This is a genomic window from Cyclobacterium roseum (assembly GCF_010119225.1).
Taxonomy (GTDB): Bacteria; Bacteroidota; Bacteroidia; order Cytophagales; family Cyclobacteriaceae; genus Cyclobacterium; species Cyclobacterium roseum.
In genome coordinates this window covers 1-53,293 of record NZ_WNKF01000026.1, presented here as the reverse complement: position 1 = coordinate 53,293, position 53,293 = coordinate 1, and the positions used below count along the sequence as shown (strand labels likewise).

The 53,293-nt window shown below is 45.4% G+C and carries 53 protein-coding genes and 1 pseudogene; 28 read left to right on the top strand and 26 right to left on the bottom strand.

Annotation, left to right across the window (positions count from 1 at the left end; all coding sequences use genetic code 11):
* Positions 1–134: 134 nt before the first annotated feature.
* Complete coding sequence (locus tag GJQ68_RS22350) at positions 135–1,286, top strand: NHL repeat-containing protein (protein WP_162419485.1); 1,152 nt, start codon at positions 135–137, stop codon at positions 1,284–1,286.
* A gap of 77 nt (positions 1,287–1,363) precedes the next feature.
* Here GJQ68_RS22350 and GJQ68_RS23455 read toward each other — a convergent pair.
* Positions 1,364–1,552: pseudogene (locus GJQ68_RS23455) on the bottom strand (IS1595 family transposase); the annotation flags it as partial.
* A 434-nt stretch (positions 1,553–1,986) separates the two neighbouring features.
* On the opposite strand from GJQ68_RS23455, the gene GJQ68_RS22345 reads away from it, so the two are divergent.
* The 3 genes from GJQ68_RS22345 to GJQ68_RS22335 are packed head-to-tail and all read left to right on the top strand — an operon-like array spanning position 1,987 to position 4,678.
* On the top strand, positions 1,987–2,724 hold the full coding sequence (locus tag GJQ68_RS22345; protein WP_162419484.1) for a (Fe-S)-binding protein: 738 nt from the start codon (positions 1,987–1,989) through the stop codon (positions 2,722–2,724).
* A 3-nt stretch (positions 2,725–2,727) separates the two neighbouring features.
* Positions 2,728–4,110: a lactate utilization protein B gene (locus GJQ68_RS22340; protein WP_162419483.1), complete on the top strand. Its 1,383-nt coding sequence runs from the start codon at positions 2,728–2,730 to the stop codon at positions 4,108–4,110.
* Positions 4,100–4,678: a LutC/YkgG family protein gene (locus GJQ68_RS22335; protein ID WP_162419482.1), complete on the top strand. Its 579-nt coding sequence runs from the start codon at positions 4,100–4,102 to the stop codon at positions 4,676–4,678. Before GJQ68_RS22340 ends, GJQ68_RS22335 begins: the two co-directional genes overlap by 11 nt.
* Here the strand turns inward: GJQ68_RS22335 and GJQ68_RS22330 are convergent.
* From GJQ68_RS22330 to GJQ68_RS22305, 6 genes are all read right to left on the bottom strand, one after another.
* Positions 4,675–5,628 carry a sugar phosphate isomerase/epimerase family protein gene (locus GJQ68_RS22330; RefSeq protein WP_162419481.1) on the bottom strand — a complete coding sequence of 318 codons (954 nt, stop codon included), beginning with the start codon at positions 5,626–5,628 and terminating at the stop codon, positions 4,675–4,677. The genes GJQ68_RS22335 and GJQ68_RS22330 overlap by 4 nt on opposite strands.
* Before the next feature lie 98 nt (positions 5,629–5,726).
* Entirely contained in the window at positions 5,727–6,299 is a 573-nt protein-coding gene (locus tag GJQ68_RS22325) for a pyridoxamine 5'-phosphate oxidase family protein (protein ID WP_162419480.1), read from the bottom strand.
* A gap of 12 nt (positions 6,300–6,311) precedes the next feature.
* Entirely contained in the window at positions 6,312–8,249 is a 1,938-nt protein-coding gene (locus GJQ68_RS22320) for a heavy metal translocating P-type ATPase (RefSeq protein ID WP_162419479.1), read from the bottom strand.
* A 75-nt stretch (positions 8,250–8,324) separates the two neighbouring features.
* Positions 8,325–9,020 (bottom strand): glycosyltransferase family 2 protein, encoded by a 696-nt coding sequence (locus GJQ68_RS22315; protein ID WP_235941850.1) that lies wholly within the window; start codon positions 9,018–9,020, stop codon positions 8,325–8,327.
* Between the two features lie 97 nt (positions 9,021–9,117).
* Entirely contained in the window at positions 9,118–9,747 is a 630-nt protein-coding gene (locus GJQ68_RS22310; RefSeq protein ID WP_162419478.1) for a peroxiredoxin, read from the bottom strand.
* Between the two features lie 50 nt (positions 9,748–9,797).
* Positions 9,798–10,211 (bottom strand): Fur family transcriptional regulator, encoded by a 414-nt coding sequence (locus tag GJQ68_RS22305; protein ID WP_162419477.1) that lies wholly within the window; start codon positions 10,209–10,211, stop codon positions 9,798–9,800.
* 94 nt (positions 10,212–10,305) lie between these two features.
* Between GJQ68_RS22305 and GJQ68_RS22300 the strand changes: the two genes are divergently transcribed.
* Positions 10,306–10,872 carry a low molecular weight protein-tyrosine-phosphatase gene (locus tag GJQ68_RS22300; protein ID WP_317174469.1) on the top strand — a complete coding sequence of 189 codons (567 nt, stop codon included), beginning with the start codon at positions 10,306–10,308 and terminating at the stop codon, positions 10,870–10,872.
* Entirely contained in the window at positions 10,859–11,737 is an 879-nt protein-coding gene (locus GJQ68_RS22295) for a fructosamine kinase family protein (RefSeq protein ID WP_162419476.1), read from the top strand. Before GJQ68_RS22300 ends, GJQ68_RS22295 begins: the two co-directional genes overlap by 14 nt.
* Positions 11,738–11,753: 16 nt before the next feature.
* Here the strand turns inward: GJQ68_RS22295 and GJQ68_RS22290 are convergent, their stop codons facing one another.
* Positions 11,754–13,031 carry an aspartate kinase gene (locus tag GJQ68_RS22290; RefSeq protein WP_162419475.1) on the bottom strand — a complete coding sequence of 426 codons (1,278 nt, stop codon included), beginning with the start codon at positions 13,029–13,031 and terminating at the stop codon, positions 11,754–11,756.
* A 55-nt stretch (positions 13,032–13,086) separates the two neighbouring features.
* On the opposite strand from GJQ68_RS22290, the gene fbp reads away from it, so the two are divergent.
* The gene (gene fbp / locus GJQ68_RS22285; RefSeq protein WP_162419474.1) at positions 13,087–14,103 is read left to right on the top strand and encodes a class 1 fructose-bisphosphatase; all 1,017 of its coding nucleotides are present in this window, start codon (positions 13,087–13,089) and stop codon (positions 14,101–14,103) included.
* Here fbp and GJQ68_RS22280 read toward each other — a convergent pair.
* The 3 genes from GJQ68_RS22280 to yihA are packed head-to-tail and all read right to left on the bottom strand — an operon-like array spanning position 14,100 to position 15,540.
* On the bottom strand, positions 14,100–14,417 hold the full coding sequence (locus tag GJQ68_RS22280) for a hypothetical protein (RefSeq protein WP_162419473.1): 318 nt from the start codon (positions 14,415–14,417) through the stop codon (positions 14,100–14,102). The two genes, fbp and GJQ68_RS22280, sit on opposite strands and share 4 nt — an antisense overlap.
* The gene (locus GJQ68_RS22275) at positions 14,414–14,875 is read right to left on the bottom strand and encodes a DUF5606 family protein (RefSeq protein ID WP_162419489.1); all 462 of its coding nucleotides are present in this window, start codon (positions 14,873–14,875) and stop codon (positions 14,414–14,416) included. The genes GJQ68_RS22280 and GJQ68_RS22275 overlap by 4 nt, the downstream gene beginning before the upstream one ends.
* Before the next feature lie 59 nt (positions 14,876–14,934).
* The gene (gene yihA / locus GJQ68_RS22270; RefSeq protein ID WP_162419472.1) at positions 14,935–15,540 is read right to left on the bottom strand and encodes a ribosome biogenesis GTP-binding protein YihA/YsxC; all 606 of its coding nucleotides are present in this window, start codon (positions 15,538–15,540) and stop codon (positions 14,935–14,937) included.
* A 115-nt stretch (positions 15,541–15,655) separates the two neighbouring features.
* Here yihA and ubiE point away from each other — a divergent pair, with 115 nt between their 5' ends.
* The 5 genes from ubiE to GJQ68_RS22245 all read left to right on the top strand — a co-directional run bounded on the left by ubiE (position 15,656) and on the right by GJQ68_RS22245 (position 19,512).
* Positions 15,656–16,378: a bifunctional demethylmenaquinone methyltransferase/2-methoxy-6-polyprenyl-1,4-benzoquinol methylase UbiE gene (ubiE, locus tag GJQ68_RS22265; RefSeq protein WP_162419471.1), complete on the top strand. Its 723-nt coding sequence runs from the start codon at positions 15,656–15,658 to the stop codon at positions 16,376–16,378.
* Complete coding sequence (gene porT, locus GJQ68_RS22260; protein ID WP_162419470.1) at positions 16,327–17,103, top strand: type IX secretion/gliding motility protein PorT/SprT; 777 nt, start codon at positions 16,327–16,329, stop codon at positions 17,101–17,103. The genes ubiE and porT overlap by 52 nt, the downstream gene beginning before the upstream one ends.
* 61 nt (positions 17,104–17,164) lie before the next feature.
* Complete coding sequence (locus tag GJQ68_RS22255) at positions 17,165–17,926, top strand: SDR family NAD(P)-dependent oxidoreductase (protein WP_162419469.1); 762 nt, start codon at positions 17,165–17,167, stop codon at positions 17,924–17,926.
* The gene (locus tag GJQ68_RS22250) at positions 17,923–18,702 is read left to right on the top strand and encodes a M15 family metallopeptidase (RefSeq protein WP_394351339.1); all 780 of its coding nucleotides are present in this window, start codon (positions 17,923–17,925) and stop codon (positions 18,700–18,702) included. The genes GJQ68_RS22255 and GJQ68_RS22250 overlap by 4 nt, the downstream gene beginning before the upstream one ends.
* Before the next feature lie 39 nt (positions 18,703–18,741).
* Complete coding sequence (locus tag GJQ68_RS22245) at positions 18,742–19,512, top strand: ThuA domain-containing protein (protein ID WP_162419468.1); 771 nt, start codon at positions 18,742–18,744, stop codon at positions 19,510–19,512.
* Positions 19,513–19,603: 91 nt separating this feature from the next.
* Here the strand turns inward: GJQ68_RS22245 and GJQ68_RS22240 are convergent, their stop codons facing one another.
* The 3 genes from GJQ68_RS22240 to GJQ68_RS22230 form a co-directional block, all read right to left on the bottom strand.
* Entirely contained in the window at positions 19,604–20,242 is a 639-nt protein-coding gene (locus tag GJQ68_RS22240) for a TIGR04282 family arsenosugar biosynthesis glycosyltransferase (RefSeq protein WP_162419467.1), read from the bottom strand.
* 73 nt (positions 20,243–20,315) lie between these two features.
* Positions 20,316–20,726, bottom strand: a complete 411-nt coding sequence (locus tag GJQ68_RS22235) for a DUF4890 domain-containing protein (RefSeq protein WP_162419466.1) — start codon at positions 20,724–20,726, stop codon at positions 20,316–20,318.
* Between the two features lie 98 nt (positions 20,727–20,824).
* Positions 20,825–22,150, bottom strand: a complete 1,326-nt coding sequence (locus GJQ68_RS22230; protein WP_162419465.1) for an NAD(P)/FAD-dependent oxidoreductase — start codon at positions 22,148–22,150, stop codon at positions 20,825–20,827.
* Positions 22,151–22,317: 167 nt separating this feature from the next.
* Here GJQ68_RS22230 and GJQ68_RS22225 point away from each other — a divergent pair, with 167 nt between their 5' ends.
* The 4 genes from GJQ68_RS22225 (at position 22,318) to GJQ68_RS22210 (ending at position 24,270) form a co-directional block, all read left to right on the top strand.
* Positions 22,318–23,025, top strand: coding sequence for a YebC/PmpR family DNA-binding transcriptional regulator (locus GJQ68_RS22225; protein WP_162419464.1), 708 nt, complete (start codon positions 22,318–22,320; stop codon positions 23,023–23,025).
* A 30-nt stretch (positions 23,026–23,055) separates the two neighbouring features.
* Complete coding sequence (yjjX, locus tag GJQ68_RS22220; RefSeq protein WP_162419463.1) at positions 23,056–23,625, top strand: inosine/xanthosine triphosphatase; 570 nt, start codon at positions 23,056–23,058, stop codon at positions 23,623–23,625.
* A gap of 92 nt (positions 23,626–23,717) precedes the next feature.
* Entirely contained in the window at positions 23,718–24,032 is a 315-nt protein-coding gene (locus GJQ68_RS22215; RefSeq protein ID WP_162419462.1) for a thioredoxin family protein, read from the top strand.
* Complete coding sequence (locus tag GJQ68_RS22210; protein WP_162342630.1) at positions 24,013–24,270, top strand: DUF6952 family protein; 258 nt, start codon at positions 24,013–24,015, stop codon at positions 24,268–24,270. Before GJQ68_RS22215 ends, GJQ68_RS22210 begins: the two co-directional genes overlap by 20 nt.
* 123 nt (positions 24,271–24,393) lie before the next feature.
* Here the strand turns inward: GJQ68_RS22210 and GJQ68_RS22205 are convergent, their stop codons facing one another.
* From GJQ68_RS22205 to GJQ68_RS22195, 3 genes are all read right to left on the bottom strand, one after another.
* The gene (locus tag GJQ68_RS22205) at positions 24,394–26,361 is read right to left on the bottom strand and encodes a DUF3857 domain-containing protein (RefSeq protein ID WP_162419461.1); all 1,968 of its coding nucleotides are present in this window, start codon (positions 26,359–26,361) and stop codon (positions 24,394–24,396) included.
* Between the two features lie 4 nt (positions 26,362–26,365).
* Positions 26,366–28,195: a DUF3857 domain-containing protein gene (locus GJQ68_RS22200; protein ID WP_162419460.1), complete on the bottom strand. Its 1,830-nt coding sequence runs from the start codon at positions 28,193–28,195 to the stop codon at positions 26,366–26,368.
* A 210-nt stretch (positions 28,196–28,405) separates the two neighbouring features.
* Positions 28,406–29,398 (bottom strand): NTPase, encoded by a 993-nt coding sequence (locus GJQ68_RS22195; RefSeq protein WP_235941849.1) that lies wholly within the window; start codon positions 29,396–29,398, stop codon positions 28,406–28,408.
* A gap of 71 nt (positions 29,399–29,469) precedes the next feature.
* On the opposite strand from GJQ68_RS22195, the gene GJQ68_RS22190 reads away from it, so the two are divergent.
* Positions 29,470–30,369 carry a M28 family peptidase gene (locus GJQ68_RS22190; RefSeq protein ID WP_162419459.1) on the top strand — a complete coding sequence of 300 codons (900 nt, stop codon included), beginning with the start codon at positions 29,470–29,472 and terminating at the stop codon, positions 30,367–30,369.
* On the opposite strand, the gene GJQ68_RS22185 is transcribed toward GJQ68_RS22190, so the two are convergent.
* From GJQ68_RS22185 to GJQ68_RS22175, 3 genes are all read right to left on the bottom strand, one after another.
* On the bottom strand, positions 30,359–32,071 hold the full coding sequence (locus GJQ68_RS22185; RefSeq protein ID WP_162419458.1) for a capsule assembly Wzi family protein: 1,713 nt from the start codon (positions 32,069–32,071) through the stop codon (positions 30,359–30,361). The two genes, GJQ68_RS22190 and GJQ68_RS22185, sit on opposite strands and share 11 nt — an antisense overlap.
* A 7-nt stretch (positions 32,072–32,078) precedes the next feature.
* Complete coding sequence (locus tag GJQ68_RS22180; protein WP_162419457.1) at positions 32,079–32,741, bottom strand: hypothetical protein; 663 nt, start codon at positions 32,739–32,741, stop codon at positions 32,079–32,081.
* A gap of 161 nt (positions 32,742–32,902) precedes the next feature.
* Positions 32,903–35,371 carry a bifunctional UDP-N-acetylmuramoyl-tripeptide:D-alanyl-D-alanine ligase/alanine racemase gene (locus GJQ68_RS22175; protein ID WP_162419456.1) on the bottom strand — a complete coding sequence of 823 codons (2,469 nt, stop codon included), beginning with the start codon at positions 35,369–35,371 and terminating at the stop codon, positions 32,903–32,905.
* 216 nt (positions 35,372–35,587) lie between these two features.
* On the opposite strand from GJQ68_RS22175, the gene GJQ68_RS22170 reads away from it, so the two are divergent.
* Complete coding sequence (locus tag GJQ68_RS22170; protein ID WP_162419455.1) at positions 35,588–35,953, top strand: hypothetical protein; 366 nt, start codon at positions 35,588–35,590, stop codon at positions 35,951–35,953.
* Between the two features lie 96 nt (positions 35,954–36,049).
* The gene (locus tag GJQ68_RS22165) at positions 36,050–36,892 is read left to right on the top strand and encodes a sugar phosphate isomerase/epimerase family protein (protein WP_235941848.1); all 843 of its coding nucleotides are present in this window, start codon (positions 36,050–36,052) and stop codon (positions 36,890–36,892) included.
* A gap of 89 nt (positions 36,893–36,981) precedes the next feature.
* Here the strand turns inward: GJQ68_RS22165 and GJQ68_RS22160 are convergent, their stop codons facing one another.
* The 4 genes from GJQ68_RS22160 to GJQ68_RS22145 form a co-directional block, all read right to left on the bottom strand.
* On the bottom strand, positions 36,982–37,548 hold the full coding sequence (locus tag GJQ68_RS22160) for a flagellar hook assembly protein FlgD (protein WP_162419454.1): 567 nt from the start codon (positions 37,546–37,548) through the stop codon (positions 36,982–36,984).
* Between the two features lie 407 nt (positions 37,549–37,955).
* The gene (locus tag GJQ68_RS22155) at positions 37,956–38,327 is read right to left on the bottom strand and encodes a hypothetical protein (RefSeq protein WP_162342637.1); all 372 of its coding nucleotides are present in this window, start codon (positions 38,325–38,327) and stop codon (positions 37,956–37,958) included.
* Between the two features lie 78 nt (positions 38,328–38,405).
* Positions 38,406–40,589 carry a S9 family peptidase gene (locus tag GJQ68_RS22150; RefSeq protein ID WP_162419453.1) on the bottom strand — a complete coding sequence of 728 codons (2,184 nt, stop codon included), beginning with the start codon at positions 40,587–40,589 and terminating at the stop codon, positions 38,406–38,408.
* 136 nt (positions 40,590–40,725) lie between these two features.
* Positions 40,726–41,964 carry a CehA/McbA family metallohydrolase domain-containing protein gene (locus GJQ68_RS22145; RefSeq protein WP_162419452.1) on the bottom strand — a complete coding sequence of 413 codons (1,239 nt, stop codon included), beginning with the start codon at positions 41,962–41,964 and terminating at the stop codon, positions 40,726–40,728.
* 156 nt (positions 41,965–42,120) lie between these two features.
* Here GJQ68_RS22145 and GJQ68_RS22140 point away from each other — a divergent pair, with 156 nt between their 5' ends.
* The 4 genes from GJQ68_RS22140 to GJQ68_RS22125 all read left to right on the top strand — a co-directional run bounded on the left by GJQ68_RS22140 (position 42,121) and on the right by GJQ68_RS22125 (position 46,838).
* Positions 42,121–42,567, top strand: a complete 447-nt coding sequence (locus tag GJQ68_RS22140) for a DUF2383 domain-containing protein (RefSeq protein WP_162342639.1) — start codon at positions 42,121–42,123, stop codon at positions 42,565–42,567.
* 123 nt (positions 42,568–42,690) lie between these two features.
* Positions 42,691–44,028, top strand: coding sequence for a M16 family metallopeptidase (locus tag GJQ68_RS22135; protein WP_162419451.1), 1,338 nt, complete (start codon positions 42,691–42,693; stop codon positions 44,026–44,028).
* A 19-nt stretch (positions 44,029–44,047) separates the two neighbouring features.
* On the top strand, positions 44,048–46,096 hold the full coding sequence (locus tag GJQ68_RS22130; RefSeq protein WP_162419450.1) for an insulinase family protein: 2,049 nt from the start codon (positions 44,048–44,050) through the stop codon (positions 46,094–46,096).
* A 25-nt stretch (positions 46,097–46,121) separates the two neighbouring features.
* A complete protein-coding gene (locus GJQ68_RS22125; protein WP_162419449.1) occupies positions 46,122–46,838 on the top strand; it encodes a LolA-like protein in 717 nt (238 codons plus the stop codon).
* A 31-nt stretch (positions 46,839–46,869) separates the two neighbouring features.
* On the opposite strand, the gene GJQ68_RS22120 is transcribed toward GJQ68_RS22125, so the two are convergent.
* Positions 46,870–47,313 carry a DoxX family protein gene (locus GJQ68_RS22120; protein ID WP_162419448.1) on the bottom strand — a complete coding sequence of 148 codons (444 nt, stop codon included), beginning with the start codon at positions 47,311–47,313 and terminating at the stop codon, positions 46,870–46,872.
* Between the two features lie 76 nt (positions 47,314–47,389).
* A complete protein-coding gene (locus GJQ68_RS22115) occupies positions 47,390–49,033 on the bottom strand; it encodes a M61 family metallopeptidase (RefSeq protein ID WP_162419447.1) in 1,644 nt (547 codons plus the stop codon).
* A 116-nt stretch (positions 49,034–49,149) separates the two neighbouring features.
* Between GJQ68_RS22115 and rpmH the strand changes: the two genes are divergently transcribed.
* The 5 genes from rpmH to GJQ68_RS22090 all read left to right on the top strand — a co-directional run bounded on the left by rpmH (position 49,150) and on the right by GJQ68_RS22090 (position 52,825).
* On the top strand, positions 49,150–49,308 hold the full coding sequence (gene rpmH / locus GJQ68_RS22110; protein ID WP_162342645.1) for a 50S ribosomal protein L34: 159 nt from the start codon (positions 49,150–49,152) through the stop codon (positions 49,306–49,308).
* Between the two features lie 43 nt (positions 49,309–49,351).
* A complete protein-coding gene (rnpA, locus tag GJQ68_RS22105; protein ID WP_162419446.1) occupies positions 49,352–49,732 on the top strand; it encodes a ribonuclease P protein component in 381 nt (126 codons plus the stop codon).
* The gene (locus tag GJQ68_RS22100) at positions 49,725–51,383 is read left to right on the top strand and encodes a S41 family peptidase (RefSeq protein ID WP_162419445.1); all 1,659 of its coding nucleotides are present in this window, start codon (positions 49,725–49,727) and stop codon (positions 51,381–51,383) included. Before rnpA ends, GJQ68_RS22100 begins: the two co-directional genes overlap by 8 nt.
* Before the next feature lie 237 nt (positions 51,384–51,620).
* Complete coding sequence (gene tsaB, locus GJQ68_RS22095; protein WP_162419444.1) at positions 51,621–52,310, top strand: tRNA (adenosine(37)-N6)-threonylcarbamoyltransferase complex dimerization subunit type 1 TsaB; 690 nt, start codon at positions 51,621–51,623, stop codon at positions 52,308–52,310.
* Complete coding sequence (locus GJQ68_RS22090) at positions 52,307–52,825, top strand: DUF2480 family protein (RefSeq protein ID WP_162419443.1); 519 nt, start codon at positions 52,307–52,309, stop codon at positions 52,823–52,825. Before tsaB ends, GJQ68_RS22090 begins: the two co-directional genes overlap by 4 nt.
* Positions 52,826–53,293 lie beyond the last annotated feature (468 nt).

Sequence of the window (53,293 nt, the reverse complement as noted above, 5' to 3'; positions counted from 1 at the left end):
AAACATTACCTGCTATAATTCCTACCTAATTCTAATGGGTTCCTCGGATGGATACGTATAAAATTAATTGCTGGTTTTAGCCAGTTTACGAAAATGTTTAACTTTCCTAAAATTATAAAATAAACTCACTACCAATGTTAAAAAACAAGATACTTGCTGTACTATCATTAATAACCTATTTCGGATTTACAATCACCTCTACAGCGCAAAGTACCCAACATAACCATACCCATAGCCACGATCACACACACCATGCTCATGAAAATGTTGCTATCGCGCATCATCACGTTGAGTCATCAGTATCCGACAACATTCCCGAGCAGGCAAAACTGGTAACTGGCCAGGGTGAATTTATATTTTCCTGGGATAAAGAATTAACGGCTGCTTTTCCAGAAGGTGCCCGGGAATTTGAAGCGGGAATGCACGGCGGTTTTAATGAAGATCCCGAAACGGGAATTGTATATACTGGAATCCCCGGATACGGCCTGTGCAGTATAAGTCCCGACCTTACCAAATGGTCAACGATAGGAACTGATTCGCGTTTAAAAGATAATATTCACGGTATCGTTTTCTTTGTACATAAGGGTGAAAAATACCTCGCCCTGGCACAAGAGGGCAAAAGAGTACTGGTTTTAACCCTGGATGGAAAAATTGTTAGTGAAATGGTGAAGCCTACAGGTACCGAATTCAAATTTGAACCCGCCAATGAGTTCTTCGCATCAAAAGACAGCAATTTTGGGGTAACAGACGTAACCTACTTGAATGGCACCTTATACGTAGCCCACGGGTATTCCAAAGGAGATTTTGTCATGACAATTAAGGAAAATGGAGGCAAATGGAGCTGGGGAAAACTCGCATGGGGTGGAAAGGGAAACAACCCCGGACAGTTTCAAACCGCACATGGTATATACGCCCATGAAAAACATATTTTTGTCGCCAACAGAGCCGCAGGGCAGGTTGTGAAATTCACTAAAAAAGGAAAGTTTGTAGAGACTTTCAATGATATACCGGAAGGGAGTCTCGTTTGTAACCTCTCTTATAAAGCTGAACACTATTTCCTAAATGCGCTAAGTGCTATTGGCGAACAAAAATCCGCGCCCGTATATGTACATACAGGTGATAATTTGGTATCGACTATAGTCCCCGGAGATCTGGATATCCCTGTCCTGACAAATATTCATCAAGTTTGGCCACACCTTGTAAATGAAAACGGGTCCAAACAATTATACATACTCGTCCATGGTTGGAACAAAGGCAAATTCGCAGTTCTGAAAATGGAAAAATAGATCCCAGGCAAGAGGAAAAACCGGGTTTTCAGCGGCCATATTCGGCGTAATGCGGCTATAGACGGCTCCCATCTGATGTGAATCCAACTCTTTGCCATAGCTGATTCCGTCTTTCTACAAATATTACAGGTACGTGAATAATCTTTACGTTCCTGAAACTTGGTGTGACCACAATTTTTGCATGCATACCCTGGTTCCCATTTGATTTAGGAGAGATATTGCTTACAATCTTCGTTGGTTTTGAACCGATCAGAAAATTCCAGCAGGTTCTACCCTTTGAATATATCCATTTAAGCTATTTATCCGGCTATCTACCTTAATGAGAATAAGAGAAGGACTAGATGGGCATTTGACACTGAATCTTGAGGAATAAGCACGAAAGCTGGACGTTAATACTCCCAAAACGCCATACAACAACGAAAGATTACATTCATTCCGGAAAGGCAGAATCCGGATTCAAAAAGATTCCCGCTACCGCCCCTACCATCAGCACAGTGCAGGATGGTTCCCGTTTGCTGCTATCGTACTTTTAACACGGATTTAATTGTAAACGGCTTACCTACCTGGTAATCCGTCAGGCATCGGAAGGGAAAAGTTATGTAGTTAATACTGGCGAATTACCTTCTGATGCTTATCTTTATTGCATGAGGCCAACAATGGTCCCTCTATTTTGTTACATATCCAATAACACCTCCTCTGAATGAAAGTCGGATTGTTTATACCCTGTTACGTCGAGCAATTTTACCCAAAAGCAGCCATCGCAACCTTGGAACTGCTGGAAAAAGCGGGCGTGGAGGTAGCCTACCCCTTGAAACAAACCTGTTGCGGACAGCCCATGGCCAACTCAGGATACGAAGAATTCGGTCAAGGCGCTTCCGACCTGTTTCGGGAGAATTTTGCTGAATTTGACTACGTGGTTTGTCCCTCCGGAAGCTGTACCCTGCATGCCAAGGAGCACATTCTTTCTAACAAGGAAGGCGAACCCAAACTATACGAATTGTGTGAATTTCTGACCGATGTGGTCCAAATCAAGGAATTGAAGTCCCGGTTTCCTTATAAAGTGGGCCTGCACGCCAGTTGTCACGGGCTGAGAGGCCTTGGACTAGCGAGGCCATCGGAACTGATGGTGCCGGATTTTAACAAACCCCTGCACCTGCTGGAGATGGTCGAAGACATTGACCTGGTCCATTTGGCCAGGAAGGACGAGTGTTGCGGGTTTGGCGGTACCTTTGCGGTTTTTGAAGAAGCGATTTCCGTACAGATGGGAAAAGACCGCATTCAGGACCATCAGGAACAGGGAGTAGCGGTGATTACCGGTGCGGACATGTCCTGCCTTATGCACCTGGAAGGCCTGCTACGAAGGGACAAAAGCCCCATAAAAGTGATGCATATCGCAGAAATTTTGAACGGGCAGGAGCCCGAGCTAAAAAATCAATAAACCATGAAACCAGCCCCAACGCACGCAGCGGCAGCTGAAGAATTCCTGAAAGATTCCGAGCGAAGCCATTGGCACGACGAAACCCTGTGGCATGTCCGGAGTAAACGGGATGTTTCAGCGCAGAGAATACCGGAGTGGGAACAGCTCCGTACCCTTGCCTCCCAGATAAAAGACCACGTGCTCTCCAATCTGGATAACCTGCTGCTTCAATTTGAAAAAAATGCCCAGGCCAACGGCATCGAGGTGCTATGGGCCAAAGATGCCCAGGAACACAACGATCACGTACTCCGTATTCTGGAGGAAAACCAGGTGCGGCAACTGGTAAAAAGCAAATCCATCCTGACAGAGGAGTGCGGCTTGAATCATTTCCTTGAAGATAAGGGGTATGATGTCGTCGACACCGATTTGGGAGAGCGCATCATTCAGTTCAATAAGCAAGTGCCCAGCCACATCGTGATGCCGGCCATTCACCTGAAGAAAAAAGAGATCGGCGATATTTTTCACAAGCACCTGGGTACGGAAGCGGGAGCCGATGACCCCAAGTACCTAACGGAAGCGGCCCGCCAACACCTGAGGCAGAAATTCATACAGGCGCATGCGGCCATCACCGGGGTGAATTTTGGAATCGCCGAGACGGGTGGCTTTGTGGTCTGCACCAACGAAGGAAATGCGGACATGGGCACTCACCTGGCGGATATACACATTGCCTGTATGGGCATAGAGAAATTGATTCCCAGGGCAGCGGACCTTGGAGTGTACCTAAGGCTTTTGGCACGAAGTGCTACCGGACAAAGTATCACCAATTATACCTCGCATTTTCATCGTCCCCGAAAGGGTAAAAAAATGTACCTGATCCTGGTGGATAACGGGCGAACCAAGCAGTTGGGCAGGGAGGATTTTCGGAATTCGCTCAAGTGTATCCGATGCGGGGCCTGCATGAATACCTGTCCCATTTACCGCAGAAGCAGTGGCTTTAGTTATAATTCAACCGTCCCGGGACCCATTGGCTCGATACTTTCTCCCGGAATGGATCTCAATAAACACAGTACCCTGCCTTTTGCCTCCACCCTTTGTGGATCCTGTTCGGATGTGTGTCCGGTAAAAATCAATATCCACGAACAACTTTACAAATGGCGGCAGGTAATCACCAAGGAAGGACCTCCTCAAACGTCCAAAAGATGGGCCATGCGCTTTGGCGGGCAGGTCATGTCCAAACCCAGGTTGTTTGACCTGATGGGAAAAATGGCCCGAAAGTCACTTTCCATTAGTCCCCGGGGATTTGTGTACAACAGCTTCAATGCCTGGGGCAAGCACCGCGAATTACCGGAAGTTCCCAAAGAAACATTCAAAGACTGGTACCGAACAAACCGTAACGATGACAAGTAAAGAAAGCATCCTGGCTGCCATACAAGCCAATAAGCCAGCTCTGCTGCCCTTGCCGGAACAGCCTGAATTCCCTTACGATAGTAATTTGACCGAACAATACCGGCAAAGCCTTTCTCTGAATGGAGGAGAGGCCCGGGAAGCGAAAAGTTTGAAGGAGGTGACCAATCACCTGCAGGAGCATTTTCGAAACAGTCAAATGATCGTTTCGCTTAGCGAAAAGGTTGCCGGAAATTTCGATGTGAACATGGCAGATGATCCCCACGAACTGGAGCACGCAGAAGTGGCCATTCTGGAAGGGGAATGGGGAGTGGCCGAAAATGCAGCCATCTGGCTGCCGGAAGAAAAATTACATCACAGAGCCCTGCCTTTTATCGCTCAGCACCTGATTGTTTTGTTGAAAAAGGATCGCTTACTCGGTAACATGCACGAGGTGTATGCCCGCATCAACGTGGAAGGTTCCGGCTATGGCGTTTTCATTGCCGGGCCTTCCAAAACCGCTGATATCGAGCAGTCCCTGGTTATTGGGGCACATGGGCCCCGTAGCATGACCGTATTTTTGTTGGATTAAGCGGAAAAAGAACCCTGAAGTGCTGCCTCCGTAGCCTCTAATTGCTCCCTGACTTCCACGATGCTTTCCCATTCCCTGCCGGCTTCTCCGTATTCGATGCCACACCAGGAGCGGTAGCCTGCTTTCAGCACAATCCGCATCATCTTTTCATAGTCCAGCGGGGACTGATTGCCTTTGTTATCCCAGACGGTGGTTTTCACACTGACACCCTGAGCATAAGGCATCAATTCCTTTACCCCTTTGTACGAATCGTAGGATATGGGATTGCCGTCGTTGGGGCTGATCTGGAAATTGCCAAAATCCGGCAAGGTACCCGCCCTGGGATGATCGGCCGCTTTCATTACCCCGGATAGCCATTTGCCGTTACTGGAAAAGCCACCGTGATTCTCTATGGTGACGCCAATATCCATGGTGTCGGCAAATTCACATAGCTGGTGCAGCCCATCTGCCACCAGGTTCATGGATTCCTTAAAAGCGCTTCGGTCAGAACTGTATTCTACGGAGGAATAACCGTTTACCCGTATCGCGTGACAGCCCAGAAATTTGGCTGCTTCCACCCATTTTTTGTGATTTTCCACGGTGGTTGCCCGCTCGGAGGCATCTGCGGCACCTAACTGGCCTTCCCGGTCGCACATGATCAATACCGAGGTTACGCCCTCTCCCTCTGCTCGGGTTTTCATTTCGCGTAGGTAGGCCTGGTCCTGGGCTTTGTCCATAAAAAATTGGTTGACGTATTCCACCGCATGAATCCCGTGTTTTTTTGCCAACACCGGAAAATCCAGGTGATCCATTTTATCGGAGAATAACAATTTGTTGACCGACCACTCGGCCAGGGATATTTTATACAAGTCGGCCTTTGGTGTGATGGAAAAAGCGTGATTTCCCAGGCCCAGGCCGAAAAGAGCGGATGCGATACCGGTCTTTTTGATAAAGTCTCTTCTGTTATGCATGTGTTTGGAGTAAAGGTTACTGCTTGTTAAATATAGAACCTCAAGATAGAACTTTTATTTTTTAACAACAATTACGCTATACAGGAATGGTAGGTACGTTATGGTGCCAGCCAATTGCTTTTCCACTCATCTCCCTCTTTGTAGAAACGATTTCTTAGGTGACGCAGGCCGTCTAATTGCAGGCATTCGATGGTGGATGCTTCAATTACTACGACCGTAAAATGAGCATCTCCTTTTTCCTCCATCCAAACATGAGCAGCTCCTGGATTAGCGACCTCCTTTCCGGGAGGGATCAGTCCCTGATAGGCTTTTTGGGCGTCGCCTTGCACGGTTTCCCAATGCGTTTTACTTAGGGAATCCTGTTGATGGATCCGGGCCGTTCCCTGCACTTTTACCTGGCAGCGCTTCCGGGGATGGTAAAAAAGTAAGGTAACCGCTGGATTGTGAATCAGTTGGTTAACTTTATGGCTACGGCTGTCAGTAAAGATGTGAAAGCAAAGGTTTTCGTCCAATTGGCGCAAGACGACATAGCGGCTGTCTGGCTGTTCAGCCGAAAGGGTGGCCATGGTCACAAAGCGAAAGGGGTGTTTGCTATCCCGGGCCCCCCGATGCAACTCATGCCTGACGGTGTCCCAAATAGTTGCTAATGAATCGGTTTCTCTAAAAAGCATGCGTCGAAGGATTTACTTATAAATTTTGGTGATTCGGATGGCGTTAAGGATGGCCAGTAGTGCCACGCCGACATCGGAAAAAACGGCTTCCCACATGCCCGCTAAACCTAAGGCTCCCAAGGTTAAAACCAGTAATTTAACCCCAAAGGCCAGGCCAATGTTTTGCCAAACAATGCGTCGGGTGGTCTTCCCGATGCGCAGCGCCAGGGCTACCCGGGAGGGGTGGTCGGTTTGTATCACCACATCCGCCGTTTCTATGGCCAGGTCACTGCCCAGGCCCCCCATGGCAATACCCAGGTCCGCTACAGCAAGGGCCGGGGCATCATTGATCCCATCCCCCACAAAAGCGATCTGGCTACCGGTTTTGCGTTTCAGTTCTTCCAGGCGGCTGCTTTTTTCATCCGGCAGTAGGCCTCCATAGGCATAGTTGGCTCCCAGCTCCTTTCCCAGTGCCGCTACAATCTCCTGCCTGTCACCCGACAAGATGCCCGTTTCGGAAATGCCAAGTTTCCGTAATTCGGTAAAGGCTTCCAGAGCATCGGCTTTGATTTCATCTGCGAGTGCGAAATACCCACAATATTCCCCCTCCACGGCGGCATATACGAGCGTTTTGCCAGGAAGGGACAGTTTTGGCAGCTCAGGGATGGCTTTGGCCTCCATTAGGGATCGGTTACCTACCAGCACCTGCTTGCCGCGAACTTGTCCCGATAGCCCCTGTCCGGCATGTTCTTCCAGTTCCAATACGGAATCAGTGGGTTTTCCCAGGTGCTTCACCAGTGCCAGGGCAATGGGGTGGTTGGACTTGGCCTCCAGGCTGATGGCGAGCAATCTCCAATCGGGATCAGCAGTAGCTACCGCTTCTTCCTGCTGCACCGAAAACACGCCTTTTGTCAGCGTACCGGTCTTATCGAAAATTACGGTGTTGACTTGCGTAATCAGGTCCAGGTAGTTGGATCCCTTGAAGAGGATGCCTTTTCTGGAAGCCGCTCCAATGCCTCCAAAATAGCCCAGGGGAATGGAAATCACCAGGGCACAGGGACAAGAGATAACCAGAAATACCAGGGCCCGGTACAGCCAGTCGCTGAATTGGTAATTGGTGACAAAAAAGTAGGGAAGCACCACTAAGGCTAAGGCCAGGTAGCTAACAATGGGCGTGTACACCTTGGCAAATTTGCGGATAAACTCCTCGGTTTTGGCTTTTTTAGCCGTGGCCTGTTGGACGGTACGGATGATTTTTGAAAGGGAACTTTCCTGAAAGGAGCGGGATACCCGAAGGGTAATCAGGTTTTGGAGGGTTACCATTCCTGCCAGCACTTCCTGGCCCTCGGAAATCCGGGTCGGCATGCTTTCACCGGTAATGGCCGCAGTATTAAAATTTCCATACCTTTCTTGTAGCACCCCATCCAGCGGCACCCTTTCTCCCGGCCGGATTTCTAGGGTTTCACCTACATGTACTTTTTCCGGCTGTACCCATTGCCGCTTACCGTCACGGATAACCCGGGCCCGGTTAGGGCGCAAATCCAGTAAGGCTTGTACGTTTCCCTTGGCCTTGCTTACCGCCTGGTGCTGCAATACTTCTCCGATGGTATAGAACAACATGACGGCTACCGCTTCCGGATATTCCCCGATGGCAAAGGCTCCTATGGTGGCTATTCCCATCAAAAAAAACTCCGTAAACACTTCTCCCTGAAGGATCAGCTGGCCCCCCTTTTTCAATACAGGCCATCCCACCAAGGCATAGGCCAGCAGGTACAGGGGCAGCCAGGTACTTACCGTGAAAATTTGATGGGGGAATAGGTATTCGCCACCTACTGCCAAAAGTAAGGTTAGCAAACTTAAGATACTGCTTCTCCACAGTTTCCACCTTTGGGACCATTTGGAAGAAATGGTTACCGGAGAACCGGACGGCTGATCACAGCAGGAAGCCTGGGAGGAAGTAGGAGAACCCATGGTCTTTGTTTCGTTTTGGCCAAAGGTACAATTTAAACTCGTGCACGGGAATTGCAATTGACACGAACAGGAAATTTAATTTTGCCTGAAAGAGGCGTTTTCTTTTTTCCCTGAAAATTTGATTTTCATGCGCTCACAGGTACTGTCGGGGTGATTGCGGTAATAGACATAGGTTCGTAAGTCGACTTTCCCGACGCGGTATCTTTTTTTAGCCCATTCGAAAAAATCCGCATCGGCCGCGTAGCCATCAACGAATGCCTTACTTTTAAAAACCTCTCTTTTACCAAATAAAGTGGCAAACAGAATGCAATCGTCTACGTGGATCAGCCGCTCTGGATGGTGTCGGTCCGTGACAAAATAATCTTCTTTTTTGGCAACTACGGTACGAGTGGTAGACGCAATCAGGTCATAACTGTCCATTTGATCTAGGCAGGCTTGCAGGTGCTCGGGTAGGTATTCGTCGTCTGCATCCAGTATGGAAAGGTACCGGCCACTGCTAAGCGAGACGGCGCGGTTGATGGCACGGGATTGCCCCTGGTTTTTCTGCCTGAGGAAGAGTAAACGGTCTTCATGACGTTTACATAAGTTAAAGAGTAAATTCTGAGGGTCCTGGCTGCTTCCGTCATCGACAAGAATAACCTCAAAATCCTGATAGGTTTGGTTCCATAGCGAGTCAAGTGCTCTTTTTACCAGCGGAAAAGGAGTATTGTAGGTAGCGATCAATATGGAAATTGCCGGGGGTTGGGCCATACCGCTAAAATAAACTATCAAAGGCTAAAAAGGTTAGCGGCAGGAGAAAAAACTAACAAAAATCATAAAAAAAGCCCTGCTGTTTTGGCAGGGCTTCGTAACTATCCGATTACCGGAATTAATTTTTAGCGAGGTAAGAGGCAACTCCCTCACGGGTAGCACTCATGGCTTCTTTGCCTTCTTCCCAGTTTGCAGGGCATACTTCCCCGTATTTTTCCACATGCCTTAGGGCATCAATCAATCGAAGCATTTCATCGATATTTCTTCCCAAAGGCAGGTCGTTTACGGTTTCGTGACGGATGGTTCCCTCTTTGTCAATAAGGAAAGTGGCACGGTACGCTACCGGAAGTCCCTCGTAGGTAAGCTCTCCTTCTTCGTTGTAGTTCCAATCACCGGCAAGTACGCCAAAATTATGGGCGATTGTTTTTACCGGATCGGCAACGATCGGATAAGTTACGCCTTGAATTCCTCCTTCTTCTTTTGGGGTATTTAACCAGGCCAGGTGAGACTCTTCCGTATCGCAGGAAGCGCCAACTACCGCCACGCCTCTTTTTTCGAATTCTTCCAGTTTTTCCTGGAATGCCAAAATTTCAGTAGGGCATACGAAGGTAAAATCCTTGGGGTAAAAAAAGAAAATCACATCTTTATTACCGAGGTACTGATCAAGAGAGAAGTTTTCTACGATTTCTTCTCCATCTATTACAGCAGGTGCGTTAATTAAAGGTGCTTTTTTTCCAACTAGTGACATAAAATAAATTTTAATTGTTTGTAGATAAATTAACGATGGTATTTAGAAAATTATTTCGTTTTTCCTTTGATTACCAATGATACTTCTTCAACTTCAAAGCCGTCAATTTGGTTCTCCTCAAAGTACTTTTTTAACATTTTTTCCAGACCGGCGTTTTTGTAGTCTCTTATTTTCTTGCTTTTGCTACAGTACAGGTGACTATGGGACTCCAATACAGGATCAAATCGCATCAGCCCCAGGTCATCGGTAAATTTCTGAACCATGTTGGCATGAACAAAGCTATCCAAGGTCTTATAAACCGTTCCCTTGGAAAGGCCAGGATTGGCCTCTTTTACCCGGGAAAAAACCATTTCCGCCGTAGGATGGTCCTCCGAAATGCATAGGGCTTCGTAAATCACCATCCGCTGATGGGTAAATTTCAAGCCGCCGGAGTTGATCTTATTTTTTAGCTTTTGGAAATCCATTTTTTGTTAATATTCATTCCTATCTGGGAATGAGTATGCAAAAGTAGGCATTATTTCATAAAAATCATATGGATAGTTCGTTCATTTTTTTAAATTGAAAGTTAATTCATTCAACCTGTCGGTCCGAATCGCTGGGGTAGGCAGGGAAATCCCGGAAAACGATGATTTTATGATTAAAGTCTTGTTTGTTTGCTTAGGCAACATTTGCCGCTCTCCTTTGGCTGAAGCATTATTCTCCCATAAAATTTCTCATAAAGGTTATGGGGAACAGGTAATTGCCGATAGCTGCGGTACGTCGGATTACCATATCGGAGAACTCCCCGATGAGCGGGCCATGAACTGCGCTGTAAGAAATGGGATCAAAATGGACCATCGGGGCCGGCAATTGCATCGAACGGATTTCAGGGATTTTGATTACCTGATCGCCATGGACCGGTCCAATCTGGAAAACATCACGCTGCTGTCCCAAAAGGTGGGCATACCAGCTAAGAAACTCCACCTGATGCGTGAATTCCAACTTTCTCCCGAATTTTTGGAAGTTCCTGACCCCTACTATGGAGGAGAAGATGGCTTTCAAAAGGTCTTTGAAATCCTGGACGAGGCCCTCGATGGATTCATTGTCGAATTGGAAAAAAATCACCGCTTGAATGGAATCGCTTGAGGGACTATTTGCACATGCTACCTTGCAAGCATTTGGGCAGTCACTAAGGGTGCAGCAATACCAACTAGTGGCGGCTGGCACCCGAAACCAGGCCATTTTTTTGGAAACGGAGCAGGGGGCTTACTTTCTCAAAACCAACCACGAATCCGCTACAGAAATTTTCAAACGCGAAAGCGAGGGACTGAACTGGGTACGAACAAATTGCAGCCTGTACGTTCCCCAAACACTGGCGCAGGGAAGCTACGAGGACCGGCATTTTTTATTGATAGATTGGATTCCCAGTGCTCCGAAGCAGTCTGACTATTCAGAAAGGTTGGGAGAAGGGCTGGCAGAGCTCCATATGTGTACCGCAAAGGCCTTTGGTCTGGATCGCAATAATTACATAGCTATTTTGCCGCAAACGAATGATTGGAAAGACCGTTGGTTTGATTTTTTTGTGGAAAAAAGACTGGAACCCCAATTGCAACTGGCCTATTACAATCAACTGGTTGGCGAGAAATTTTTGGATCGTTTTCGAAGCCTTTATCCTTTTTTGGAGGATTTTTTTCCCTTGGAAAAACCGGCATTGTTGCACGGAGACCTTTGGTCAGGAAACGTTCTTCCGGATGCGGCCGGATTACCGGCATTGATTGATCCGGCCGTTTACTTTGGCCACCGGGAAGTGGACCTGGCCTTTTCACGCTTATTTGGAGGCTTTGATTCCCGTTTTTACGAGGCCTATCAAGATGTTTTTCCGCTGGAACCGGGTTTTGAAGATCGGGTAGCGGTTTATAACCTATATCCGCTATTGGTACATCTCAATTTGTTTGGAAAAGCATACTTATCCGGGATCCAGCAGACACTGAAGCGATTTTTGGACAATTAGAGGGCCTAAGAGGGGATCAATCATCTTCTGCCTCATAAACCCACTGAATCAGTTCGGGGCTTTTTTGTTCCAGTTGGCAAGTTTCGGCTACCTGCCGGTAATGCTTGATTTCGGCATCGGTGGGATTTTTCACCGTAATCATTTTGAGATGGGTTTTGATTTTGACATGAAATACGTCCCGAAAGGGTCGGGCGAGTTGCTCCGCTGTGGAGGGCATGTCTTGAATCACCAGGCGCAGGTGAGCAGCAGTGGCCTGTATTAGCTGAATGCGCCAGTTGGCTTTTTTGGCCACCTCGTAAATAAATTCGAAATGGAACCCGCCCACCATCGACAGGTCCCGGATGCGCAGATCGATGAGTGTCAGGTGATCTTTGAAGATGGTGATCGGGATTCGGGGTGCCTGACCAAAGGAGCCGATAATCGTCCCTGCCGCATCCGGATTGACAAAGGACTTGACATAGAGGGGAATATTGTGTTTTGCCAGGGGTTTGATGGTTTTGGGATGAATCACCTTTGCCCCGTAGTAGGTCATTTCAGCGGCTTCTTCAAAATCGAGGTATTCAAATTTAACGGCATCCGGAAAGAGGTCCGGGTCGCCATTAAGTATACCGGCCACATCTTTCCAGATGGTAACGGATGCAGCACCCAGGCTGACCCCAAGGATGGCAGCGGTAAAGTCCGAACCTTCCCTTCCAAGCGTGGTGGTATTGCCGAGTAAATCCGTACCAATAAAGCCCTGGGTGACCACGGGGAATTTTTCCAGTTTGGGAATGAGTGCTCTCCGGCAATGCTGCATCGTCAGTGCCCAGTCTACCCGGGCCATTTTGGTGGTGGAGTCTGTCCGCACCAATTCCCGGGCATCTTGCCAAAGACAATGAGAACCGGTTTCACAGAGGTATTCCTGAAGGATGCGGGTGGAGATAAGCTCCCCGTAGCCGATTATCTGATCATAGAAGAAGGCTTCCTCCTCTTTCAATATATCGCTTTCCAAAAGTCGCCGCAACTGCGCAAAATGATTATCCACCCGGGAAAAGATGGCATGATCAGTAGGAAAAAGGCCCCGGCAGAGGTCTTCATGGTAATCCAATAACTCGATTAACTCGGTATCGAAGCGCTTTCCCTGAAAGGAAAGTTCGATTAGCTGTTCCAGCCGGTCGGTGGTTTTGCCAGCGGCGGAGACGACCAGAACCATGCCACTGGACCATCGTTTTTTTACCAGTTGGGCGATGTTTTTGATGGCGGCGGCATCTTTTATGGAGGCACCACCAAACTTGTAGACCAGGGGTTGTATCATGAAAAATCGAAAAGAAAGGCCAATGAATTGAAGATAATGAATTATATTCAAAGGTATGAAGACACAGCCTTACAAACAAGATACCGGTAACCTGGCCTATAAAGTCGGGGTAACCCTGGACCGGTTTATAAAAAGCAAACAGGCGGATTTTCCATTTGCCACCGGTGAGCTGTCCCAGATATTAAGGGATATCGCCCTGGCTTCCAAGATTGTATCCAGAGAGATCAGCCGTGCAGGGCTATCAGATGTAACCGGTGCCTTCGGGCAAACCAATGTACAGGGAGAGGAACAGCAGAAGTTGGATGTGGTCGCTAATGTACGTTTTACCCGTGCATTGACGAAAGGTGGGGAGGTCTGTGCCGTGGTATCGGAAGAAGAAGACCTGGTCATCGACCTTCAAAATAGCAAGGGTAAGTACGTAGTGGCCATCGACCCCCTGGATGGATCCTCCAATATAGATGTGAATGTCTCCATTGGCACCATCTTTTCGATTTACCGTAGAAAGACAGCGACCGGGTCGCCCATTAAGGAGGAGGATGTCTTGCAAAAAGGCTCCGAGCAGGTAGCAGCCGGATACGTGCTGTACGGATCTTCGACCATGTTGGTCTATTCCACCGGTAACGGGGCCAATGGTTTCACCTATGAAAGGTCTCTGGGGGAATTTTTCCTTTCTCATCCTGAAATGAGTATGCCCGAAGATGGCGCTATTTATACCATCAATGAGGGCTTGGCTCCTCACATTAACCCAAATATCTTATCGTACCTGGAGGCCTGTAAAAGAGCAGGGGCTTCCGCCAGGTACATAGGCAGTTTGGTGGCGGACTTTCATAGAAATCTGCTCAAAGGAGGAATCTACCTTTACCCGGCCACTTCCCAGGCACCGAATGGAAAAATCAGGTTGATGTACGAGGCCAATGCCCTGGCCTTTATCGCCGAGCAGGTGGGAGGGGCCGCCTCTGACGGTCAGCAACGTATTCTGGACATTGTCCCGGGCAGTTTACATCAGCGTACGCCCGTTTACATCGGATCGAAAAATATGGTAAAGGGGCTGGAGAAAAGCCTGAACGGTTAGCGGTACTTGTTTCGGAAGTGGACCTTTATTAGTTGCCGGTCTACAATGGCCAGGGAAAGGTGTTGGGTCATTTTTTCGGGAGGACTTTCGGAGAGAATGCTTCGTAGTTTTTGCTCATCCAGGTCCAGCCGGTAGCATAGCTGTAGTAACTTTTCCAAATGGCCGTTTAGCAAACGGCCGATGGCCGGTGCAATGGCAGCAGCCAGACTTTCCCTGTCCCGGACCTCGGGAATAGCCGGAAGCTGCAGTAATTTTTGCAAATCGGCAGCTCCCGATTGGATGCTTTCAGGCCCGGATTTTTCGGGATCAATCATTCTTCCCCTTTATCGGTGTCTTTATCCTTCTGTTCTTCGGAATTTTCGGGAGCTGCTTCTGGCTTTTCTTCCAGCACTTCCGGACATTCTTTACGGATGATATGGTACCAGCTAATGAGTTTTTTGACATCAGAAGCATAGACCCGGTCCTCGTCAAATTCCGGTAAAATATGTTTCATGAAGGCCTGGTACTCTTCTTTGTCGGCACCTTCCAGACCGGTATCGCCCTGGAATTCCTTTTCGATTTTTATCATCACCTCTTTCAAGAGGGAGGCTCCCTCTTCTGTTAGCGTGTAAATGGAAATTTCACTCAGGAGGGAAACGCGCTGAGCAGCCCCTACTACTAGTTTCCCTTTCTTGTCGTCCAGGGACTCCAGGATAACGCCGCTGCGGCTGGGCTTGAGTATTTTATAAAGGCCGGGTTTTCCGGAAACGGTGGCAATGTCTTTAAATTCCATGATAGCTAGTTTGTTTTCAGGCTGCAAATATACGGTTTCGTCAGGATTGGCCAAGGAACTCAGTTGGCACCGTACCATTCGGTAACGTTTTCTTCGATAAATTGGATCAGTTCATCCCTTCCTTGCTGATTAATGGCAGAAGTCACGAAAAACTCGGGAGCTTCTACAAATAACTTTTCCATCTCATCCAGAAAACGGTGTACGTTTTCAGCGGTTTTGGAATGGGACTGTTTGTCGGCTTTGGTAAACAGGAGGGCCACTGGCATTTCCAGCTGCCCGCACCATTGGATAAATTCCAGGTCGATTTTTTGCGGAGGAAGCCGGCTGTCGATAAGGACAAACACCGCCGTCAGGTTTTCCCGTCCCGTGAGGTAATTGCGAATCATTTTGTCCCAGTCTGCCTTCAGTTTTTTGTTTACTTTGGCAAAACCGTAGCCGGGAAGGTCTACCATGTACCAGCGGTCATTGATCACAAAATGATTGATTAGCTGCGTCTTTCCCGGTCGACCGGAAATTTTCGCCAGGTGCTTGTGATTGGTGAGCATGTTGATCAGGGAGCTTTTTCCCACATTAGAGCGGCCAATAAAGGCAAACTCCGGTTTGGTGGGAGGCGGACATTTTTTATGATCCGTATTACTGATTAAAAAGCGTGCATTTTTCAACATGGCCCATTTTTTCACAAAGGTAACCAATTTCCATCATGGCCTCCAAACCATTATTTCATTAACAATTTTCCAATGCTCGGGTTTACTTAGTAATATTGTATCGAAATTAGAAGCCATGTCCGTAGTTCCCTATAAAGATAAAAAAGAAGGCAAAAAGCAGCAGGTTGCCAGCATGTTTGATAATATCAGCAAGAAATACGACCTGCTGAACCACCTTTTGAGTTTAGGTATTGACATTATCTGGCGCAAAAAAGCCATTAAAATGCTTCAAAAGGACCAGCCAAAACTTATTTTGGATATTGCCACCGGGACTGGAGATTTTGCCATTGAAGCCCTGGCGCTAAAACCGAAAAAGGTGATTGGCGTAGATATTTCAGAGGGTATGCTTCAGGAAGGCCGCAAGAAGATGAAGCAGAAAAAGCTGGAGCATTTGATTGAACTCCAGCTGGGCGATTCGGAAAAGTTGCTCTTCGAGGAAAATAAGTTTGATGCCGTCATCGTTTCTTTTGGTGTTAGGAATTTTGAAAATTTGGAAAAAGGACTGGCAGACATGTACCGGGTGTTGAAACCCGGAGGTAAAACGGTCATCCTGGAATTTTCTAAACCGAAAAAATTTCCGATGAAACAGGGTTATTCCTTTTATTTTAAATATATTTTGCCTCAGATTGGCAGAATGATATCAAAAGACCATTCGGCTTACACCTATTTACCAGAATCGGTAAAGGCATTTCCGGATGGAAGGGATTTTCTTGGCATCCTTGAAAAAGTAGGCTTCAAACAAACGCAATGCAAAACCCTCACCTTCGGCATCAGCTCGATTTACACCGGTATAAAATAGCCCTGATTGTTATTTTATCACTTGGACTGGCCTTCACCACACAGGCTCAGGAAAGAAATTTGATATTTAATAATTCGGGTAGCGACGATCAGTTGCTTTCCTATGGTTTTTTTCTAGCGGGACATAACAGCAGCCTGAGAATTAAGTATTCTGATAACTTTGTGGACCCCGATTACACGAGCTTGCACAATGTGCGGGCGATTATGCCGGTATTTTCCCCGGGATTTGCCTTGGGCTTTTTGGTGACAGGCCGCCTACACGATCAGGTAAATTTACTTTTTACCCCCAAGGTTGGCTTTTATGAATACGGCACGGAGGTGCAGCTATTTACCGATGATGCCGATAGTCCCAATGGCACCGGCATCAGCACGGTCCCCTTACTCACCGAAGAAACACTGGTAGAATTCCCCCTTTTGGTGAAGTACAAATCAGAGCGGTTTAATAATACCCGGATGTATTTTATCGGAGGCGTAAATGGGCAGATCCGTACCAAAAATCAGGAAGAAGCCAATGAGGATCCCGTAGTGCTTAAAGGAAAAGACCTGGCGGTAGAACTGGGCCTGGGCTTTGATCTGTATTTCCAATACTTTAAATTTTCTCCTGAAATCCGTTTTTCCCATGGCCTGATGAACCTATACCAGCCCGGCCATTCGGATGAGCGAATAGCGGGTGCGATCCAGGACATTCGCCGAAAATCCATTACACTTTACCTGAATTTCCAGTAACAAGCGGAGCATTCGTAGGGGTCTGGTTTTTGATCCAGCCGGAAAAATTTTATATTTCCTTATGGAAAAGAAAATCGCATTTATCACTGGAGCTACCTCCGGGATAGGAAAAGCCTGTGCCCGTTACCTGGCGGAAGAAGGTTTTGCTATCATCGGTTGTGGCCGGAGAAAAGAAAGGCTGGAAGCGCTCCAAAAGGAATTGCCCAAGGGAACTCCCTATCATTTTCTCGTATTTGATGTCAGGGAGAAAGATGCTGTATACGAGGCGATAGATTCCCTGCCCGCCGAATGGCAATCCATCACCGTACTCATCAATAATGCCGGTAACGCTCATGGACTGGATCCCATCCACGAAGGAAGCGTGGAAGATTGGGATGCCATGATGGATATCAATGTTAAGGGACTGCTCTATGTTTCCAAAAAAATCACCCCGGGTATGGTGGAGCGAAAGGCGGGTCAGATTATTAATATAGGCTCAACAGCAGGGAAGGAGGTCTATCCCAAAGGAAATGTATACTGCGGCTCCAAGCATGCCGTGGATGCCATTACCAAGGGGATGCGTTTGGACCTGAATCCTTATGGCATCAAGGTCATGGCCATCAATCCCGGCTTGGTAGACACGGAATTCTCCCTGGTTCGCTTCAAAGGCGACGATGAAAAGGCGGCTGGCGTTTACAAAGGATTTGAGCCCCTGAAGGCGGAGGACGTAGCCGACCTGGTTCGGTACGCGGTCACACGCCCGCCTCATGTAGTGCTGGCAGACGTGATCATTTTACCAACTGCCCAGGCGAGTACCACGATGCTTCATAAAAAAGAATCATGAGAAGTGGTGTAGGGGTACTACTGTTCCTGGCATTGGCCTGTGATCCTGGGTCTGGCAAAAAAAACCAGGACCTACCTGGCAGTGAATCTGTGGAAATGGCTGCCACCGGGGACTCCCTTCCAGCAGAAGCAAATGGGGAGGACCCTCAGCGGCAAGAAGAAATGGGGGAGCTGGAGCGGCGATTGATTGCTGCGGGTCTGGTGGATATACAAGAAGTTATCCCTGAAGTGCGGGTGGACCTGAAGTACGCGTCTACAGATAACTTTTTTGGGAAAAATGTATATGGAACCCTTTCGCGATGCTACATGCAGCCGGAAGTGGCTGTTAGGTTGAAAGTAGCCTACCAGGAACTTTCAGTCAGCCATCCCGAATTGACCTTTTTGGTATATGATGCCGTGCGACCCCAGTCCGTGCAACAGATTCTCTGGGATGAATTGGACAAACCGGACAGTCTCAAACCCCTCTACGTGGCCGATCCGCAAAGAGGAAGCCTCCACAATTTCGGTGTGGCTGTGGACCTGACCCTGATGTCAAAAGAAACCGGGGCTCCGTTGGACATGGGTACTGGCTACGATTACTTTGGTTACCCTGCTTATCCCGACCGGGAAGAGCAAATGTTGGAGGAAGGAAAAATTACGGAGGCACAGGTAGCCAATCGGAAAATACTGAGAACGGTCATGAAAAACGCAGGGTTTACGGGCATTGGTTCTGAATGGTGGCATTTTAATGCCTATAGCCGAAAAGTTGCCGGGGAGAAATTCGACATTGTGAAATAATAATTGTATAATCGTCCTTTATTTTAACTTAACAAATATATGCTCTTCATAAACAATAAACGCAACCTCCTGGGCCTGTTGGCCGTGGGGTTGGCCCTTTTCCTACTACCTGTATTGAGTCAGGCTCAGCAATTCCGTGCGCTGGTCATCAGTAAGACTTCCGGTTTCCGTCATCAGTCCATACCTGAAGGGGTCGCAGCCCTAAAAAAGCTAGGGGAAAAGCACCGTTTTCAGGTATATGCGAGTGAAGATGCCGGTCTTATCAACGATGAGAACCTGGAACGATACGATGTCATCATCCTCATGAGTACCACCGGGACGATTTTTAATGCAGAACAAAAAGAAGCGTTTGAGCGATTTGTTCAAAGCGGAAAGGGAGTGGTTGGCATTCATAGTGCGACCGATACCGAATACGATTGGCCCTGGTACACCAAGCTTATCGGAGGACAATTTAACCACCATCCCCAGCAGCAAACGGCCAGAATGCAGGTAGTGGATCGAAATCATCCAGCTACTTATCACCTGAATGACAAATGGCTTCGGACCGATGAATGGTACGAATTTAAAAATTTCAATGAAGAGGTAAACATCCTGGTGCAACTGGACGAAACCTCCTATGAGGTTGGCGAACGCGGTGGACAACAAATGGGTATGGGTGCGGTGCATCCCATTTCCTGGTACCACGAATACGATGGGGGCCGGGTATTTTATACCGGGTTGGGTCACGTGGAAGAGGCCTTTCAGGATGCAGACTTCCTGGATCACCTGTACGGAGGGATTTGGTATGCTGCGCTGGGAAAACCGTTTTAATAAATAAAAAATTAATCTTACAAAAACTCCTGACTAAACCTGAATCCAGGTAGGGCTCAGGAGTTTTTTTATTTGAAGCGAGTTCGTTTTGCTATAGCTCAGGAAGCAGCTGTTCCAGTTCTCCCAAATCCTCGTATCGGTCCACATCCCGAAGCTTTTCCAATAGGCCATATTCCAGGTTTCCTTGGTTTGCCCTGTTCAGGGTTTGCTGCAAAACGGTATCCGTGCTCCAGGAGATTCCCTGAAACAAAGATGCAGCGGGTCTTTTCAATCCAAGCAAGTAATACCCTCCGTCTACCGCCGGTCCCAGGACGAGATTCTTCGTCTTTAGCGCTTCAAAAGCCTGCTTCAGGTGATTCCTTTCGAGTTCGTAACAATCCGTCCCGATGATCAGCACCTGGTCAAAGCCCAGATCGAAAACCCGCTGAAAGGCTTTCTGCATTTTCTCCCCGAGGTCACCAGGTTCCTGAGCATGGAAGTGATATCCTTTTTTAGGGTATTCTTCGATAGCAACGGGGCCCAGGTGAAAAACAAAAATTGTGGCTTCCAATCCAGAAAGCTGCTGATGCGTGTGGCGGATAAGGAATGCATACAAATTGGCGGCCTTTTCTGCGCCGATGGTTTCGGCCAGTCGGGTTTTGACGAATCCCGCTTCAGGATATTTCTGAAATACGATGATGGCTTTTTTCATAGCTACCGGCCAAAGTAAGGCAAAAAATCCAAAGGACATAAAAAAAACCGAAGGTCAATGACCCCGGCTTTCATCCATTAATTAAACCCAAATAAATTTCAAAATGTCTTAATTATAACCTGCCCGATCCTGGCGCATTGCGTCCCCTCATTCGTTCTCCTGATCCTCTCCGCCTTTCTCTCATTTTCGGCCGGTTTTCTTCCTTCATTTCTTCCCAGGTCGCTTTTTGTTCTGGCGTGAGCAGGGCAGTTATTTTTTCCTGCCGGGCCTCACGTTCCGCTTTCAAGACTTCTCTTTCTTCTTTTCTGGCTTCCCACTGTACTTTTCTTTTCTGTGCCTCTTCCAGGTGCAGGGCATACACCGCTTTCTTTTGTTCTTCGCTGAGGTCCAGCTTTTCAGCCATTCGTTCGCTCATTCGTTCCGCCAGCTGTTCCGGATTGATTTCCTGGTTTCCTCTTCGTTGCGCTTGCGCCTGTACAAAAGTAGCTCCTACCAGCACGGCGATGATCATTAGTTTTCTCATGGTCTATTTCAATAATTGGTTTATATCTCTTAGACTGGATGAGTTCCGGAAAGTTTAATAGGAACTTGTTAAGAAATGTTAAACTCCAGGAGAATCAACTACTTAATTTTTTTAGTAACCAACTTTTCCCTGTCCTGCGGCCTGGAGATGGTGGGTTTGATCAGTAATCGCAGGGACGGGTCGAAGGAAAGGTAGTTCCAGGCCCAGTCCAAAAAGATAAAAATACGGTTTTTTACTCCCAGGATGGCCATGAGGTGGACAAAAAGCCAGGTAAGCCAGGCCAGTAATCCCTGAAACTTGACGAAGGGCAATTCCACCACGGCGAGTTTTCTTCCTATGGTGGCCATGCTTCCCAGGTCCTTGTAGCGAAAGGGTTTCTCTGGCTTGGCGTTTAGTTTCGCAAGGAAGTTATTTCCCAGGTTTTTAGCCTGCTGTATGGCTACCTGTGCCACCTGTGGGTGACCTTTGGGGTAATCCTCCATCACCTGCAGGCAGCCATCACCCAGCACGTAGATATTTTCACCACTGTGAAGCCGGTTAAATTCATCGACCAGTAGGCGTCCCCCTTTTGCTTTTTGATCAGCCGCAATTCCTTCTATGAAGTTGGGGGCGATTCCCGCAGCCCAGAGCAAGGTATGGGTCTGAAAACGGGTTTCTCCTTTGATGATGACATGCAGGCCGTCATAGTCTTCAACGGCGGTATTCAACAGTACTTCCACCTGAAGTTTTTCCAGATAGATTTTAGCCTTGTCGCCCGAGGTTGCACTCATGCCGGCCAAAAGCGATGGACCCATTTCTACCAGTACCACCTTCATATTGTCGAAATTGAGCTGTGGGTAATCCTTTGGGAATACCTTATTACGCAATTCTGCTAACGCTCCCGCCAGCTCTACCCCGGTAGGACCTCCGCCCACGATCACCACGTTCATCAGGGCCTTTCTTTTGGATTCGTCCGCTATGGTGATGGCCCTTTCGTAATTGGAAATGATTTTATTCCGGATAAACAGCGCTTCGGAGACGGATTTCATAGGAATACTGTTTTTCATGATGTTTTCCATTCCGAAATAATTGGTGTCGGCACCCATGGCCAGGACCAGGTAATCATAGTCAATAAATCCGATGTCGGTGTACAGCCTGTTTTGTTGCTGGTCTATGCGTTTGGCTCCTCCCATTCTAAAGGTTACATTCGGGGTGTCGTGAAAGGCCTTCCGCAAGGGGAAGGAAATGGCACTGGGCTCCAGTCCAGCTGTAGCTACCTGATAGAAAAGGGGTTGGAACTGATGGTAATTGTTTTTGTCCAGCAGTATAACCTGATAAGGTTTATTTCGCAAGGTCCTGGCAAGTTTCAGCCCGGCAAAACCGGCTCCTACAATGACCACTATGGGGTAAGGAGATTGGGGAAGGTTTGGCAGTGCTTGCTCCATCGTTGCGGGGTTTGTGGTGGTTAGGATATGCTGTTGATACGAATTTCCAGGGGAATAGGTTAAGGAATGGAGCCCTGACGGGAAGATATGTTTGGCTTTGTTTGAATCGGATAATAGTCCAAATGAAAAATTTATTTATTTTTACAAACCTGAAAAACTAAAATGGTATGGGAAGAGCATTTGAATTTAGAAAAGAAAGAAAATTCAAACGATGGAGTAAGATGTCCAAGGTGTTTACACGCCTGGGCAAAGAAATCGTAATGGCGGTAAAGGCAGGAGGGCCCGACCCGGCCAACAATGCTAAACTTCGGACCGTCATACAGAATGCCAAAGGTGCTTCCATGCCCAAGGACCGAATTGAAGCGGCCATCACCAGGGCGAGCAATAAGGACGAAAAGGACTACGAAGAAATTGTTTACGAAGGCTATGGTCCCCATGGGATTGCAGTCATTGTCGAAACTTCCACCGACAACCTCAACCGTACGGTGGCCAATATCCGGCATTACTTTACAAAGGCGGGCGGTTCATTGGGAACTTCGGGCTCCGTGAGTTTTATGTTTGACCGAAAGGCAGTATTTCGTTTTCCGAAGGATGAATGGGATCTGGAAGAACTGGAGTTCGAATTGATTGATTTTGGACTGGAGGACATAGACGAAAACGAAGGAGAAATTTTTGTATATACGGCCTTTGAGGATTTTGGCAACATGCAAAAAGCACTAGAGGATAAAGGAATAGAAGTAATAAGTGCAGATATGCAGCGTTTTCCCATGTCCACCACCGAAATTAGCGCTGAACAAGAAGAAGATATCAACAAAATGATCGAGCGGATGGAAGAGGATGACGATGTAAATCAGGTCTATCATAACATGGCCTAAACCAAACGATTTCCAACTTTAAATCACCCAATGGCATTCCCTAAAAGAAGAAACTACCAGGAACAAAAAAGGCAAAAATTAGTTATCGTAGGAAGTAAAAATCCGGTAAAAATCAAATGCACGGAAAACGCCTTTCAATCGCTATTTGAAGATTATTTTATCGTAGAAGGTTTAAATGTGGACCCTAATGTAAGCGAGCAGCCTCACGGCGATGTAGAAACCTATACCGGTGCTTATAATAGGGCCTATGAGGCTAAAAAGGCCTTTCCCGAAGCTGATTATTGGGTGGGGATCGAAGGCGGTGTGGATGAAGTAGGGGAGCAAATGGTAGCCTTTGCCTGGATGGTTATCCTGGATGGGAGTAATCAAATTGGAAAGGCCAAAACCGGAACCTTCTTCCTTCCGGAAGTAATATCAAAGCTGGTTCGCGAAGGAATGGAGCTGGGAGAAGCCGACGACCGGGTTTTTCAACAGACCCATTCCAAACAAGGAAACGGAGCCGTAGGAATCCTGACCAATGGCGTGGTTAACCGCCTGGAATACTACCAACAGGCGGTAACCCTGGCCCTGATTCCCTTTGCCCAAAAGAATTTGTATTAAATCTGCTCAATGACTCATAGAGATAATCAATTGGAAATTGAAAATTATAGTCATTACCTTTGCAGCTTCATTAAGCTAAAACGGAAATAAATATGTTAGAGGAATTAACAACAGATAATTTATCAGAGGTCATTCAGGACAACGAAAAGGTAGTGGTTCAGTACGGGGCTACCTGGTGTGGCAACTGCCGAATTATGAAACCAAAAATGAAACGGCTGAGCAAATCCTATGAAGGCATCACTTTTCTATACGTGGATGCCGAAAAATTACCTGAGTCGAGGAAACTGGCGCAGGTAACCAATTTGCCCACGTTTGCGGTATTCAGTAAAGGAGCGATTGTAAATCAGGTACAAACAAATAAAGAAGAAGTCCTAAAAACACTAATTGATGAGATTACCAATAATTAAGCACGTATTACAATTTATTGAGGAAAATGACGAAGACTGGGTAGTGGAAACCATTGAACTGTTGGAATCCATGACGGAGATTAGTACGCTTAAGGACGAGGAATTGGATGTCATAGGCGAGCTGCTTTCGAATTTGTCAGGAACCCTGGAGGTCAACCAGATGATTAAAGATGGAGCCGATAAAAAAGAGGCCATGAATACCTTTATGAAGCGAGTGGTAGGCTCCATTGATAAGTAAATGCACTTTGAAAAAGTAGAAAAGTTGTTTATCACCCTAAATTAAATCTGCTACAACGAAGTGTGAGGCATGTCCGATGGGCATGCCTCTTTTTCTACCTAACCCTGCTGAAACTACAAATGACTATTCGACAGAGGCGGTTGGTGCAATGGAACTACTTTTCACCAAGACCAATGGCTCTTTAAATTTGCTTGAGATGATGTCTATCATGTACCTTAAGTCTGGGTAATCAACCGCCCCAATGATATGGGTTTTTACGCTAATTACGGCATTAACAGCTGCTATATTTTCTAGAACATTGACTACAAAATTGAAAGTGATTGCGCCACCTGGAAGCGTTATTGCGGTATTTTCCGGAAAATCATCCAGGATATACCCTTCGGGAATTTTAATGTTGGTAGCATACCGATCTGTGAACGTATAGTTAAAATCGATGGGAAATGCCCGAGTGGAACTTATAAACGGATTGGATTGCCACCGCATGAGGTAAAACGGATTAATGTAAAGCGTGTTATCCCCGTCGAGTTCTTTGCTAGAAGTGTAGTTTATCGAAAGCTGATTCCTAAATTTCTTGTTCTCATTAATGGATATCGTCTCTATGTTTTCCTGATTACCGGTAAATACAATTTTTTCGAATTCCTCCTGAGATATCGTTTCATTTTGTTGAATGCCAAAGTTGTGTACATAATCAAAATCCGTGACTTTGAGGGATGATTCTCTCTTTAAGGTGTGTTCGTCTTCAAGGGTGATATCGGAGAAGGCATAATAACCGGATGAATGAGGTATTTGGATGTCAATCAGACCACTATTCTCCTCCATCAATAAAAAGCCCTGGTTGACAAGAAAATTTTCCGGCAAAAACCCAAAGGGTAGGTTAGGATCGGTTGCATCCAGAAAATAGGTTTTATTTCCGATTAAGGAAACGATAATAAGTTCATTAAACTGATCCATGTAAGGAAAAGGTACCAGATTGGACCGTCCATTTCCCTTGCTGCTAATCAGAACGGGAAATGCAACGATTCCGTATTGCCTGAGATGTGCCAGTAGTGACAAATTAATTTCGGCTCTATCTCCATTTTTACTGGAAAGCATTTCAGAAAAGTCTTTAGAAGGAATGATTCTGGATATTCCGGAAAAATTATATTGACTGGAGGCGTATTCGTAAATGTCAGTTGCAAGCCTTAACGTGTCGTTTTCCGGAAGAACTATTTCGCTTATGATACCCGCTTCTTTTTTTGGCTCCAAAAAGCTTTCATAATGATAGCTTCCGGTGAAGAAATCTGCTAAATCCTGCCAGGTATTAAACAGCTTTTTGTAGGTATTAAAATCTATTCCGGAAATATCCATTTCCTTCAATTCGTAGCCTTCCAGTTGAAAGGCTACTTTCTCCAGGTAATCGGTATAATGTGCCATGTAGGGCTCAGGTCGGAATGCGTTCAGATTTTCCAGCTCCCATCGATAATTGTTATTGGTATTTGTTAAGGAATTATGGCTGACCATTTTGATTCCCTGACCAAACGTTTTGTATTTCAGAAAATCCGGAAAAGTAATATCATAAATGGATTTTAGTGTTGGGATTTCATTTTGGAATACCCAACCATCCAGAGAAATGATAGATTTATCTGTTTTCTCATAAGAGAAGTCCATGATTGATCCTATTTGTACCTTCGGAAAGGTAAATCTGATTTCATGCCATCCTTCACCAGCATCAGCCTCAAAAAAATCAGCTTTTGATAATTCTTCGATTTCAATTTCTCCACTAGTGGAGTTAATTGTTTGGGCCTTTATTTTAAAAATGTCTTGAACTTTGTTTTCGCCTTTATAATACCTCAATATTATATTTGCTTGCTCCTTACCGGCCTCCTTCAAAACTTTAATCCTTCGATGAATTTGATTATGTAAAACGTTTCCTGAGAAAAAACTATAACAAGATTCCTGCAACACGACAGCATCTGCATCTGGCTCAAAGTCCACTTCATTATAGCCAAACTCTGAATCACTGTACTTGCCAAAGCGCATCTCTTGGGCACCTAAAAGCATCGGGGCAAGGGTTAAAATTCCCAGCGATATTAAAAATCGTATAGATATCATTGGACTATAATTTGGTAAATATTAATTCTCCTGTTAATTTTTGTTGAATGGTTTTTATTAATTCTCTCTCTTCTTCCTCAGTAAGTGAGGCAGTTTTTTTGATTTCTACGTGTTTTGTTATAACGATATCTCGTTCTCCGATTTGAATGAAAACGTTTAAGACATAATTTTTCTCCTGAATGTTGATATTATCCGGAATGGATTCAATCCCCAACATCCGATGCTTTCTTATGCTAACTTCCTCCTCATATACTCCTGACGAATTCCCGGCATCCTGTTTCCAATTCAACCATGAAAGCGGAAGGAATACTCTTTTTCCTGTATTTCTAAAGTACCTTAAAACAATACCTGAAAATTGTAGCGAAGTTGAGATTTTTTGCCATTGAATAGTATTGTCCAGAAGCAATTCATTTATAACCAAACCATTATTTCCAATTTGCGTATTAAAGACATTATAAATTTCCGCTTCTTTTTTATCGAATGTTTTCATGGTTATGGTTTCTGCTGGAAATCCATGATAGCTTATTGTTCCGTCAATTTGTGCATTGCCATCCTCACGCAGAATGATGGAGGCGTTGATTTTGGTTCTATTATAATCAGGCTCCGAATATGCAGGGGTATGGTCAATTTCTCCGCCCTCAGGAGTTATTACCAGTACGTTTCTATTTTTAGTAAAAGAACCCAAAAAGCCGGCAGGGAGGTGACTAGAAGTGCATTCTAACCAATATTTCTCTTGACCTAAGCGTACTCTTAAAATAGCGTGATTAAATTGATTTGAAGGAAAATGCTGATCAAATGTGGCATCATCGCCTGCCCTAACCAACGTGTAATCCGCGCTTATTCCAACTTCTTCCAGCATTGCCTGCATGAATAAGGTTAATCCTTTACAATCCCCGTATTTCTTCGAAAGGACTTCCTCACTTGGCATGGGTCTCCAACCGCCTAACCCGAGTTGGATACTCACATAGCGGTAATTTTTTTGAAGGTAGTGATATAAAATCTGAATTTTTTCTTTTTCGTTTACCGCATCTCTTACCATGTTCTGAATTTCATTCCTGAATGACTCAGGTAGCTCGGATCTTCCCTGGTTCAGTTGGTAAAACCACAAACCAAAACCTTTCCAGGTATTCATGTTGGCTTCAAAACCATCCATGCTAAACTTTTCTGGTGCAAGCGTTATTCTAATGAGGGATGATTCTTCTGTACCCCTATCAGAAGGAGGTACATTAGCTACGGTCCAGGAAAGTGTTTGGGTTTCTCCATCGGATTTGTGGTTGAAATTGCCGTCGAATAGTTGGGACTTATGGCGAATTCCCAGGGCGGTGGGATAATTAATTTCCAAACTTGCGGTCTCTACGCTTTGGTTATGGTAGTTTTGTGGATGCCAGATGGGAAAATAAAAATTTCCAGATTTCTTGATAGTAACAGCCATTTCTACCCTAACGGGAAAAGTAGAGGGCTCCATATTGAAATATTTCAAAACAATGTCCTGGTAAATGGACCCATTATCGATGACGGATCTTTCTTCAAGGTCTTTTGATTTAATTTTTTTTAGGGTTTTGCCATTAATTGGATTAATTATTCGAACTTCAAAATGGTCAAGGGTGGTAAATTCATCTATAAAGAGCTGATAGGAGGCATGAGATATTCCTTTTGCATCAAAGATGTTTGTCGTCTGGATTATTTCTATTTCATAAGAGTAATCTTCCAGTAAAGTGATTTTGTGCTGTTTTGTTACACTTGAATAAGCCGGTACAGGTATTGGCTTGCCACAAACGATAATCGTAGGAATTATTAAATTAAAAAAAACACCAAAAATCAATAATCTAACCATGCCTTACGATAAGTTGTATGGGAAAATAAAAAATGGTTTTTAAATTTTAAACCTTTTATAAATTATATTTTATGCGTCAAAAATAACAGATATTTTTGTCAAATAAAATAACGCAATATTATTTTTTCGAAATGGACTAGGAAGTATAAACTTCGGTCATTTCAAAAATAGAACCACTAATTGCAAGAGAAAAATATTTAGTTCTTAAAATTAACGAGACACTTGCTCCAAAAAAGCCTTCAAGGCGACCCTCCAGTTGGGATCGGCATCCCAGCTGGTACCAATATACTGCTCGTTTCTTACCAAAAAACGGATAAAATATTTAACCACCACCCGATCCGGCTGATCACTGCTGGCTGGGTCCAGGCCCATGCTTTGCATCAGGTCCGCTTCCCGGCCTTCCTGTTTCATAAGCAGAAACTGGACCCCATCCTGAATCAGTTCCTGATTGGATTTGGCTTCCGTCAGGAAGACTACGTCATAGGGGTAATTGGCTTCAAAGACCGATTCCATTCCTTCTCGTTCTGCCCGCTGTTCTGTAGCCACCTCTTGCTCCGGTTTTCCGTAAATATCATGTCGGAATGTGGTGAGAAAGCCTTCGTTTCCTGCAGCACCTGTGAGCAAGACACCCAATTTAAAGGCATCCAGATTTAGCGGGTTCTCGGCAAGGTACCCACTTTGGGCGGTGTTGTTTTCCATGCCCGGGATGGGGGGATACTCGGGTACTTCGATTACCAGAAAATTTTCGCTGCGCCTTCCCATGTTCAGGGCCTCGATTTGATTTTTCAATCCCTCCAATTCTTCGGCAGATCCGGACCAATTTTCTCCGGGTGCGATGATGTTTCCATTGCCAGTAAAGGGAAATATATGGCTGTAAAATTGACCGTCATTTTTTCTTATCAGTAGGACAATATTTTCGACCAACCTTCGGGAAAAATAGGAAGCATAGCTGTTTTTAATGGCTTCGGATAGGATGGCTTCCTCCAATTCATAATAGGCAATGGGATCCCCACCGGCGGCTATCAGCGAGGGGTGAAATTCCTCGGCCAGTTCTTTCCAGGAGAAGGAAGGACTAGCCGTGGTGGAGGCAGAAATAAAAACGACTGACTTCCCGCTTAAAAACTGACCCACCACCTCATTTTGGCCGATGCTTTGCAGGGAGGTTGAAAAAAGCAGGCCTGCGATAAGGATATATTTCGTCAACAAAATCAAATCTAGAAGTGAAAGTTTAGTATTTTCACGAATATACACAAGCCAACGTAAAATCTTCTGTTATGAAAACGATTACCCCGCTTATTTTATTACTTTTTTGGGCCGGTCCATGGGTTGTTTCTGCTCAGAATATAGACCAAAATACATTAATAGAAGATATCCGGATACTTTCTTCCGATGCGATGGAGGGAAGGGCTCCCATGACAGCAGGAGGTGAAAAGGCAAGAACGTACATTCGGGATCGCTTTGAATCCCTGGGCCTGAGCAGTCAGTTTCCAGATTTTTTCCAGCAATTTACCTTGGATCCAGATCAGGCAGAAGATGGAAAAGGGATAAATGTATTGGGTTTTATACCCGGTACATCTACCTCCGAAATCATTCTGGTACTGGCTCACTACGACCATCTGGGAAAGAAAGGCGATGTAATTTATAACGGGGCTGATGACAACGCATCTGGTACGGCGGCTTTGTTGCAGATGGCATCTTATTTTGCAAAAAACAGCCCCCGCCATTCCATGATTTTTGTAGCTACGGATGCGGAGGAAAAAGGCCTATTAGGGGCAAGAGCCTTGATCCGTGATTTTCCTTTCCCTCTAAAAGAGGTCAAATTGGTGGTGAACATGGACATGATTAGCAGGAGCGATGATCAAACACTTTATGCGGTAGGTACGCGATTTTACCCTCAATTTCGTTCCTTTTTAGAACGGGCAGCGGGTAGGTCCTCTATTCGGTTGGTTTTGGGAAACGATGGCGGTCCCGGGGAAAAGGATTGGAGCAGGGCATCGGACCACGGTCCTTTTCATGAAAAAGGAATCCCTTTTATTTATTTTGGCGTTGACGACCACAAGGATTACCATCAACCCAGCGATACCTTCGAAAACATACAACAGGAATTTTATACAGAAGCCTGCGAGCTCATTCTGGATACCCTTATGGGTATTGACCAAAGCATTACCGAATAAGGTAAGTGAGTCCTACCTGCCCAACGAAGGTGGTTTGATCTAATCCCGGTACAAAGTAAATTTCCGGATGGTTTTCCAGGTACCACTTGTAATTGAGGGTATTTACGTGTTGAAATTTACCGGAAACCAGCAGGTTATCAAATCGCCATTCTGCTAAAAGAGACGGAACGATGTCTACGTACTTTCTCCGCCAATCTTTGATTTCTTCAAAGCGCTTGTAATAGAAATCATTGTTGTGGTTAATGTATTCCAATTCAAATCCCAGGCGGTTAAACCCTTTCACCCAGGCGGCATCGAGCGAAATCACGTTACTCCCGGGGCCATAGCCAAACCCTATAACCTGGCCCTTATGGGTGTACCCGTGCCGAACGTGTGGATGGGTATACCAACTATTGCGTGCTAAAATCACTTCCCGTACGGTCTGACCGGTCTGCGTCATTTCCATACCGATCTGGAAAAATTCTTCCTCCCTTTTTAAAGGAATCAGGTTTGAAAATCCAAAGGAAAAAGCCCTGTTTTTGTCCGGATTGATGAGGAAGTCATAGAGACTCCTGCTGTTACCGTTGGAGCCGTATTCGCCGTAGAATTCAAAATGACCACTGCTATCCATCCACCTGAAATAACCGGCACTTAATTGGTTTCTTTGGTCCACATTGGGTTTTGAGATGCTTTCAGGCCCTTTTTCTCCGTTAAAAACAGGAAGGTAATCGGATAGTTGGTCCATGTCAGTATGGTACATCTGCGAAACGGAACTAAATCCCAAAAACAAACCTGGCAACCATTTGGGCTGATAACTAAGTACCAGACCGGATAGGTAGCGCCAGTCTTCGTCCGGTCTTTTGGGAACGTAAAGTGGCGTATTGGCATGGGAATAGTTGTGATGAGGAGGTTCAAATCCGGAAGATTGCAATTTGCCTGCTATCAGTTGACCTTCAAAGCTACCGATCGGAGTTTGAACAGGCTTTCGCGTGTTTACCGTCAGGTGGAGAAATCCTGGTGCATGGTTACTCATCAGTAGGGAACTTTTTCTTCCCGGCCCCCACCAGAGGTTTTCATTGGATATCCCTACCGAAAATTCCCCGAGATTGAGTCGGATGCTGCTTTGTCCCAGAGATAGGTAGGTATAAGGAGATCCTCCGAAGCGTTCTGGAATGTCTGCGGTATTCAGCCATTCGTAATATTGTAACCAGGTACTTTCCCAATGGTCCAGCGGAAATCCCTGGAAATAGTTATTGGTGGCATGCATTACTTCCGGTTGGAGTTGGATACTCAGCGGGCCGTATTCAAAATAAACCCCGGCATTAATCAGGTATTGCATGCCTTTGTTGGGAATCATGGGACCATCGTTGATTCCAAAACCATAGGCCTCATTAAACTGAGACTTCATCATAAAGGGAAGTAATTGAAACCTCCCCTTGTTGTCCTTGGTGCTGAAATTAAATTCTGATAGATCCTCATCTGTGAATGTTTCGTCCAGGTCCAGGCCATTGGATTTGTTAAAAACCTCTGTGGGATATAAGGGCCGGATCATAAAACTGCTGGTTCCGGAGAGGTTTCCCAGCAATTGCTGCCGACGCATGAAATCGCCATAAACCGGTAAATTCAAACTGACACTTTGACCAAGGACGGTAGGAATACCTGTCAACAAACTGAGAAACAGCCAAGCAGTCGTCAAGAAAAAAGGGAATAGTCGTTTTCTCATCTGTCCATTAGTTTACAGTCATGGTGCTCACCTGTATCCTTGCGATGGACCAGCTTTCATCACAAACGGGATCTGCTGCATTTTCTTGTTTCAATTCATCTCCACAGACGATTTCCAATTCATTTTCGTCGTGCCGAATGATTTTGGTTATTTGGTACCTGCTGGTCCAGCCGATGTCATTGCTGTATTGACAGCGACCGGGTAGGTCACTGCTCACGGCTTCCGTTTTAGGCTCGTAAAACCGGGGGTAATTATCCGGGTAGGATTGGTACAGGCAATAGGTGGACTCACAGGGACTGTTGGAGAAGGTCGTTTTCAATACCTGAATACCATCCAGATTCATGTACCAGAAATCAGGCCCTCCGATATTGTCCGGATTTCCATCCCAACTGTCATGGAGCAGCAGGTCAATGGTCACTTTGACGGTATTGTGGGATGGTAAATCCGGCAGCTTCAGTAAGATTTCCTCGTGGTGGAAATAACCCAATACCGTGTCGTCGTTAAAATCGTATAACCTTCCTTTCTCAAAATAGACCAGGTCTGATTCCGAAAAATCATTATCATAGATCAGCACCTCATCGGTCAAGGTGTCTTCACATGAAAACAGGGAAGCGATCAAAAACAAAAAAAACGTTATTTCTGTTTTTTTTCTAACCGAATGGGATGTCATCAGGGATGTAGGTTTCAATGATTTGGATTGACTGAGCGTTATCCGAAGCATGCAGTGGAAGTTCCATTTTGGAAATCCCAACTACCTGGTACGGACTAAACGACAAATAAACGAAAATATATGCAATTCTTCACCAGAAAGGGACCCAATCCACTGGGAATTCAGTCCAATACGTAAAGCCGCTTTACCCGCCTGCCGATGCTGGTCAGTAGTTCATAAGGGATGGTTCCGATTTTTTCAGCCAGCTGTTGTAGCGTTGGTTCCTGTCCAAAAAGTATGGCCTCATCGCCTTCCCTTACGTCCATCCCGGTTACGTCCACCATACACATGTCCATGCAAATGGTCCCCACAGTGGCTGCTTTTTTCCCGTTGATTTGCACGTAGGCATGACCATTGCTAAATCTGCGGTCGTATCCATCCGCATATCCTATGGCCAGCGTGGCGATTTCTCCATCTTCCGCCATGACTCCCTTTCTGCCATAACCGATAGTCGTGCCTTTTTTTAGGGATTTTACTTGAGAGACCACGGTTTTCAGGGTTAGGGCAGGTTGCAGTTTCGCCTGCTCCTTTTGGCTTATTTCTACGCCATAAAGTCCAATTCCTAGCCGGACCATGTCCATGGCAAACTCCGGATACCGAATAATCCCTGCGGAATTCAAAACATGGCAAAGGGGCCGGTAGGACAGTTTGCTGCCGATTTCCTGGCGCAATCGCTCAAATAATGCCAATTGTTCCCGGGAAAAAGCATCGTGGATCGCTTCGTCAGCTGTAGCCAGGTGAGTAAACATGCCCGCCAGGCGAATCGTTGGATGGGCTTCCAGAAGGGTTATGGCTTCCTTTAGGTCCTGCTCTTCCAACCCCAGCCGCCTCATTCCCGTGTCCAGTTCCAGGTGGATAGAAACAGATTCTTTGGTAGCCAAAGCCAATGTTTTTAACGCACTGAGCTCGTAAACCACCGGTTCTAACTGATGCTGAAGGAGCAGGTCAATATGGCGGGCACCGGAATTCATTACCATGATGGGTAAGCGTACCCCCTTCTCTCTTAAGTATACTCCCTCATCAGGATAGGCCACGGAGAGGTAATCAGCGCCAATCTGCTGCAGGTAATTGCCAATTTCGGCAGAACCACTGCCATAAGCGAAGGCCTTAACCATGACCATTACTTTGGTGCCCGGATTTACTTTTTGTTTGTAATAATTGAAATTATGACGAATGCTGTTGAGATTAATCTCCAGGACCGTTTCATGTACCTGCGCTTCCAGCGAACTCACGATGCGTTCGAATTGAAAGGTCCGGGCGCCTTTTACCAAAATCAGGTCATCTTTTAAGTTCAGCTTGGAAATGTTTTGCTGAAGGGTATCGGTATCCGGGTAAAACCTACTGCCAGCGGGAAAAATTTCTTGATATGCTTCAAAAGTTTTCCCTACCCCCACAAACAGATCAATCCGGTAGTGTTTTAGTAATCGGATGGTGTGGGCCAGGACCGATTGCCGGTTTCCTTCCTGATGCATTTCCGAGAGAATCAATATTTTTCTTCCTTCCGGTTGACGCTGTTGGTTCATAAACTCCAGGGCGATTTCCAGTCCTGCAAGGTCATTGTTATAGCTGTCGTCAACGATCTGGCAGCGTTGGATACCCTGCTTTACCGTTAGCCGCATATCGATGGCATGAAGCAGGTCCAGGCCCTTCTGTATGGAAGCTGCAGTCATTCCCAAAACAAGGGCGGAAACGATTACCTGCCGGATATTTTCCAGGGAGGCGGGATCCCGGAAGGAACTGGAAAAAGTGTAAGTGGTCAGGTCTTTACCGATCAAAAGGATTTTTGTATGCCTCCCATCCGGCCGGAGCGCAAGGGTATAATCCGCACCGGTTTGTTCAGACCAGCTGACCAGCTGTTCCGAAGTAAAATGTTGCTCCAGATACCTATGGATTTTTGTGTGATCCTTTCGGTAAACGATATACTTACAGTGCGCAAAGAGTTGACATTTTTCAGCGATTTTAGTTTCCAGATCCTCAAAATGCTCATCATGAGCACTTCCAATGCTGGTAAATATCCCCAGGTTGGGTTGGATGATAGCCGCCAGTGATTGCATTTCACCCGGCTTGGAAATACCAGCTTCCAGCAAGGCCACCTGATGCTTGCTCTCCATGCCCAGGGCGGAAAGTGCTACCCCAATTTGGCTATTATAGCTTTTGGGACTTTTCCACACCCGATAGTTAGCCGAGAGGACCTGAGACAACCATTCCTTGACGATCGTTTTGCCGTTACTTCCCGTAATTCCTGCCACCGGACCTGAAAATTTTTCCCGGTTAAACGTTGCCAAGGCTTGAAGGGCTTCCAGAGGAGCGTCACAAAATAGCATATTGGCTCCGTAAAGGCTTTCAATAAGTTCCGCCGAGTTGGCCTCTGTGGGCAAGATAAAGTTCCTGACATTTTTCTGGTAGGCATCTTTTGCAAAATGCCAACCGCTACTCCGGGTTCCCTCCAAAGCCACAAAAAGCGTTTGAGTACCGTTTTGTATTTTCCTGGAATCAATGGATACCTGTTCTATCCGATCAGCAGCGGTTCCTTTTAAAAAATAACCTGGTTGATTCGCTGCAAATGTATGGAGATGGATGATATCGATCATAGCCGATTTGCTTACGTTACGCCTGCCAAAGGTAAAGTAATTATTTCTAGATTTTCCAGCATTTGGCCTGCTATTACGCCGCTTGTGGAACCAATTTACCAGCGACCATGACAATAGGATTCAATAGGAACGTTTGCAGTCAGGTAATTTTTTTTGTATTATTGGAACATTATATAATGGAAAGGCGTTTTTCAGGTACATTAACAGAGCTGCCAAGTGTTCACACAAAATAAAATTTCAACAATCAGCTTAAAAATCCTATTTTTAGGGATATTATTTTGTGTTTTTTCTACTACCCTGTCTTATGGACAAAAAGAAGCCGGAGAAATAATTGCAGGTGAACAGGACAAAGAGGTTTCTTACCATCCGCATGTTTCTGAAAAGCAGTTGGATAAATCCATCGAAAAATCCGAAAAGAGGTCGTTTTCAGGTTACTCCAGGGCAGACGGGGATCCTGGCCGGTCTGTCTATCAGGATACCGGTGATAAAGAGATTCAAAATGGTGAAACCTCATCAGAGGAGGGTTCCACGCTATCCTTTAACATCTTCCTGTACGTGTTGGACCGGTTTAAGGAGGATTAGGTTGATTCCGCCCGCTATTAAATTAGTTTCCTGTTACAGTTGGACACCTAATTCCTGTGGGTCTTGGTTTTTCTTACAAATAACCTTTAATTCTTAATGATGAAAAAACCAATTCTAGTCTTGTGCCTATGGTTCTTTAGCTCCATCCCCTTTATGTTACCCGTTCAGGCACAGGAAATCGGCCTTCAACTCTATAGCCTTCGGGAACAAATGAAAATGGATGTAGAAAGGTACCATGAAATCATCAATCAATGGGGCATCCGATATATAGAAGGTGGCGGTACTTATGAAATGAGTGAAAGAAAGTACAAGGCGCTTTTGGATAAATACAACCTGCAGCTGGTAAGTGTTGGCGGAACGTTCGAGGAAATGCGGGATAATCCGCAGGCTGTTATTGATCGGGCAAAGTTCTTTGGGGCGAACTATATTGTGACTTTTTGGATCCCGCATACTTCCGGAAATTTTGGAGAAGCAGATGCTAAAGAAGCGGTTTCGGTCTTTAATAGAGCGGGAAAGCTGGTGAAAGATGCCGGTCTTACCTTTTGCTACCATCCCCACGGCTACGAGTTTAAGGATTATGGAGAAGGAACGTTGTTTGATTATATGATAGAAAATGCGGAAGATTTCGATTTTGAAATGGATGTTTTTTGGGTGAAAATGGCAGGGGCAGACCCCTTGGCAATCCTGGAGGCCCATCCTGAAAAGTTTCCTTTGCTGCACCTGAAGGATCGAAAAAAAGGAACTTCCGGTACCAGTGACGGAACCGGCGACGTAGAATCCAATGTAGTTTTAGGTAACGGAGACATAGACGTAGAGGGCATTATCCGACAGGCAAAAAAGGCAGGAACGGATTTTTTGATCATCGAAGATGAGTCGTCCCGATCCGTGGCACAAATCCCACAGTCAATTTATTTTATTCGTTCTTTTCTGGAACAATAGTACCGTAAATTCAAAGGAGTAGTAAAAAGAAAAGGGAGGAGTAAGCTTTTCATGCCTATTTCCTCCCTTAACCAAATCAGATTGATTTCTTAGTCCAGATACAGGTATTTAATGCGGCCTTCCGCGTCTTTTACCCGCAGGTAGACTTCTTCTACTTTCAGAAATTTAAGGTGGTAGTTTTTGGCAAAGCCACCCGTTTCCTGGATAACATCTGTAGCGATTTTAGTGTGGCTATTGTCAAAAATAGTGACCTCCGTGCCGGGCTTTTCGATCCCGAGTACTTTAAGCGTAAAGGTGTTAGGATCAATCATTTCAGTGTAAGCCAGGAGCTTTTTTTCGACCTTTTTCCTGTTTTCCACTTCAAAACTAACGGTTTCTTCTTTGGTTTCCAGTTTCACCTTGTAATTCCCTTCGGGCATCTTTGACAGATTGTAGGGAATATTCAGGGGTGAAACCACCTTGTAGTGGTTTCTATCGATCAGTTTTCCATCCGGATTGTATATCGATACCCTAACCTGGCCTGCTGCTTCCGTTAATCTTAATGTGAATCGCTGTTCTTTCGCTTCTATGGATGATATCTCCATCAGGCTTTTATCAGCCGCCATACCTCCAAGTGCGAGGCTGAATGTCAATACTAGAGTTGCTAACGTTTTCATGGATGTGTGCATTTGTTGGATATTGAATTTTCCTGAATCATTACCAACGCCATACCATGAAAAATGGGTAACTGGAGGACCGGTTAACCGGTGAAAATTTTTTAATTCGGATGAAACCCTTTTAGGATGCTCCGAAAGCTAGAAGTTGTATCGAAAGCGTACGAAAGAATCCGAATTTGTTTGGTACTGATACAGGTTTTGTAAAAATGAGTAAAGCATATCAGTGAAAACAAAATCAGGGAAGATAAAAAATAGTTTTAAAAATTGATTAAATGAATTGATAATCAATCTATTAATGGGGTCTATACTGTCCATTAATGAACATTGACTGAATAGAATTGAACGATTTTAATGGGTAAATAGGTAGTTGAATAGGGCCAAGACGATACCATGTGCCTTTCTGCCGTTTAATTTCGCACGGATTTTCGCCTCCGTTTATAGCCTCCCTTTCTTCGTTTGCTGCTGGTGTAGAAATTATAGAGAAAGTTGACCGCCATCAGAGCAATGGTGAGCGGGATAAAAAATGAAGGCAGCATGTTTTTGATTCCCAATAAAATAAATAAAGCCGCAATGATCCCCACTTTAAATGAAGTATAGCTTTCGGGAAACGTGCTGCCCACCAAAACCAGACTGCCGATTTCGGCTACAATTAAAACCAGTATCATCCAGGTAAAAAGGGTATTGGTAGGAACGCTGCTCCCGACGAAGTACCAGGCAAGCAGGCCGATCACAGCGATTAAACTTAAGGTTTGCAGGGCAGTATGGATCGTTTCTTTCATGATTCCGGATTTATAAGTAGGGAATTTAGAATTATTTCTCTGAAAACCAAAAAAATATGCTCAATTATACCGGATTACCTACAGTTTATCTTTTACATAGTCTGTCATCATCCGGTAAAGGTGCCAGCTAGTGTTGCCCCCGTAAATACCGTGGTTGCGGTTGGGATAATAAAAAGTATCCACTTGTTTATCGGCTGAAATCAGCGCGTCCAGCAACTCTACCGAATTCTGAAAATGGACATTGTCATCACCGGTACCATGGATCAAAAGGAAATTTCCTTTGAGCTTGTCTACATGGCTGATGGGGCTAAAATCATCGTACCCTCCAGGATTAAGCTGAGGGGTTTGCAAGTACCTTTCGGTATAGATAGTATCATAGTACCGCCAGCTGCTAACTGGAGCCACGGCAATGGCCGTTTTGAACAGCTCGTGCCCAATCATCAATGCCAGGGAGGACATGTAGCCGCCGTAAGACCAGCCCCAGATACCGATTCTTTCCGCATCAATGTAGGGCTTGGCACCAAGATAGTTCGCCGCCGCCAATTGATCCTGAGTTTCCAATTTCCCCAGTTGAGCATAGGTGCTATGTTTAAAATCCCTGCCCCGACCGCCGGTGCCTCGGTTGTCCACACAGGCGACCAGGTATCCTTCTGCGGCCAGGTGTTGGTGCCACCAATCACGTGTGCTGCCCCAGGAGTTCATCACATTTTGAGAACCCGGCCCCCCGTAAACGTACAGCAATAGGGGATACGTTTTGGAGGAGTCAAAATCAGCCGGTTGGATCAGGTACCCGTTCAATTCGGTGCCATCGGCTGTGGGAAAGGAAAAAAACGTTTTAGGTCGGTAGGCATAATGCTTCATTCGGTCTTTCAAATCCTCGTTTTCTTCCAGGGTGGTGATCAAACGGCCTTTGCTGTTCATCAGCCTGCTTAGTAACGGTTTGGTAACGGAACTGTACGCATCGATAAAGAAACGGTGATCCGGACTCATGCGAATGGCATGAGTTCCACTTTCCGGAGTCAACAATTGCTTGTTTTTTCCATTCATCCCTATAGCGTAGAAATGCCGTTCCATGGGTGAAACTTCGGTGGATAGGTAAAATACGCGTTTATCATTCAGGTCTACCCCTACCAACTCGGTCACTTCCCACTTTCCCTCGGTAATTTGCCGGACTAGGTTTCCTTCCAGATCGTAATGATAAATGTGTTTGAAGCCGTCCGTTTCAGAGGTAGTCAGAAAGCCCTTGTTCTCAGGCAGGAAAATAAAGTGGTCGTTGTAGTTGAGGTCTATGTAGGTTTCAGAAGTTTCGGTTAGGATTTTTTTTACAGTGCCCGTATTGGGGTTGGCAAAAAGAATATCCTTACGATTTTGAAGCCGGTTTAGACGAATGATCGCCAGGTTGCTATTGTCGCCAGCCCAATACATGCGGGGGAGGTAAATGTCCTTTTCTTCTCCGGTGTCGATAAGTTGCGTTTGGTCCATATCCAAATCGTACACCTGTATGCTTACCTCGGCATTTTTTTCTCCTGCCTTGGGATATTTGAATTGATAATTTTCCGGATATAGGGTACCCCATAGCTGCATGGAAAAGAGGGGTACTTCCCGCTCATCAAAACGAATAAATGCTAGTTTGCTGCCATCGGGTGACCATTCAAAGGCCTTGGCCATGGAGAATTCCTCCTCGTATACCCAATCCGCAGCCCCATTGCGAATGGAATTGGATTCCCCGTCAAAAGTAACTTGTACCTTTTTCCCGGTGCTTAACACTTCATAGAAAAGGTCATTTCCCTTTACATACGCCACTCGGGTATTATCTGGGGACAGACTGGCATACGAAATCTTCTCTCCGTTTTCAAGTTGGCGCAACTGTTCTGTGCGAAGGTCAAACAGGTGAAATACAGCCTTGGTGGACCTCCGGTAGATGGGTTCCACTTCAGATTCCAGCAGTGCCATGCTTTCATCCGGGTTAAAGGCGTAGTTGCTAAAGTTCAGTCCCAGTTCTTGCCCATCGATCAGAATCCGGGATTCTTCACCGGTTTCCAGGTTGATTTGAACTACCTGGGAGAAACCATTGCTTTTTTTCAGCGCTGTGTAATAGCGCCCGTCCTTCATCCAATTGATCCCGTTGACCGTCTCAGGGCGGAATATTCCCTTTTTGATAACATCTTCCAGGCTGATTTTTTTTGCTTCCTGAGCGATAACTGGGGAAAAGGTTAACCAAATGAAGGCCAAAGGGGCCAAAAGTTTGAGCGCTTGCAACATGAGTGGATTGATTTAATACAGGTCTGCTTGCCGGTAAGCGCCAATGCCAAACCGGTCAGTATTCATTACTATTAAACAGGATGGTTTGTTTTCCCCCTCGGGAAAGAAAACTTGATACTAACTAGCCGGCGAACTATTAATTTCCCAAAGGTTCTCCGTTGGGCCTTACCGGTTGTGTCCAGGCCTGTTGGTATTTCATGTTTTCTACCGGGTTTTCCTGTGCTTCGGAGGATACGATCTTGCAACGGACAAACTGAAAGTCATCTGCGACTTCAAATTCACCTTCATTGCCTGAAACGGTTTTCAAAACGACCGTTTCTTTTTCTCCGGTTTTACAACCGATAAACTGTAAGGTATAGGTAACCCCATCTTTTGGTTTGGCCCGAATGCTTAGCAGGTTATCAGCATACCGAACCTCTTCGAGTTCCACCCCCGTGGAAGCATAATAATCTCCTTTTTCAAGGGACTGGATCAGAGCTCCGGGAGTCAGTTCCGGAGCCCGCACCACTACCCAACCCCTGCCGGCATTGGCCAGTTTGGAGGATTGCTCGTGGTAACTATGGCTGTCATCCGTAGCCAGTCCAAAAAGCAAGGGCTGCCCTTTTTCCAGGTAAGCGATGTTGATAAAATCCCACATTTCTTCGTAGCCCAGTCGCGTGGAATCTCCCAGATTGTTGACTGCCGGGTGTCCGTTATAGACTTCAAAAAACCGCTCTCCTTTGAGGCGAATCATGTCCTCAAGTGTAATGGCCCATCTGAAATTGGGGTGGTTGATGTGCACCATCATGGGTTTGCCGGATTCTTGTCGCTGTTCGAGTACGGCATTGATGTTATTTTGCAGGACCTCGACAACACTTCCTCCTTCACGGGGCTGTATCAATTGGTCGAGATTGGTGGCATTCAGGTGCAAAGGTTTCCCCTCGTATCCGGCTGAAATTTCCTCTGCTGGCAGCATGATGAACCGTTCCTTTTCCTCGTACAAAGGCGCATATTCTTCATAGGTTTTGAGTTTGACCCGAAGCTCGTCGCCATCCTCCTCATAAAACACCCAGGAATCGCTGTACTCATCGAGGTAATTCTGAAATGCATTTCGATACACGCTGTCCTGTCGGATGCTTACCCATTTTTCTCCTTCCTGGAAAATATTATGGTCAGAAAGGGCAACAAACTGGTATCCATTGTCTTTATACCATTTCATAATTACTTCAGGAAACTCATCCCCGTCACTCCAATAGGAGTGGGTATGCAGGTTTCCCTTATACCAATTTTCTTTACTGTCTACCAGGGTATTCTGTTGGGGTGAGCATCCGGCAAGTACCAAAAAAATGCCCAAGCATAGGGGAGATAGCCAATAGCCACCGAATTTCGTTTTCATGTCTTTTTGTGAGCTAATTGAGGAATAGATTTTACCTGTGGTGAAGATATTGAATGCCAGGGTAAAATCAAACCGGTTGCCAAGCTATTACGGGCAAGGATAGGCAGGACCAAAGCATTTTGGTATATTTATCGCTTAAAATCAATAATTTTGCGTATGGCTATTCAACAAAAACTGATCAACTACCTGAACCAAATCCTCAGACATACCCATGAAAGCATCAAGGGATACAAAGACGCAGCCAGAAACTTGGGAGAGGGGCCCTTCAAAGAATTTTTTATCGAACGGGCCAAAGAAAAAATCGTTCTTAGGGATGCCCTCATTACAGAAATATACCGGCTGGAAGGACAACCGATCGAAAAGGGAGGATTCTTAAATCTATTTCAAAGATCCTGGAAAAACTTTAAAACCTCTTTGGATCACGATAACGAAAAAGAAATCGCAAAATATTGTCTGGAAGAAGAAAAAAAGGCCACAAAAGAATTTGGGGTATTGCTGCGAAACCCGGAACTGGTTTCGGAGGATTTTTTTCAAATTTTAACGAGCCAACATGAAAAAAACCTTGCTGCATCAAAAGCGTTAGTAGAAAAGATTAAGGTGTGAATGCTCACATTTTAGTCAAGTTTTTTCCTACAAACGAAAAATTTAAACCATAACTCTTTACATTAGTGAACGGTTTGGATCATAAAACCATTCGTAAACAACCAGAAACTATATCACTTACCTATGAAAAAGCTATCTATTTGGTTCGTTTGTGTTGTCCTTATGCAAACAATGGCCTTTGGTCAGACCAAAATTGACTTTAGGGAATTTACCCTGGACAATGGGCTACATGTGATCATGCACAAGGACAATAAGACACCGATCGTGGTGACTTCTGTCCTGTACCACGTAGGATCTAAAAATGAAGATCCCGAACGTACAGGGTTTGCCCATTTTTTCGAGCACTTACTATTTGAAGGCTCTGAAAACATTGAAAGGGGAGAGTACACGGACCTGGTGGAAAGTAATGGTGGAGCATTGAACGCATTTACGAGCAACGACATCACCTATTATTATGAGTTGATGCCTTCAAACTACCTGGAGCTGGCTCTTTACCTGGAAAGCGAGCGCATGTTGCATGCAAAAATCGATGAGGTGGGGCTGGAAACCCAACGAGAGGTGGTCAAAGAAGAAAAGCGGCAGCGCTATGATAATCAGCCTTATGGAACCATCCTTCCGGAAACCCTGGCAAGGGCTTACACCAAACATCCCTATCAGTGGGCACCCATAGGATCTCTCGAGCATTTGAATGCGGCCAGTCTGGATGAGTTTATGAAATTCTACAACGATTTCTATGTGCCCAATAATGCTATCCTTACCATAGCAGGAGATATTGATTATGAACAAGCCGAAGATTGGGTAAGGAAGTATTTCGCTGAAATTCCACAAGGTAAAGAAGAAATCTATCGGCCTGAAATAAAAGAACCCCGAAAAGAAGAAGAGATTCGAGATGTCATCTACGACAACATTCAAATTCCGGCGATTATCCAGGCTTACAACCTGCCTCCCAAGAACCATCCCGATGCTTATGCTATGGAAATTCTGTCCACCTACCTTACCGGTGGTAACTCTTCCTTGATGACCAAGGAACTGGTAGATAAGCAGCAAAAGGCACTGGTCATCGCTGCCATCCCGCTGGATTTGGAAGATGGGGGTATTTTCATCATGTACGGGATTACCAATATGGGGGTCGAGCCCGAGGATCTGGAAAGTGAGATTGATGGATTGATCCGGCAAGTTCAGGAGGAAGGCATATCGGAAAGGGATTTCCAGAAGTTGCAGAATATTATCGAAAGTGACCTGGTGAGCAAAAATGCCACGGTAGAGGGCATCGCCCAAAACCTGGCAGAATCCAGGTTATTTTATGGAGATACCGGGTATATCAATCGGGAGCTCGAAAAGTATCGGGAGGTAAGCAGGGAAGACATACAGCGGGTTGCGAAGGAATACCTCACGCTGGACGGCAGGGTAGTGCTCTATTACCTGCCAAAATCCCAACAAACCGCAGCCAATCAGGAATAATCTTTAAACGCTGAAAACCATGAAAAACCTATCATTATTGCTTTTTGCCTGGCTTCTTACCAGTACTGTTTTCGCACAGGTAGACCGATCGGTTTTACCTGAACCCGGGCCAGCTCCAACAATAGCCTTTGATAAGCCTGCCACCTTTACCTTAGACAATGGGCTTAAGGTGTTTGTGGTTCCTAACGATAAACTTCCCAGAGTGTCTTTTTATTTAATACTGGATCGTGATCCCCTTTTTGAAGGGGAAAAAGCCGGATTAACCAGTTTTGTGGGAGACATGATGAAGGCTGGAACCGAATCCCGGACAAAAGACGAATTGGATGAAGCGGTGGATTTTATTGGGGCCTCTTTGAGTGCGAGTTCTACATCTCTTTCGGGCTCTTCCCTGAAAAAGCACCAGGAGGAAATCCTGGATTTAATGACAGATGTCCTAAACAATCCGGTATTTCCGGAGGATGAACTGGACAAACTAAAAAAGCAAACGCTTACCTCCATCGCCTCCTCGAAGGATAATCCGGACTATTTGGCGAATTTGATATCCAGTGCAATCGTATATGGCAAGGATCATCCCTATGGAGAACCAATGACCGAGGAAACCGTCGAAAACGTGACCCTTGACGACATTCGGGAATATTACAAGACTTTCTTCAAACCGAATATTTCCTACCTGGCAATGGTGGGAGATATCGACGAAACGGAGGCGAAGCAATTGGCCGAATCCTATTTTGCATCCTGGGAAAAGGGAGAGGTACCCGAATTTGACTATGCAAAGCCCGAACTGCCTGCAGAAAATAAAGTGGCGTTGCACGATCGGTCCTCTGCGGTACAATCGGTCATAAACGTTTCCTATCCGGTGGAAATGGATCTGGCGAATCCAGACTACATGGCCACCCGGGTATTGAACTTTATTTTAGGCGAGGGATTCAATTCCAGGCTAAACGGAAATCTCAGAGAAACCAAAGGATATACCTACGGAGCGCGCTCCAGTTTTGGTTCGGATAGGTTAATTGCCCGGTTTTCTGCAAATACTTCTGTTAGAAATGCGGTAACCGACTCCTCAGTTCATGAGATTTTATATGAAATACAAAATATTGCGGAAAATGGCATCACAGCAGAGGAACTGGAAACCGCAAAAGCCAATTTGAGTGGAAGGTTTGGCAGGTCTCTTGAAAACCCCAATACCATTGCCACCTTTGCCATCAATACTGCACGCTATGGTCTTTCGGACGACTATTACAGCAATTACCTGCAACGCCTGGAAGCCCTTTCCATTGAGGACATCAATGCAGCAGCCGAAAAATACATGAAGCCTGATAACCTTTACATCACCGTGGTCGGAAACGGATCCGATATCAAAGAAGGGCTGGCCCGGTTTGGAGAAGTGGAATTGTACTCTAATGAAGGAGACAAGGTTCAGGAAATTAATCTGTCCGATGCGGATGCGACGGCTTCGGAGGTGTTGGATCAGTATTTTGCAGCCATAGGTGGCAAGGATGCGGCGGCTGAAATTCACTCTGCCAAAATGGAAATGTCTGCAGAAGTGCAGGGATCGCAGCTAACCATGCTGGCCGTTCACGATATGGAAAACCAACGCATGATCCAAAAAGTAATGATGATGGGCAATGAGGCCTCCAAAACCATTCTTAAAGACGGAGAAGCAACCGTCAGTGCCATGGGGCAATCGCAAACCCTGACGGATGAGCAGTACGAGGATGTGAAAATGGCATCCCTTTGGTTGATACCGGAATTGTATTATGAATCCATGGGCTACACACTGGAACTGGATGGGGCGGCTGAGATAGAAGGGGAGGCAGCTTATAAATTAGTGGTGACCAATCCTACCGGAGGCAAGGTAACCAATTATTACAGTATGGATAGTGGCCTGAAGTTGAAAAGTGAAAATCAGATTTCCGGAGAAACCACGTATTCCGATTACCAGAAGTTTGAGGGAGTGAAAATTCCGGTAACCATGATCTTAAAAAGCCCGATGATCCCGGTGCCTTTAAATTCCAAGGTTGAAAATCTGGAATTAAATGTACCTTTGTCAGATCAGGATTTTAATTAATTTTAAATTACGTTAGAGAGGTTGCATGAAAAAATTTATTTTTCTGGTCATCGCAGCAGGTATACTGGTTTCCACCGTTTCTGTAGCAGGATTGTATGGGGATATAAAGCCCTTTTCTGAAAAGACTCCGAAGGAAGTATTGGATGCCTATGTGAATGCCATTGGCGGTGCAGAAAAAATTAGCGAGATAAAGACCCTGGTATTGGTCATGGAGGCCGAGGTGCAGGGCATGGCCGTGGAAATGAGCACTGTCCGCGACATCGAAAACCTGCGAATGATGCAACAGGTTGTGATGGATGGAAACGTAGTCCAAAAAACCGTAGTCAATAATAATGAAGGATACATGAGTGCCATGGGGCAGGTTCAGGCACTGAGTGCTGACCAATTAGAAACCCTAAAAACCAATATTTATGCCTTTCCTGAGTTGTATTATGAGGAGATGGGGTTTACCATGCGCATGGGTGAAACGACCGAGATTGACGGAGAGCCAGCCTATACGCTGCATGTGACCAGCACCGAAGGATTGAAGAGCAAGGAATACTTCAGCATAGAAAGCGGGTATAAACTTAAAATGACAGCGGAAATTGCTGGCGATGTTGAATTCCGGGATTATCAGGAAATAGAGGGTGTTAAATTTCCTATGAAAGTTTCCATTTCTAACGCGGTATTACCAGTGCCACTGGAGACTCGTCTAATCGATATTCAAATCAACCAAGAATTAGATGATTCCCTGTTTGAATAAATGAAAGGGGAACAGTAGTTCCCTTGTTTCGTTAAGCGGTGGGATGATTTTTCATATAATCATCGATAGAAAATTTTCCAGATCCAAATACCAGAAATACAAGGAGTAGTACTAAAACCATCAGGGAAAGCACAAATTCTACGTTATTGGTAACGGTTAGAAATTTAGAGTCCATATTGACAAAAAATACAGCTCCGATCAAAATAGGAAGCTGTACCGTTACAGCCAATCGGGTTAATAGGCCCATGGCAATCAACATCCCTCCCACGATGTGGGCAAAAGCCACATAGTGAGCAAGAGCCATGTGAAAAAAACCTAAATCCATTTCTCCAATCAGGTTCATCAACGCCTCTGTGTCAGAGATAAATAGTATGCCTTTGTATAGGATAAAAAGGCCTAAACTAATGCGAACGAAATCAATCCACCTGGGATGGTGCCTATCGGCCCAATGTTCAATTTGATGCAAGGTGTCCATGGCTTTATAGACTTGTTTTACAGCTATTTATACGTGATTTTTAGCCGTTGGTTTTCTTCCAGCGGCCGGGTATGGTTTATAGCCGGATAAATCTTTCAAAATGCTCTGGGTTACCCGTCTGTCGAATCCGGTAATTCATGAAATAGGATTGATCCGATGGCGGCAGATAGACGGTCTTTTCTTGCTGCCAACGCCTTATTGTTAAGTGAGCACCATTTTCAGTAATGTTATAAGTGAGGATTTCGTCCTGTATCATGAGTTGCTGATAGGCTGCTGATTGGGAATGGATCCGGATGATTTTTCCTTTATGATCTGTTTTTACTCCAAACGCACTTTCCAGACTACTTTCTTTTTTCACCTGTTGAACCTCAAGTCCGATCGCCATTAGCAGGGATTTTAACAGGGGGTAGAGATCGTCCTTACCTAAGACGAAACGTTCAAAAAACGAGTCCATTTTTCCGGGGTTTTCAGAAAGGGAGAGGATCGTTTTTCGAAAATCTTCCAGGGTGTAACCCCTATCTGTTTTCCCAAACCTGCTCCACATGATTTTCATGACCTCATGCATTCGCCGACCATTTTGTAATAGCAAAAGGTCGACTGCGAAGGTCAGCAATGCTCCGTGGGTGTAGATACTCACTTTTTTATCAGGGACCCCCGCTTTGTATCCGTCCAGCCACAGGTCAAAACTCGAATCGATGATGGATTGGTTTTTCCATCCCTGGTTTTCAAAGCCCCTTTCAAAAAGCGTTTCCATTTTGTCCAGGTATTCCCTGGTAGAATAGTACCCGGACTTCAGCAAATAAAAGTCCCCCATAAAGGTGGTAACGCCTTCCGCAATCAACCCCTCTAGCAGATAGGCTTCTTTGGAAAAATCATAAGGCTGAATCGCTTTTGGCCGTATCCGGCAAACGTTCCAAAAATGATATAATTCATGCGAGCAGATTCCCATTAGTCGATCCATCCCTACTTTGGTAGCCATCAGATGGTCTGGCCCCAGGGTGATGACGGTGGAGTAGTTATGTTCCACGCCATGGTAGTGCGGGAAAGGGAGTAAGTGAATCAGAAAATGATACGCATTGGCTGGGAAATCGCCAAAGTCGTCGATTTGTTTTAGGGTAAAATTCCTGAACTGTTTCAGAACGTCGTCCCAATCAAAGGAAACGGTTCCAGAAACCCATAAATGAAATTGGCTATCGTTAACCTGATAGCTACGATGATGCAGTTTTTTGGCGGCCAAAAGCGGGCTGTCTACCAATTCCTGGACATTTTTAGCCTGAAGCAAGCCGGGTTCGGGTTGGGCCAGGGCACAGGCGACCTGATAGGTATCTGGAACGTTCAATTGGAGGGTAATCGGCTCGTGTTCACGGCCATTTAGGACAAATGCCAGGTTGATAAAATTGATATAAACCAGGTCTGGGGAAACCCAACTGCCCCCGGCATCGAACTGGGCAGCATGATAGGTATAATTCATCCGGTACAACCCGGGGTCCGGGGCGGTAAATTCCCATAGGTCTTTGGTCTTTTTTTGACAATCGACTGGCCCTGCCGGACCATGAACTTCCAGGTTTATAAGGTACTGGGCGTAGTTGGCGATTTCATACCTGCCGGGTCGCCAGGAAGGGAGTTGCAGATGGACGAGCTCTTCTTTTTCGCATTGGAAATCGAGTTGGACTTCCAGAATCTGGGAAGAAGGAATCGGTGTGGAAAGGGTATAAATCATGGATAGAATGAATTAGGTCCTAAACAAAAGTAAGCCACTGGTTTGTAAATAAAAAAAACCTATCTATCTTTGCAGTCCTTTAAAATTACCTGATAGAAAAGTAAAAGATAGCAATAATGAAAAGAACATTTCAACCTTCCCGCAGGAAAAGAAGAAACAAGCACGGTTTCAGAGAAAGAATGTCTACTGCCAACGGCAGAAGGGTGCTAAAAGCAAGAAGATCAAAAGGCAGGCATAAATTATCGGTTTCTTCTGAGAAGACACTGAAGAAATAATGCTTTTTTTGCTATCTTTAACAGATAGACTAGATTGCTGTACATGAGGAATTGTAAATTTTCAAAGGATGAAAGGTTACATTCCAAAAAGTCAATAAAGGAACTTTTTGATAAAGGTTCCTCTTTTTTTTTATACCCCTTCAAGGTCATTTGGCTGGATCAGGAGGCGGCAGCTGAAAATCAGGTTTTGGTGTCGGTTTCGAAAAAGAAACTTCGAAAGGCTGTTCACCGAAACTACGTCAAACGAAGGGTAAAAGAAGCTTATCGATTAAATAAATTTCTCCTGGTGGAGCCTGGGGTTACGAAAAAACTTATCGCGTTGGTTTACGTATCTCAGGAATTAATGGGGTATCATAAGATCGAGCCGAAGGTGAAAAAGATCCTGCAAAAAATCCCCAAAGCAAAATTTCCTAAGAATGAATAAGTTGAAATCAAAAAAAGTTCTGCTGAGCACGCTTCTGCTGATAGGGGTGACCGTTTCCTTGTTTTCTTTCTATCCCAAGAACGACAAGCTTTTTAGTATTGCCAAAAACCTAGATATTTTTGCCTCCCTGATCAGGGAATTGGATTCCTATTACGTGGATGAGATTGATCCGGATGAGTTGGTGACGGTAGGCATTAATGCCATGCTGGCCGAATTGGATCCTTATACCGAATACATCCCGGAGGAAGAGTCGGATGATTTCAGGATGATGACTACCGGTGAATACGGGGGAGTAGGAGCAGTAATAGGAAACAGGGTTGGGGCTAACATGATTTTAATGCCTTACAAGGGATTTCCTGCTCAACTTTCCGGGCTAAAAGTAGCGGATGAATTGCTACGGGTAGATTCGGTTCAGGTGGTGGATAAAAACACAGCGGAAATTTCCGCTCTTCTAAAGGGGCCTGCCAATACCGAAGTGCAGGTGCAGGTAAAGCGCGGGGAAGATACTCTCACCTTCAACCTTACCCGGAAAAAGATTGTCATCAGCAATGTGCCCTACCACGGTATGGTGGACGGGGAAACGGGCTACATTAAACTCAGCGATTTTACAACCAATGCTGCCACAGAAGTCAGCCAGGCAGTTCAAAACCTTAAAAGGGAGGGAGCCAAAAAGATCATTCTTGATGTCCGCGATAATCCGGGAGGTATATTGAAAGAGGCGGTAGATGTGGTCAATATATTTATACCTAAAAGGAGAGAGGTAGTAAAAACGATCGGGAAATTGGAAAATGTGAATGCCACCTATACCACTGAATTGTCCCCTATCGATAAAGACATTCCTTTAGCGGTGCTTATCAATGAAAGAAGTGCCTCCGCTGCCGAAATTGTGGCTGGGGCATTACAGGATTACGACCGGGCAGTTTTGGTTGGTAGAAAATCATTTGGCAAGGGATTGGTACAAAGTACCGTCCCCTTGTCCTATAATTCTCAGGTTAAATTGACTACCGCCAAATACTATATTCCCAGCGGTCGGTGTATTCAGGCCATAGACTACAGCTTGAAGGATGAAGCGGGCAGTGGAAGATCCGTGCCCGACTCCTTAAGGAAAGCCTTTGAAACCAAAAATGGGCGAACGGTCTATGATGGGGTGGGAATTGAGCCTGATATTGAAATTGACTCACGTAATTTTGCCCCGATTACTTATAGTTTGGTTACACGAAGCTTAATTTTCAGATTTGCGAATCAATTTGCACTCCAGCGGGATTCCATTCCGACTGCCAGAGAATTTGAGGTTAGTGAAGCGTTGTATGATGAGTTTGTGAACTGGCTTCAGGACAAAGAATATGATTATACTACACGAGTAGAAAAAACGATTGATGACCTGGAAACCTATGCTGAGCGGGAAAAGTATTTCGAAGATATCCGGGATGAATTGGCTTCTTTAAAGGAAAGTGTAAGCCATAGTAAGGAGCAAGACCTGATCACCTTTAAAGAAGAAATAAAAGAGGCCCTCAAGGATGAAATCGTATCCAGGTACTATTATCAACAGGGGACCATTGAAGCTTCATTGGATAAGGATCCTGAATTGGTAAAAGCCCTGGAAATTGTGAAAGATTCGGAGCGGTATTCCAGCATTTTGTCTCCCAATTAATCTTTGTAACACCAACTATTATGCTCGGGGTTAATACCTCGTGGTAATTGCCCGCATAAAAATGGATTTAGGACTTTTAGGGAGGCCCATTAGTAAAGTCGGTTTTTGTTCGGGGCAGTAGGTATACCGCTATTCAGACCCAAAGAATGATGCTGATACCGCAAGCATTATTTTTTCCGGAATGTGATTACATTACGTTTTAGGCCGGGAACAAACCGGGCAAACTATTCAAACACCATGAGTCTACTTCTTTCTATTGATACTTCGATTGACATATGTTCGGTGGCCCTTCATGAAAGGGGAAGGCTTACGGGATTGATGGAACTACATCAGGGGAATGTACACGGTAGTAAGCTGGTCCCCTGCGTTAAGAGTCTGATGGATCAGTTGGGCTACAGAATGAAGCATCTGGATGCCATCGCTGTGGCCCAGGGCCCCGGATCCTATACGGGATTGCGAATTGGGGTTGCCACGGCTAAGGGCTTGGCTTTTGCCCATGACCTGCCATTGATTGGAGTGGATAGTTTAGAGGCCTTAGGAAGGGGAGTCATTTCACAAGCTGAACCGAATTCGTATATCATTCCTATGATAGATGCCAGAAGAATGGAAGTGTATGCCGCTGTATTAAATCATGAGGGAAAGACGCTGGTAGCGTCACGCCCCGAAATTCTGGATGAAAAACCTTTTCAGGAATTTTTGGAGAAAGGGAAGGTGTATTTTGTAGGAAATGCGAACGAAAAGGCCAAAAAATGCTTGCATTCACCTCATGCGATATTCAGGGATGGTCTCAACTCTGCTTCGGGTGTAGGTGAAATTGCCTACGAAAAGCTTGGGAGGGGAGAGGTAGCGGATATTGCCTATTTTGAGCCGAACTACTTAAAGGAGTTTATGGTTCTAAAGTCAAAGAAAAATCCATTATTGTCATGAGTGAAATTACCAACAGAGTTGCCAGTAGTCCAATTGTCACCATAGATCTGGAATCCTTTTATGAAAAGGGAGACCGGGTTTTATTTGATCTGGAGCCCCTGCTGTTTCAGGGGATGGTGGTGAAGGAAAAGGAATTTCGTCAACAGGTGAAGGAGTTGGACACTTCGGTTTACAAGGACAAATTGGTGGGTGTTCATTGTTCGGTAGAAGCCATTATACCTACCTGGGCTTATATGTTGTTAGTGGTGCGACTGCAGGAAGCGGCCAGGGAGGTAGTTATCGGTAATTTGAAAGACCTGGAAATTCATTTAATGGGAAAGGCCTTGCGAAAGCTAGACATAGAGGCCTTTCGGGACAAGCCGGTGGTCGTGAAGGGTTGCAGCAAATTGCCTGTACCGGATTATGCCTACGGGGAATTGGTGAACATGGTACTACCGGTAGCAAGGAGCCTAATGTTTGGGGAGCCCTGTAGTACGGTACCGGTGTATAAGCGGGCGAAAGCTACCAAGGGATGACCAAAACAAATCTGGCTGTTAATCAGGTATTTCGTAAAAATAGCGAATAAAAGCCCGCTCTGATTTGGCTATCTCCGAAAAGAGGTATATGTTTGCATTCCAATTCAGAAAAAGACCTGAAAAAGTGCCGAAAGGAAGCGAGTTTCCCGGTGTTAATTTCCATAAAAAGAAGCAAAATTTTATAAAAATTTTCAATCTTAAGGTTTGAGAATCTGAAATTTTAATCCGACATTTGCAAACCCATTTCGCAGATTAGTTGACTACGAAACGAAAGCGTTTCGACAAGCGGGCAAGCAAGTTGCCTGACAAGTTCTTTGAAGTAGTGTAAGATAGAAATAATGATCCTGACGATTCGATTTAATTCGAACTAGAATAATACAGTGAAAGTTCGTTTTTTACGAAATGAATTTTCACCACACAAACTTTACAATGGAGAGTTTGATCCTGGCTCAGGATGAACGCTAGCGG

Bases quoted from the DNA above. Each gene is read 5' to 3' on its own strand.
- GJQ68_RS22320 (WP_162419479.1), bottom strand. From the start codon at position 8,249: ATGGGTTCTCCTACTTCCTCCCAGGCTTCCTGCTGTGATCAGCCGTCC.
- GJQ68_RS22100 (WP_162419445.1), top strand. From the start codon at position 49,725: ATGAATAAGTTGAAATCAAAAAAAGTTCTGCTGAGCACGCTTCTGCTG.
- GJQ68_RS22175 (WP_162419456.1), bottom strand. From the start codon at position 35,371: ATGATCGATATCATCCATCTCCATACATTTGCAGCGAATCAACCAGGT.
- GJQ68_RS22205 (WP_162419461.1), bottom strand. From the start codon at position 26,361: ATGATATCTATACGATTTTTAATATCGCTGGGAATTTTAACCCTTGCC.
- GJQ68_RS22140 (WP_162342639.1), top strand. From the start codon at position 42,121: ATGGCTATTCAACAAAAACTGATCAACTACCTGAACCAAATCCTCAGA.
- GJQ68_RS22145 (WP_162419452.1), bottom strand. From the start codon at position 41,964: ATGAAAACGAAATTCGGTGGCTATTGGCTATCTCCCCTATGCTTGGGC.
- tsaB (WP_162419444.1), top strand. From the start codon at position 51,621: ATGAGTCTACTTCTTTCTATTGATACTTCGATTGACATATGTTCGGTG.
- GJQ68_RS22190 (WP_162419459.1), top strand. From the start codon at position 29,470: ATGAAAACGATTACCCCGCTTATTTTATTACTTTTTTGGGCCGGTCCA.
- GJQ68_RS22120 (WP_162419448.1), bottom strand. From the start codon at position 47,313: ATGGACACCTTGCATCAAATTGAACATTGGGCCGATAGGCACCATCCC.
- GJQ68_RS22255 (WP_162419469.1), top strand. From the start codon at position 17,165: ATGGAAAAGAAAATCGCATTTATCACTGGAGCTACCTCCGGGATAGGA.
- GJQ68_RS22160 (WP_162419454.1), bottom strand. From the start codon at position 37,548: ATGAAAACGTTAGCAACTCTAGTATTGACATTCAGCCTCGCACTTGGA.
- GJQ68_RS22340 (WP_162419483.1), top strand. From the start codon at position 2,728: ATGAAACCAGCCCCAACGCACGCAGCGGCAGCTGAAGAATTCCTGAAA.
- GJQ68_RS22150 (WP_162419453.1), bottom strand. From the start codon at position 40,589: ATGTTGCAAGCGCTCAAACTTTTGGCCCCTTTGGCCTTCATTTGGTTA.
- GJQ68_RS22130 (WP_162419450.1), top strand. From the start codon at position 44,048: ATGAAAAACCTATCATTATTGCTTTTTGCCTGGCTTCTTACCAGTACT.
- GJQ68_RS22200 (WP_162419460.1), bottom strand. From the start codon at position 28,195: ATGGTTAGATTATTGATTTTTGGTGTTTTTTTTAATTTAATAATTCCT.
- GJQ68_RS22305 (WP_162419477.1), bottom strand. From the start codon at position 10,211: ATGGATTTCCAAAAGCTAAAAAATAAGATCAACTCCGGCGGCTTGAAA.
- porT (WP_162419470.1), top strand. From the start codon at position 16,327: ATGCAAAACCCTCACCTTCGGCATCAGCTCGATTTACACCGGTATAAA.
- GJQ68_RS22310 (WP_162419478.1), bottom strand. From the start codon at position 9,747: ATGTCACTAGTTGGAAAAAAAGCACCTTTAATTAACGCACCTGCTGTA.
- GJQ68_RS22155 (WP_162342637.1), bottom strand. From the start codon at position 38,327: ATGAAAGAAACGATCCATACTGCCCTGCAAACCTTAAGTTTAATCGCT.
- GJQ68_RS22125 (WP_162419449.1), top strand. From the start codon at position 46,122: ATGAAAAAATTTATTTTTCTGGTCATCGCAGCAGGTATACTGGTTTCC.
- GJQ68_RS22225 (WP_162419464.1), top strand. From the start codon at position 22,318: ATGGGAAGAGCATTTGAATTTAGAAAAGAAAGAAAATTCAAACGATGG.
- GJQ68_RS22295 (WP_162419476.1), top strand. From the start codon at position 10,859: ATGGAATCGCTTGAGGGACTATTTGCACATGCTACCTTGCAAGCATTT.
- GJQ68_RS22115 (WP_162419447.1), bottom strand. From the start codon at position 49,033: ATGATTTATACCCTTTCCACACCGATTCCTTCTTCCCAGATTCTGGAA.
- GJQ68_RS22215 (WP_162419462.1), top strand. From the start codon at position 23,718: ATGTTAGAGGAATTAACAACAGATAATTTATCAGAGGTCATTCAGGAC.
- GJQ68_RS22250 (WP_394351339.1), top strand. From the start codon at position 17,923: ATGAGAAGTGGTGTAGGGGTACTACTGTTCCTGGCATTGGCCTGTGAT.
- GJQ68_RS22210 (WP_162342630.1), top strand. From the start codon at position 24,013: ATGAGATTACCAATAATTAAGCACGTATTACAATTTATTGAGGAAAAT.
- GJQ68_RS22135 (WP_162419451.1), top strand. From the start codon at position 42,691: ATGAAAAAGCTATCTATTTGGTTCGTTTGTGTTGTCCTTATGCAAACA.
- GJQ68_RS22230 (WP_162419465.1), bottom strand. From the start codon at position 22,150: ATGGAGCAAGCACTGCCAAACCTTCCCCAATCTCCTTACCCCATAGTG.
- GJQ68_RS22330 (WP_162419481.1), bottom strand. From the start codon at position 5,628: ATGCATAACAGAAGAGACTTTATCAAAAAGACCGGTATCGCATCCGCT.
- yjjX (WP_162419463.1), top strand. From the start codon at position 23,056: ATGGCATTCCCTAAAAGAAGAAACTACCAGGAACAAAAAAGGCAAAAA.
- ubiE (WP_162419471.1), top strand. From the start codon at position 15,656: ATGTCCGTAGTTCCCTATAAAGATAAAAAAGAAGGCAAAAAGCAGCAG.
- fbp (WP_162419474.1), top strand. From the start codon at position 13,087: ATGAAGACACAGCCTTACAAACAAGATACCGGTAACCTGGCCTATAAA.
- rnpA (WP_162419446.1), top strand. From the start codon at position 49,352: ATGAGGAATTGTAAATTTTCAAAGGATGAAAGGTTACATTCCAAAAAG.
- GJQ68_RS22350 (WP_162419485.1), top strand. From the start codon at position 135: ATGTTAAAAAACAAGATACTTGCTGTACTATCATTAATAACCTATTTC.
- GJQ68_RS22345 (WP_162419484.1), top strand. From the start codon at position 1,987: ATGAAAGTCGGATTGTTTATACCCTGTTACGTCGAGCAATTTTACCCA.
- GJQ68_RS22180 (WP_162419457.1), bottom strand. From the start codon at position 32,741: ATGACATCCCATTCGGTTAGAAAAAAAACAGAAATAACGTTTTTTTTG.
- GJQ68_RS22275 (WP_162419489.1), bottom strand. From the start codon at position 14,875: ATGGAATTTAAAGACATTGCCACCGTTTCCGGAAAACCCGGCCTTTAT.
- GJQ68_RS22335 (WP_162419482.1), top strand. From the start codon at position 4,100: ATGACAAGTAAAGAAAGCATCCTGGCTGCCATACAAGCCAATAAGCCA.
- GJQ68_RS22245 (WP_162419468.1), top strand. From the start codon at position 18,742: ATGCTCTTCATAAACAATAAACGCAACCTCCTGGGCCTGTTGGCCGTG.
- GJQ68_RS22185 (WP_162419458.1), bottom strand. From the start codon at position 32,071: ATGAGAAAACGACTATTCCCTTTTTTCTTGACGACTGCTTGGCTGTTT.
- yihA (WP_162419472.1), bottom strand. From the start codon at position 15,540: ATGTTGAAAAATGCACGCTTTTTAATCAGTAATACGGATCATAAAAAA.
- GJQ68_RS22325 (WP_162419480.1), bottom strand. From the start codon at position 6,299: ATGCTTTTTAGAGAAACCGATTCATTAGCAACTATTTGGGACACCGTC.
- GJQ68_RS22090 (WP_162419443.1), top strand. From the start codon at position 52,307: ATGAGTGAAATTACCAACAGAGTTGCCAGTAGTCCAATTGTCACCATA.
- GJQ68_RS22165 (WP_235941848.1), top strand. From the start codon at position 36,050: ATGATGAAAAAACCAATTCTAGTCTTGTGCCTATGGTTCTTTAGCTCC.
- GJQ68_RS22235 (WP_162419466.1), bottom strand. From the start codon at position 20,726: ATGAGAAAACTAATGATCATCGCCGTGCTGGTAGGAGCTACTTTTGTA.
- GJQ68_RS22280 (WP_162419473.1), bottom strand. From the start codon at position 14,417: ATGATTGATCCCGAAAAATCCGGGCCTGAAAGCATCCAATCGGGAGCT.
- GJQ68_RS22290 (WP_162419475.1), bottom strand. From the start codon at position 13,031: ATGATACAACCCCTGGTCTACAAGTTTGGTGGTGCCTCCATAAAAGAT.
- rpmH (WP_162342645.1), top strand. From the start codon at position 49,150: ATGAAAAGAACATTTCAACCTTCCCGCAGGAAAAGAAGAAACAAGCAC.
- GJQ68_RS22240 (WP_162419467.1), bottom strand. From the start codon at position 20,242: ATGTCCTTTGGATTTTTTGCCTTACTTTGGCCGGTAGCTATGAAAAAA.